The sequence below is a fragment of the Pseudomonas sp. 22490 genome, assembly GCF_052044465.1.
Classification (GTDB): domain Bacteria; phylum Pseudomonadota; class Gammaproteobacteria; order Pseudomonadales; family Pseudomonadaceae; genus Pseudomonas; species Pseudomonas aeruginosa.
This window is the reverse complement of record NZ_JBQENS010000001.1, coordinates 228546-284191: the sequence shown is the minus strand read 5'-3', so window position 1 is coordinate 284191 and position 55646 is coordinate 228546. Positions and strand designations below refer to the sequence as shown.

54 protein-coding genes and 1 pseudogene (2 of these 55 cut by a window edge) are annotated in these 55646 nt (G+C 68.0%); 37 read left to right on the top strand and 18 right to left on the bottom strand.

Going from position 1 to position 55646, the window contains the following annotated elements; translation table 11 throughout:
- The 22 genes from accC to ACTJJX_RS01115 form a co-directional block, all read left to right on the top strand.
- A protein-coding gene (gene accC / locus ACTJJX_RS01220) for an acetyl-CoA carboxylase biotin carboxylase subunit (protein WP_003095391.1) crosses the window boundary here: on the top strand, positions 1–914 show its 3' portion. It extends 436 nt beyond the left edge of the window; 914 of the gene's 1350 nt are visible here — the last part of the coding sequence; its start codon lies beyond the left edge, outside the window; its stop codon occupies positions 912–914.
- Positions 915–1024: 110 nt separating this feature from the next.
- Complete coding sequence (locus ACTJJX_RS01215) at positions 1025–1891, top strand: EI24 domain-containing protein (protein WP_003112326.1); 867 nt, start codon at positions 1025–1027, stop codon at positions 1889–1891.
- 80 nt (positions 1892–1971) lie between these two features.
- Entirely contained in the window at positions 1972–2856 is an 885-nt protein-coding gene (prmA, locus tag ACTJJX_RS01210; protein ID WP_016852181.1) for a 50S ribosomal protein L11 methyltransferase, read from the top strand.
- Between the two features lie 95 nt (positions 2857–2951).
- Complete coding sequence (locus ACTJJX_RS01205) at positions 2952–4229, top strand: DUF3426 domain-containing protein (protein ID WP_003161322.1); 1278 nt, start codon at positions 2952–2954, stop codon at positions 4227–4229.
- Between the two features lie 203 nt (positions 4230–4432).
- Positions 4433–5431 carry a tRNA dihydrouridine synthase DusB gene (gene dusB, locus ACTJJX_RS01200; protein ID WP_003095402.1) on the top strand — a complete coding sequence of 333 codons (999 nt, stop codon included), beginning with the start codon at positions 4433–4435 and terminating at the stop codon, positions 5429–5431.
- The gene (gene fis, locus ACTJJX_RS01195) at positions 5428–5751 is read left to right on the top strand and encodes a DNA-binding transcriptional regulator Fis (protein ID WP_003121116.1); all 324 of its coding nucleotides are present in this window, start codon (positions 5428–5430) and stop codon (positions 5749–5751) included. Before dusB ends, fis begins: the two co-directional genes overlap by 4 nt.
- 79 nt (positions 5752–5830) lie before the next feature.
- Positions 5831–7438, top strand: coding sequence for a bifunctional phosphoribosylaminoimidazolecarboxamide formyltransferase/IMP cyclohydrolase (gene purH / locus ACTJJX_RS01190; protein ID WP_003105151.1), 1608 nt, complete (start codon positions 5831–5833; stop codon positions 7436–7438).
- 103 nt (positions 7439–7541) lie between these two features.
- The gene (purD, locus tag ACTJJX_RS01185) at positions 7542–8831 is read left to right on the top strand and encodes a phosphoribosylamine--glycine ligase (protein WP_003121117.1); all 1290 of its coding nucleotides are present in this window, start codon (positions 7542–7544) and stop codon (positions 8829–8831) included.
- Between the two features lie 103 nt (positions 8832–8934).
- Positions 8935–11763, top strand: a complete 2829-nt coding sequence (retS, locus tag ACTJJX_RS01180) for a hybrid sensor histidine kinase/response regulator RetS (RefSeq protein WP_003095412.1) — start codon at positions 8935–8937, stop codon at positions 11761–11763.
- Positions 11764–12006: 243 nt separating this feature from the next.
- Positions 12007–12600 (top strand): MarC family protein, encoded by a 594-nt coding sequence (locus ACTJJX_RS01175; RefSeq protein WP_016852182.1) that lies wholly within the window; start codon positions 12007–12009, stop codon positions 12598–12600.
- A gap of 424 nt (positions 12601–13024) precedes the next feature.
- Entirely contained in the window at positions 13025–14290 is a 1266-nt protein-coding gene (gene urtA / locus ACTJJX_RS01170; protein ID WP_016852183.1) for an urea ABC transporter substrate-binding protein, read from the top strand.
- A gap of 146 nt (positions 14291–14436) precedes the next feature.
- Positions 14437–16026, top strand: coding sequence for an urea ABC transporter permease subunit UrtB (gene urtB, locus ACTJJX_RS01165; protein ID WP_003105141.1), 1590 nt, complete (start codon positions 14437–14439; stop codon positions 16024–16026).
- Positions 16023–17102, top strand: a complete 1080-nt coding sequence (gene urtC / locus ACTJJX_RS01160; protein WP_003105139.1) for an urea ABC transporter permease subunit UrtC — start codon at positions 16023–16025, stop codon at positions 17100–17102. Before urtB ends, urtC begins: the two co-directional genes overlap by 4 nt.
- Complete coding sequence (gene urtD / locus ACTJJX_RS01155; RefSeq protein WP_003105136.1) at positions 17099–17956, top strand: urea ABC transporter ATP-binding protein UrtD; 858 nt, start codon at positions 17099–17101, stop codon at positions 17954–17956. Before urtC ends, urtD begins: the two co-directional genes overlap by 4 nt.
- 136 nt (positions 17957–18092) lie before the next feature.
- A complete protein-coding gene (gene urtE / locus ACTJJX_RS01150; RefSeq protein WP_003105134.1) occupies positions 18093–18791 on the top strand; it encodes an urea ABC transporter ATP-binding subunit UrtE in 699 nt (232 codons plus the stop codon).
- Between the two features lie 83 nt (positions 18792–18874).
- Entirely contained in the window at positions 18875–19327 is a 453-nt protein-coding gene (locus ACTJJX_RS01145) for a GNAT family N-acetyltransferase (protein ID WP_003121119.1), read from the top strand.
- Positions 19328–19335: 8 nt separating this feature from the next.
- The gene (locus tag ACTJJX_RS01140) at positions 19336–20178 is read left to right on the top strand and encodes an urease accessory protein UreD (RefSeq protein WP_003123539.1); all 843 of its coding nucleotides are present in this window, start codon (positions 19336–19338) and stop codon (positions 20176–20178) included.
- Between the two features lies 1 nt (position 20179).
- Positions 20180–20482, top strand: a complete 303-nt coding sequence (locus tag ACTJJX_RS01135; RefSeq protein ID WP_003099389.1) for an urease subunit gamma — start codon at positions 20180–20182, stop codon at positions 20480–20482.
- Positions 20483–20490: 8 nt separating this feature from the next.
- A complete protein-coding gene (locus ACTJJX_RS01130; protein ID WP_003146239.1) occupies positions 20491–21009 on the top strand; it encodes an L-methionine sulfoximine N-acetyltransferase in 519 nt (172 codons plus the stop codon).
- 16 nt (positions 21010–21025) lie between these two features.
- Complete coding sequence (locus ACTJJX_RS01125; protein WP_003095450.1) at positions 21026–21331, top strand: urease subunit beta; 306 nt, start codon at positions 21026–21028, stop codon at positions 21329–21331.
- A 68-nt stretch (positions 21332–21399) separates the two neighbouring features.
- Positions 21400–23100, top strand: coding sequence for an urease subunit alpha (ureC, locus tag ACTJJX_RS01120; protein ID WP_003095453.1), 1701 nt, complete (start codon positions 21400–21402; stop codon positions 23098–23100).
- Positions 23101–23218: 118 nt separating this feature from the next.
- Positions 23219–24586, top strand: a complete 1368-nt coding sequence (locus tag ACTJJX_RS01115) for a hypothetical protein (RefSeq protein WP_016852184.1) — start codon at positions 23219–23221, stop codon at positions 24584–24586.
- Positions 24587–24595: 9 nt separating this feature from the next.
- Here ACTJJX_RS01115 and ACTJJX_RS01110 read toward each other — a convergent pair whose 3' ends face one another.
- Positions 24596–24862, bottom strand: coding sequence for a DksA/TraR family C4-type zinc finger protein (locus ACTJJX_RS01110; RefSeq protein ID WP_003099395.1), 267 nt, complete (start codon positions 24860–24862; stop codon positions 24596–24598).
- 125 nt (positions 24863–24987) lie between these two features.
- On the opposite strand from ACTJJX_RS01110, the gene ACTJJX_RS01105 reads away from it, so the two are divergent.
- Complete coding sequence (locus tag ACTJJX_RS01105) at positions 24988–25602, top strand: hypothetical protein (RefSeq protein WP_003121124.1); 615 nt, start codon at positions 24988–24990, stop codon at positions 25600–25602.
- 91 nt (positions 25603–25693) lie between these two features.
- Here the strand turns inward: ACTJJX_RS01105 and ACTJJX_RS01100 are convergent, their stop codons facing one another.
- Positions 25694–26557, bottom strand: a complete 864-nt coding sequence (locus ACTJJX_RS01100; RefSeq protein ID WP_003121125.1) for an isocitrate lyase/PEP mutase family protein — start codon at positions 26555–26557, stop codon at positions 25694–25696.
- A gap of 207 nt (positions 26558–26764) precedes the next feature.
- Here ACTJJX_RS01100 and ACTJJX_RS01095 point away from each other — a divergent pair, with 207 nt between their 5' ends.
- On the top strand, positions 26765–28030 hold the full coding sequence (locus ACTJJX_RS01095; RefSeq protein ID WP_003095476.1) for an Hsp70 family protein: 1266 nt from the start codon (positions 26765–26767) through the stop codon (positions 28028–28030).
- A gap of 174 nt (positions 28031–28204) precedes the next feature.
- On the opposite strand, the gene ACTJJX_RS01090 is transcribed toward ACTJJX_RS01095, so the two are convergent.
- Entirely contained in the window at positions 28205–28474 is a 270-nt protein-coding gene (locus ACTJJX_RS01090; RefSeq protein ID WP_058133593.1) for a PsiF family protein, read from the bottom strand.
- A pseudogene (locus ACTJJX_RS01085) lies at positions 28469–28585 on the bottom strand (PsiF family protein); the annotation flags it as partial. The gene ACTJJX_RS01090 and the pseudogene ACTJJX_RS01085, both read right to left, overlap by 6 nt.
- A gap of 190 nt (positions 28586–28775) precedes the next feature.
- On the opposite strand from ACTJJX_RS01085, the gene ACTJJX_RS01080 reads away from it, so the two are divergent.
- Both ACTJJX_RS01080 and osmE read left to right on the top strand, forming a co-directional pair.
- Positions 28776–29315, top strand: a complete 540-nt coding sequence (locus ACTJJX_RS01080) for an MOSC domain-containing protein (RefSeq protein ID WP_003095483.1) — start codon at positions 28776–28778, stop codon at positions 29313–29315.
- A gap of 88 nt (positions 29316–29403) precedes the next feature.
- Entirely contained in the window at positions 29404–29748 is a 345-nt protein-coding gene (gene osmE / locus ACTJJX_RS01075) for an osmotically-inducible lipoprotein OsmE (protein WP_003095488.1), read from the top strand.
- A gap of 43 nt (positions 29749–29791) precedes the next feature.
- On the opposite strand, the gene ACTJJX_RS01070 is transcribed toward osmE, so the two are convergent.
- On the bottom strand, positions 29792–30199 hold the full coding sequence (locus ACTJJX_RS01070) for a Rho termination factor N-terminal domain-containing protein (protein WP_003095492.1): 408 nt from the start codon (positions 30197–30199) through the stop codon (positions 29792–29794).
- Positions 30200–30345: 146 nt separating this feature from the next.
- Between ACTJJX_RS01070 and brlR the strand changes: the two genes are divergently transcribed.
- Positions 30346–31158 carry a c-di-GMP-binding multidrug transporter transcriptional regulator BrlR gene (gene brlR / locus ACTJJX_RS01065; protein ID WP_003095496.1) on the top strand — a complete coding sequence of 271 codons (813 nt, stop codon included), beginning with the start codon at positions 30346–30348 and terminating at the stop codon, positions 31156–31158.
- A gap of 1 nt (position 31159) precedes the next feature.
- On the opposite strand, the gene ACTJJX_RS01060 is transcribed toward brlR, so the two are convergent.
- Positions 31160–33229, bottom strand: a complete 2070-nt coding sequence (locus tag ACTJJX_RS01060) for an AsmA family protein (protein WP_016852185.1) — start codon at positions 33227–33229, stop codon at positions 31160–31162.
- 295 nt (positions 33230–33524) lie between these two features.
- On the opposite strand from ACTJJX_RS01060, the gene ACTJJX_RS01055 reads away from it, so the two are divergent.
- Both ACTJJX_RS01055 and ACTJJX_RS01050 read left to right on the top strand, forming a co-directional pair.
- Complete coding sequence (locus ACTJJX_RS01055; protein WP_003095503.1) at positions 33525–34058, top strand: ferritin-like domain-containing protein; 534 nt, start codon at positions 33525–33527, stop codon at positions 34056–34058.
- Between the two features lie 275 nt (positions 34059–34333).
- A complete protein-coding gene (locus ACTJJX_RS01050; RefSeq protein WP_003161884.1) occupies positions 34334–34606 on the top strand; it encodes a hypothetical protein in 273 nt (90 codons plus the stop codon).
- 113 nt (positions 34607–34719) lie between these two features.
- Here ACTJJX_RS01050 and ACTJJX_RS01045 read toward each other — a convergent pair whose 3' ends face one another.
- From ACTJJX_RS01045 to ACTJJX_RS01035, 3 genes are read right to left on the bottom strand one after another with little or no spacing between them, the layout of a single operon-like run.
- Positions 34720–35487 (bottom strand): molybdopterin-binding protein, encoded by a 768-nt coding sequence (locus ACTJJX_RS01045; protein WP_016852186.1) that lies wholly within the window; start codon positions 35485–35487, stop codon positions 34720–34722.
- Positions 35484–36098, bottom strand: coding sequence for a cytochrome b/b6 domain-containing protein (locus ACTJJX_RS01040; RefSeq protein WP_003161310.1), 615 nt, complete (start codon positions 36096–36098; stop codon positions 35484–35486). The genes ACTJJX_RS01045 and ACTJJX_RS01040 overlap by 4 nt, the downstream gene beginning before the upstream one ends.
- Positions 36099–36151: 53 nt before the next feature.
- Positions 36152–36775: a hypothetical protein gene (locus ACTJJX_RS01035; RefSeq protein WP_003116116.1), complete on the bottom strand. Its 624-nt coding sequence runs from the start codon at positions 36773–36775 to the stop codon at positions 36152–36154.
- Between the two features lie 137 nt (positions 36776–36912).
- Here ACTJJX_RS01035 and ACTJJX_RS01030 point away from each other — a divergent pair, with 137 nt between their 5' ends.
- Together ACTJJX_RS01030 and ACTJJX_RS01025 are read left to right on the top strand one after the other, a co-directional pair.
- Complete coding sequence (locus tag ACTJJX_RS01030) at positions 36913–37602, top strand: heavy metal response regulator transcription factor (RefSeq protein WP_003095515.1); 690 nt, start codon at positions 36913–36915, stop codon at positions 37600–37602.
- Positions 37581–38972, top strand: coding sequence for a sensor histidine kinase (locus ACTJJX_RS01025; protein WP_003099516.1), 1392 nt, complete (start codon positions 37581–37583; stop codon positions 38970–38972). Before ACTJJX_RS01030 ends, ACTJJX_RS01025 begins: the two co-directional genes overlap by 22 nt.
- Here ACTJJX_RS01025 and ACTJJX_RS01020 read toward each other — a convergent pair.
- The 3 genes from ACTJJX_RS01020 to ACTJJX_RS01010 all read right to left on the bottom strand — a co-directional run bounded on the left by ACTJJX_RS01020 (position 38963) and on the right by ACTJJX_RS01010 (position 42708).
- A complete protein-coding gene (locus ACTJJX_RS01020; protein ID WP_003095519.1) occupies positions 38963–40279 on the bottom strand; it encodes an MFS transporter in 1317 nt (438 codons plus the stop codon). The genes ACTJJX_RS01025 and ACTJJX_RS01020 overlap by 10 nt on opposite strands.
- A 219-nt stretch (positions 40280–40498) precedes the next feature.
- On the bottom strand, positions 40499–41611 hold the full coding sequence (desB, locus tag ACTJJX_RS01015) for a fatty acid desaturase DesB (RefSeq protein WP_016852187.1): 1113 nt from the start codon (positions 41609–41611) through the stop codon (positions 40499–40501).
- Entirely contained in the window at positions 41608–42708 is a 1101-nt protein-coding gene (locus ACTJJX_RS01010; RefSeq protein ID WP_016852188.1) for a ferredoxin reductase, read from the bottom strand. Before ACTJJX_RS01010 ends, desB begins: the two co-directional genes overlap by 4 nt.
- A 158-nt stretch (positions 42709–42866) precedes the next feature.
- Between ACTJJX_RS01010 and desT the strand changes: the two genes are divergently transcribed.
- The 5 genes from desT to ACTJJX_RS00985 all read left to right on the top strand — a co-directional run bounded on the left by desT (position 42867) and on the right by ACTJJX_RS00985 (position 46124).
- Positions 42867–43496 carry a TetR family transcriptional regulator DesT gene (gene desT / locus ACTJJX_RS01005; protein WP_003107570.1) on the top strand — a complete coding sequence of 210 codons (630 nt, stop codon included), beginning with the start codon at positions 42867–42869 and terminating at the stop codon, positions 43494–43496.
- A gap of 229 nt (positions 43497–43725) precedes the next feature.
- Positions 43726–44229, top strand: coding sequence for an urease accessory protein UreE (ureE, locus tag ACTJJX_RS01000; protein ID WP_003095526.1), 504 nt, complete (start codon positions 43726–43728; stop codon positions 44227–44229).
- Complete coding sequence (locus tag ACTJJX_RS00995; protein ID WP_003095528.1) at positions 44226–44897, top strand: urease accessory protein UreF; 672 nt, start codon at positions 44226–44228, stop codon at positions 44895–44897. The genes ureE and ACTJJX_RS00995 overlap by 4 nt, the downstream gene beginning before the upstream one ends.
- Before the next feature lie 10 nt (positions 44898–44907).
- Positions 44908–45522, top strand: a complete 615-nt coding sequence (ureG, locus tag ACTJJX_RS00990) for an urease accessory protein UreG (RefSeq protein ID WP_003095530.1) — start codon at positions 44908–44910, stop codon at positions 45520–45522.
- Positions 45523–45551: 29 nt separating this feature from the next.
- A complete protein-coding gene (locus tag ACTJJX_RS00985) occupies positions 45552–46124 on the top strand; it encodes a HupE/UreJ family protein (RefSeq protein WP_003135459.1) in 573 nt (190 codons plus the stop codon).
- Between the two features lie 15 nt (positions 46125–46139).
- Here the strand turns inward: ACTJJX_RS00985 and ACTJJX_RS00980 are convergent, their stop codons facing one another.
- Both ACTJJX_RS00980 and ACTJJX_RS00975 read right to left on the bottom strand, forming a co-directional pair.
- On the bottom strand, positions 46140–47162 hold the full coding sequence (locus ACTJJX_RS00980) for a FecR family protein (RefSeq protein ID WP_016852189.1): 1023 nt from the start codon (positions 47160–47162) through the stop codon (positions 46140–46142).
- Positions 47155–47691 carry a sigma-70 family RNA polymerase sigma factor gene (locus tag ACTJJX_RS00975; RefSeq protein WP_003112302.1) on the bottom strand — a complete coding sequence of 179 codons (537 nt, stop codon included), beginning with the start codon at positions 47689–47691 and terminating at the stop codon, positions 47155–47157. The genes ACTJJX_RS00980 and ACTJJX_RS00975 overlap by 8 nt, the downstream gene beginning before the upstream one ends.
- A gap of 197 nt (positions 47692–47888) precedes the next feature.
- Between ACTJJX_RS00975 and ACTJJX_RS00970 the strand changes: the two genes are divergently transcribed.
- The gene (locus ACTJJX_RS00970; RefSeq protein WP_031802931.1) at positions 47889–50825 is read left to right on the top strand and encodes a TonB-dependent receptor; all 2937 of its coding nucleotides are present in this window, start codon (positions 47889–47891) and stop codon (positions 50823–50825) included.
- Positions 50826–50969: 144 nt separating this feature from the next.
- Here the strand turns inward: ACTJJX_RS00970 and ACTJJX_RS00965 are convergent, their stop codons facing one another.
- From ACTJJX_RS00965 to mdlC, 4 genes are all read right to left on the bottom strand, one after another.
- On the bottom strand, positions 50970–52223 hold the full coding sequence (locus ACTJJX_RS00965) for an OprD family porin (protein WP_003162666.1): 1254 nt from the start codon (positions 52221–52223) through the stop codon (positions 50970–50972).
- Positions 52224–52330: 107 nt separating this feature from the next.
- On the bottom strand, positions 52331–53800 hold the full coding sequence (locus ACTJJX_RS00960) for an aldehyde dehydrogenase family protein (protein ID WP_003107137.1): 1470 nt from the start codon (positions 53798–53800) through the stop codon (positions 52331–52333).
- Between the two features lie 22 nt (positions 53801–53822).
- Positions 53823–55163 carry an MFS transporter gene (locus ACTJJX_RS00955; RefSeq protein ID WP_003112299.1) on the bottom strand — a complete coding sequence of 447 codons (1341 nt, stop codon included), beginning with the start codon at positions 55161–55163 and terminating at the stop codon, positions 53823–53825.
- 86 nt (positions 55164–55249) lie between these two features.
- Positions 55250–55646 carry the 3' end of a benzoylformate decarboxylase gene (gene mdlC / locus ACTJJX_RS00950; RefSeq protein ID WP_003099962.1) on the bottom strand. It continues 1190 nt past the right edge of the window, so only the last 397 of its 1587 coding nucleotides appear in the window; its start codon lies off the right edge, out of view — the gene reads right to left on this strand; the stop codon is at positions 55250–55252.

The following is a 55646-nucleotide window of genomic DNA, read 5'->3' as shown; positions in this document are numbered from 1 at the left end:
TGGCGATCGCCCGCGAGGTCGGCTACCCGGTGATCATCAAGGCCGCCGGCGGCGGCGGTGGTCGCGGCATGCGCGTGGTCTACGACGAATCCGAGCTGATCAAGTCGGCCAAGCTGACCCGCACCGAGGCCGGCGCGGCGTTCGGCAACCCGATGGTCTACCTGGAGAAGTTCCTGACCAACCCGCGCCACGTGGAAGTCCAGGTGCTTTCCGACGGCCAGGGCAACGCCATCCACCTCGGCGACCGCGACTGCTCCCTGCAGCGCCGCCACCAGAAGGTGATCGAAGAGGCGCCGGCCCCCGGCATCGACGAGAAGGCTCGCCAGGAAGTCTTCGCCCGCTGCGTCCAGGCCTGCATCGAGATCGGCTACCGCGGCGCCGGCACCTTCGAGTTCCTCTACGAGAACGGCCGCTTCTACTTCATCGAGATGAACACTCGCGTGCAGGTGGAGCACCCGGTATCTGAGATGGTCACCGGTGTCGACATCGTCAAGGAGATGCTGCGCATCGCCTCCGGCGAGAAGCTCTCGATCCGCCAGGAGGACGTGGTCATCCGCGGCCATGCGCTGGAATGCCGGATCAACGCCGAAGACCCGAAGACCTTCATGCCCAGCCCGGGCAAGGTCAAGCACTTCCACGCCCCCGGCGGCAACGGCGTGCGCGTCGACTCGCACCTCTACAGCGGCTACAGCGTGCCGCCGAACTACGACTCGCTGGTCGGCAAGGTCATCACCTACGGTGCCGACCGCGACGAGGCGCTGGCGCGGATGCGCAATGCCCTGGACGAGTTGATCGTCGACGGTATCAAGACCAATACCGAACTGCACAAGGACCTGGTGCGCGACGCCGCCTTCTGCAAGGGCGGGGTGAACATCCATTACCTGGAGAAGAAACTGGGTATGGACAAGCACTGATCCGTCAGTCGCTGCGCACAAGGGCTGCCTCCGGGCGGCCCTTGTCGTTTCCGCCTGCCGGCCGCCCCAACGGTGCTATCCTCGTCGCCCCTCCACCACCGGACTCCTGCATGGAACGCATCCGCCGCTGGTACCGCCAATCGCTGGCCGCCGCGACCGAGGCCGCGACCTGCTTCGCCCTGGGTTTCAGGGAAAGCCTGCAACCCGCCGCACTCTTCCGCTCCGCGAGCCTGTGCATTCTCGTCAGCGTGCTGTGCACCTGGCTGTTCGTGCATTTCTTCGAACCGATCATCCGCCTCTGCGGCTGGGCCGCGCTGTACACGGCATTCAGCGTGGCCAACTTCGCCCTGATCCCCAGCGGCTCGCTGATCGAGGCCGGCAGCGGTGGCCCGTACTTCGATCCGCTGGCGGCCTTCAACGGCCTGGCGGGACTGGCGCAACTGGCGTTCTATTTCGTCGGCTATGCCGCGCTGTTCTTCGTCGCCCTGTACGCCGCCAGCATCGTCTTCGGCATCCGCCTGGGCCTGCGCATCGGCCTGCTCGGACAACTGAAGGAACAGGTCCGCCAACGCTACCCGCGACTGGCACCTGCCTCCGGCGAAAGGATCTCGCTGTGGCGTGCCGCCGGCTTCCGCCTGGCACCCTGGCTGGGCGTTTCCGGATCGATCCTGGTCGGCCTGCTGGTTCCGCTCTACAACGGTGTACTCCTGCTGCTGGCGCTGGCCTACCTGAACATCCGCTTCCTGCTGCCCGCCACGCTGGCCGGGCTGGCCGATGCCGGCGAGCAGCTCGCCGTGCTTCGTGCTCGCCGCGGCAGCCTGTTGCTGTTCGGCCTGCTGATACTGCTCCTGGCGCTGGTGCCGCTGCTCAACCTGCTGCTGCCGGCGGTGCTCGGCGGCGGTACCTGCCACCTGGCCAATCGCGGCCTGGCGCAACTGCGCGGCGAGGCCACGGCAGAGAGTGGCAGCGCCGGCTAGCCTCAAGTAAGCTTGCGCGGTGGAAAACGGGTCGCCCCTGGGCGGCCCGTTTCGTTTACAGCCGCAACAGAGGTCGCCCCATGCCCTGGTTACAAGTTCGCCTGGCCATCACCCCGGAACAGGCCGAAACCTACGAAGACGCCCTGCTCGAAGTCGGCGCCGTCTCCGTGACCTTCATGGACGCCGAAGACCAGCCGATCTTCGAGCCGGACCTCGGCACCACCCCGCTGTGGTCGCGCACCCACCTGCTGGCGCTGTTCGAAGCGGACACCGATGAGACCGCCCTGCTCGCCCACCTCGCCTTGCTTACCGGCGGCGACCTGCCCGAGCACCATGTCGAGGAAATCGCCGACCAGGATTGGGAACGCAGCTGGATGGACAACTTCCAGCCGATGCGTTTCGGCCGCCGCCTGTGGATCGTGCCGAGCTGGCACGCCGCCCCCGAGCCGGACGCGGTCAACCTGCTGCTCGATCCGGGCCTGGCCTTCGGCACCGGCACCCACCCGACCACCGCGCTGTGCCTGGAATGGCTCGACGGCCAGGAACTGGCCGGCCGGCAGGTGCTCGACTTCGGCTGCGGCTCGGGAATCCTCGCCATCGCCGCGCTGCTGCTCGGCGCCGAACGGGCGGACGGCACCGACATCGATCCACAGGCCCTGGAAGCCTCGCGCGACAATGCCTCGCGCAACGGTATCGAGCCCGCGCGGTTCCCGGTCTACCTGCCGGCGGACCTGCCGCAGCGACAGGCCGACGTGCTGGTCGCCAATATCCTCGCCGGCCCGCTGGTTTCCCTCGCCCCGCAACTGACCGACCTGGTACGTCCCGGCGGCCTGCTGGCGTTGTCCGGCATCCTCGCCGAGCAGGCCGCGGAGGTCCGCGAGGCCTACTCCGCACACTTCGATCTCGACCCGACCGCCGAGCGCGAAGGCTGGATCCGCATCAGCGGCCGCCGCCGCGCCGATTGATGGCGCGCCGCCAGCCACCACTGATCCCGCCCCACTGCCTTCGTGCAAGAAGCTTGGGGTAGACTAGCCGCCGGATTTTCCCTACGGATCGCCGCATGAGCGAAAGCGTCATCACCCAATGTCCCCATTGCAGCACCAGTTTCCGCGTCAACGACGCGCAACTGGGCGCCGCCAATGGCGCGGTCCGCTGCGGCACCTGCCTGAAAGTCTTCAACGCCCTGCAACACCAGGTCGGTGGCGCGCCGCGCGCGAACGCTCCTTCGGCAGCCGAAGCGAAGCCGGCCGCCGCTCCGCCACCCGCGCCAAGCGTCGCGGCCGCCACCTCGGCCGCGCCCCCGGCAGCGCGCCCGCGCGACGAAACCCTGTGGATCCATGACGACCTCGACCTGGACAGCCTCAACCTCGACGAGGAACTGGCCAAGCTCGACGAATTCGAGCTGAACCAGGAGTTCTCCAGCATCGAGAAGGCCCCGCGACCGGCGGAGAGCCTGCTGGCGCGCCGCGACGACGAACGCGATCCACACGACGAACGCTGGGCCGAGGCGCTGATCGCCGATGCCGAACCGGCCCAGCCGGCGCGCGGCAACCCGCGCCAGGAACCGAGCCTCGGCGAACCGCTGGCGGAAGAGCGGGTATCCTTCGTGCCGCTGCGCCGCGCCGAGGATCCGCCGGAACTTCGCCTCAGCCTCGATGACGACGATGACGACGAGCCCAGCCTCGGCAAGCGCCGCCACGGCCTGAGCGCCCTGGATGAAGACGACGAGGAAAGCGCCGAGGAACAGTCCGTCGCGCCCCTGGGCAGCGCCCGCAAACCGGACGAGGCGCCGGTCGAGAGTCTCGACCAGTTGCGCGACGAGCCACTGCAACTGGCCTGGGAGAAGCCCCGGCGCCAATGGCCGCGGCGTCTCGGCTGGCTGCTGCTGATCCTGCTGGCGCTGGGCGGTCTCGCCGCTCAGTACATCGCCTACCATTTCGACGAACTGGCGCGCCAGGACGCCTATCGCCCCTGGTTCGCCCAGCTCTGCCCGGAAATCGGCTGCACCCTTCCCTCCAAGGTCGACGTGGAGCAGATCAGGAGCAGCAACCTGGTGGTCCGCAGCCATCCCGAATTCAGCGGCGCGCTGGTGGTCGACGCGATCATCTACAATCGCGCCAGCTTCTCGCAGCCGTTCCCGCTGCTGGAACTGCGCTTCGCCGACCTCAACGGCCACCTCATCGCCAATCGCCGCTTCAAGCCCGGCGAGTACCTCGGCGGCGAGCTGGCCGGACGAACGGAAATGCCACCGCAGGTACCGATCCACGTGTCGCTGGACATCCTCGACCCGGGTCCGAAAGCGGTGAACTACAGCCTGAGCTTCCATTCCCCGGAGTGACCGGAAAGACCTCGCCGGTCGCCGCCGGGCCGCTACGCCCACCCGCTCGCGCGGAGCGCCAGGCGCAAGTGCCGCTCGTCTTCCAACTGTAAGAACTAAGGAATCGGCTGTTCAGAATTTATCCAAAACAGCCTTTATCCGGTCATCCAGAGCGGGTATCATGCCCTCCCTTTTTTCGCAGCACCGCAAGACAGGGAAGCCCCATGTCGGTGGTACGCATCGGCCCATATACACTGCCCAACAGACTGATCCTCGCGCCGATGGCCGGGGTGACCGATCGTCCGTTCCGTCAGCTTTGCCGTCGCCTTGGCGCCGGGATGGTGGTATCGGAGATGGTGACCAGCGACGTCCGCCTGTGGAACAGCCGCAAGTCGCGCCTGCGCCTGATCCACGATGGCGAGGACGAGCCGCGCTCGGTGCAGATCGCCGGCGGCGATCCGGCCATGCTGGCCGAGGCCGCGCAGCGCAATGTGGAACTCGGTGCGCAGATCATCGACATCAACATGGGCTGCCCGGCGAAGAAGGTATGCAACAAGGCAGCGGGGTCCGCCCTGCTGCGGGACGAGGCGCTGGTCGCCGAGATCCTCGATGCCGTGGTCAGGGCGGTCGACGTACCGGTCACCCTGAAGATCCGGACCGGCTGGGACCGGGACAACCGTAACGGCGTCACCGTCGCGAAGCTCGCCGAACAGGCGGGGATCCAGGCTCTTGCGGTGCATGGCCGGACCCGCGCCGACCTGTACACCGGGGAGGCGGAGTACGAGACCATCGCGGCGATCAAGCAGGCCGTGTCGATACCGGTGTTCGCCAATGGCGACATCGATTCGCCGGAAAAGGCCAGGAAAGTCATCGAGCAGACCGGGGTGGATGCCCTGCTGATCGGTCGGGCCGCCCAGGGAAGACCGTGGATTTTCCGCGAGATCGACCATTACCTGCGGACCGGCGAGCACCTGCCGGCGGCGCCGCTTCCCGAAGTGCAGAGCATCCTGCTCGAACACCTCGCGGAGCTGCACCTTTTTTATGGGGAAGAAATGGGTGTGCGGATCGCCCGCAAGCATGTGGGGTGGTATCTCGCGACTCTGCCGGGCGCAAGGGAATTCCGCGCCCAGTTCAATCGTTTGCAGGACACGGATGCGCAGTGCGCCAGCGTCAGGCAGTTCTTCGCCGAGCGCCAGAACAACGGAACAGGGGTGGCCGCATGACAACGATGACGACCGAGACTTTAGTGAGTGGAACAACGCCCGTGAGCGACAACGCCAACCTGAAACAGCACCTCACCACGCCGACGCAAGAAGGGCAGACCCTGCGCGACAGCGTGGAGAAGGCATTGCACAACTACTTCGCCCACCTCGAAGGGCAGCCGGTCACGGACGTTTACAACATGGTGCTCTGCGAAGTCGAAGCGCCGCTGCTGGAAACCGTCATGAACCACGTCAAGGGGAACCAGACCAAGGCCTCCGAGCTACTCGGCCTGAACCGCGGGACCCTGCGCAAGAAACTCAAGCAATACGATCTTCTTTAAGAGCGGCGGCGGGCTCCGGCCAAGGGCGCGCGTCCCGGCCGGCACCCGCGGCCGGAAGCCAGCCCTCAGGACCCTTGCAATGACCGACCAAACCACCCGCCTGCCCATCCGCCGCGCGCTGATCAGCGTTTCCGACAAGACCGGCGTCGTCGACTTCGCCCGTGAGCTGGTCGCCCTCGGCGTGGAAATCCTTTCCACCGGCGGCACCTACAAGCTGCTCCGGGACAACGGCATCTCTGCCGTGGAAGTGGCCGACTACACCGGCTTCCCGGAAATGATGGACGGTCGGGTGAAGACCCTGCACCCGAAGGTGCATGGCGGTATCCTCGGTCGCCGCGACCTGGACGGCGCGGTCATGGAGCAGCACGGCATCAAGCCGATCGACCTGGTGGCGGTCAACCTGTATCCCTTCGAGGCCACGGTGGCCAGGCCCGACTGCGACCTGCCTACCGCCATCGAGAACATCGATATCGGCGGGCCGACCATGGTCCGTTCGGCGGCGAAGAACCACAAGGATGTCGCCATCGTGGTCAATGCCGGCGACTACGCCGCCGTGATCGAATCCCTCAAGGCCGGCGGCCTGACCTACGCCCAGCGTTTCGACCTGGCCCTCAAGGCGTTCGAGCACACCTCCGCCTACGACGGCATGATCGCCAACTACCTGGGTACCATCGACCAGACCCGCGATACCCTAGGCACCGCCGACCGCGGCGCCTTCCCGCGCACCTTCAACAGTCAGTTCGTCAAGGCCCAGGAAATGCGCTACGGCGAGAACCCGCACCAGAGCGCGGCGTTCTACGTCGAGGCGAAGAAGGGCGAGGCCAGCGTCTCCACCGCCATCCAGTTGCAGGGCAAGGAACTGTCGTTCAACAACGTCGCCGACACCGACGCCGCCCTGGAATGCGTGAAGAGCTTCCTCAAGCCGGCCTGCGTGATCGTCAAGCATGCCAACCCCTGCGGCGTCGCCGTGGTGCCGGAAGACGAAGGCGGCATCCGCAAGGCCTACGACCTGGCCTACGCCACCGATAGCGAATCGGCGTTCGGCGGCATCATCGCCTTCAACCGCGAGCTGGACGGCGAAACCGCCAAGGCCATCGTCGAGCGCCAGTTCGTCGAGGTGATCATCGCGCCGAAGATTTCCGCCGCCGCCCGCGAGGTGGTCGCCGCCAAGGCCAACGTACGCCTGCTCGAATGCGGCGAATGGCCAGCCGAGCGCGCCCCGGGCTGGGACTTCAAGCGGGTCAACGGCGGCCTGCTGGTACAGAGCCGCGACATCGGCATGATCAAGGCCGAGGACCTGAAGATCGTCACTCGCCGCGCGCCCACCGAGCAGGAGATCCACGACCTGATCTTCGCCTGGAAGGTGGCCAAGTTCGTCAAGTCCAACGCCATCGTCTACGCCAGGAACCGCCAGACCGTCGGCGTCGGCGCCGGCCAGATGAGCCGGGTCAACTCCGCACGGATCGCCGCGATCAAGGCCGAGCACGCTGGCCTGGAAGTGAAAGGCGCGGTGATGGCTTCCGACGCCTTCTTCCCGTTCCGCGACGGCATCGACAACGCGGCCAAGGCCGGCATCACCGCGGTGATCCAGCCGGGCGGCTCGATGCGCGACAACGAAGTGATCGCGGCGGCCGACGAGGCGGATATCGCGATGGTGTTCACTGGCATGCGCCATTTCCGCCATTGAGTATCACGGCGGCTGAGCGCGATGCGGTCAGCCGCCCTACCCACGAATTTCACGCAGGGCGGATAACGCGGCGCGTTACCCGCCGTTGCGCCAGGAGAACCCCATGAACGTACTCATCATCGGCAGCGGCGGTCGTGAACATGCCCTGGCCTGGAAAGTCGCCCAGGACCCGCGCGTGGCGAAGGTCTTCGTCGCCCCGGGCAACGCCGGCACCGCCACCGAAGCCAAGTGCGAGAACGTCGCCATCGACGTGCTGGCCCTGGAGCAACTGGCCGACTTCGCCGCGAAGAACGTCCAGTTGACCATCGTCGGTCCCGAGGCGCCGCTGGTGGCAGGCGTGGTCGACCTGTTCCGCGAGCGCGGCCTGGATATCTTCGGCCCGACCGCCGGCGCCGCCCAGCTGGAAGGCTCGAAGGCCTTCACCAAGGACTTCCTCGCCCGCCACCGGATCCCCACCGCCGCCTATCGCAACTTCACCGAGGTCGAGCCGGCCCTGGCCTACCTGCGCGAGCAGGGCGCGCCCATCGTCATCAAGGCCGATGGCCTGGCCGCGGGCAAGGGCGTGATCGTCGCCATGAACCTGGACGAAGCCGAAGCCGCCGTGCGCGACATGCTCGCCGGCAATGCCTTCGGCGACGCCGGCTCGCGCGTGGTGATCGAGGAGTTCCTCGATGGCGAGGAGGCCAGCTTCATCGTCATGGTCGACGGCCAGAACGTGCTGCCGATGGCCACCAGCCAGGACCACAAGCGCGTCGGCGATGGCGACAGCGGGCCGAACACCGGCGGCATGGGCGCCTACTCGCCGGCCCCGGTGGTCACCGCCGAGGTCCACCAGCGGGTGCTGGACGAAGTGATCTACCCGACCGTGCGCGGCATGGCCGAGGAAGGCAACGTCTATACCGGCTTCCTCTATGCCGGCCTGATGATCGACAAGAGCGGCGCGCCCAAGGTCATCGAATTCAACTGCCGCTTCGGCGATCCGGAAACCCAGCCGATCATGGTCCGCCTGGAGTCCTCCCTGGTCCTGCTGGTCGAGGCCGCCCTGGCCAAGGCGCTGGACAAGGTCGAGGCGACCTGGGACCCGCGTCCGACCGTGGGCGTGGTACTGGCCGCCGGCGGCTATCCGGGCGACTACGCCAAGGGCGAGGTCATCGAAGGCCTGGCCGAGGCCGCCGCGCTGGACGGCAAGGTGTTCCACGCCGGCACCGCGCTGAAGGATGGCCAGGTGGTCACCTCCGGCGGCCGCGTGCTCTGTGCCACCGCCATCGGCGAGAGCGTGTCCGCCGCCCAGCAACAGGCCTATCGCCTGGCCGAGAAGATCCGCTGGAACGGCTGCTTCTACCGCAAGGACATCGGCTACCGTGCCATCGCCCGCGAGCGCGGCGAGTCCTGACCGGGCCCGAAGCCGCGGGCGCCGCATGGCGCTTCCGCGGCCTATGCCGTTGCCACGGCCACTTGGCTATAATCCGGCCATTCACCTTCGAAGGGACTTCGCCGTGGTACGGCTTCGGATCGCCATAGGACTACTCGTCAGCTTCCTGCTGCTTCTGCTCGGTCCGATGTCGCCGGCGGTCGCGGACGACGCCGGCGTTTCCAGCGTTCCCCTGCAAACCACCGCCACCACCCCCAGCGTCAACCAGAACTGGCGCCTGCTGCGCGACGAGAGCGCGCAACTGCGGATCGCCGACGTCCTCCAGCGCAAGGAGCAGTTCCGCCCGCTGGCCAAGCGCTCCTTCATCTTCCCCGCCAGCCCCCAGGCGGTCTGGCTGCAGGTCCAGCTTCCCGCGCAGAAGGTGCCGAGCTGGCTATGGATCTTCGCCCCGCGGGTGCAGTACCTGGACTACTACCTGGTGCAGGACGGCCAACTGGTGCGGGACCAGCACACCGGCGAGTCGCGACCGTTCCAGGAGCGCCCGCTGCCCTCGCGCTCCTACCTGTTCTCGCTGCCGGTCGACGGCAAGCCGATGACCCTGTACGTGCGGATGACCTCCAACCATCCGCTGATGGCCTGGTTCGACCAGATCGACGAAGCCGGCCTGGTCGGCCTGGAGAAGCCCGCCTACGCCTTCGGCATGCTGCTCGGCGGCATGCTCCTGCTGCTGATGTACAACCTGATCCGCTTCGCCTACTCGCGCAGCGCCAGCAGCCTGTGGCTGGCGGCGGTGCACGCGGCGCTGGCGGTCTGCGCCGCGGCGAACCTGGGGCTGGTGGCGTTCTGGCTGCCGGGACTCAAGTTCAACCAGTCGCTGACCGCCGACCTCGGCGCCCTCGGCGCCGCGGTGAGCCTGCTGTGGTTCGCCTGCAGCTTCTTCCGCGGCACTGCGGAAAGCCGCCTGAACCGCCTCCTGCAAGGCGAGGCGCTGTTGATCCTGGCGGTCGGCGCGATCATCGCCTTCACCCAGCAACTCTGGTTCAGCTGGCTGATCTACCTGCTGGTGATCCTCAGTTCGCTCAGCGTCCCGCTGATCGCGGCCTGGCACTGGTATCGCGGCTACCAGCCGGCGCGCCTGATCGTTGCCGGGATGATCGTGTTCAACGCCGGCTTCATGGTGTTCCTGCCGGTACTGTTCGGCACCAAGCAACTCGATCCGGGCTGGCTGGTGCTCGGCGTGTTCAGCTTCGCCACCCTCGCCGGGCTGGTCCTGAGCGTCTCGCTCACCGAACGCCAGCGGCTGATCCAGCAGCTCAACCTGCAACAGCGCACCAGCGAGGCGGCGCACACCGCGGAATTGCAGACCAAGGCCGAGTTCCTGGCCAAGATCAGCCACGAGATCCGCACGCCCATGAACGGCGTGCTGGGCATGACCGAACTGCTCCTCGGCACCCCGTTGTCGGCGAAGCAGCGCGACTACGTGCAGACCATCCACAGCGCCGGCAACGAGCTGCTCACGCTGATCAACGAGATCCTCGACATCTCCAAGCTGGAGTCCGGGCAGATCGAGCTGGACGAAGTGCAGTTCGACCTCAACGCGTTGATCGAGGACTGCCTGGATATCTTCCGGGTCAAGGCCGAGCAGCAGCGCATCGAGCTGATCAGCTTCACCCAGCCGCAGGTGCCGCGGGTCATCGGCGGCGATCCGACGCGCCTGCGCCAGGTGGTCCTGAGCCTGCTGGACAACGCGTTCAAGCAGACCGAGGAAGGCGAGATCCTGCTGGTGGTGGCCCTCGACGACCAGGGCGAGACACCGCGCCTGCGCATCGCCGTGCAGGACAGCGGCCACCCGTTCGACGCCAAGGAGCGCGAGGCGCTGCTCACCGCCGAGCTGCACAGCGGCGACTTCCTTTCCGCCAGCAAGCTCGGCAGCCACCTCGGCCTGATCATCGCCCGCCAACTGGTGCGGCTGATGGGCGGGGAGTTCGGCATCCAGTCCGGCAGCAGCCAGGGCACCACCCTGTCGCTGACCCTGCCGCTCGACCCGCAGCAGTTGGAGAACCCCACCGCCGACCTCGACGGCCCGCTGCAGGGCGCCCGGCTGCTGGTGGTGGACGACAACGAAACCTGCCGCAAGGTGCTGGTGCAGCAGTGCAGCGGCTGGGGCCTGAACGTCAGCGCGGTGTCGTCCGGCAAGGAGGCGCTGGCCCAGTTGCGCACCAAGGCGCACCTGCGCGAGTACTTCGACGTGGTCCTGCTCGACCAGGACATGCCCGGCATGACCGGCATGCAACTGGCGGCGAAGATCAAGGAAGACCCCAACCTCAACCACGACATCCTGCTGATCATGCTCACCGGGATCAGCAACGCGCCGAGCAAGATCATCGCCCGCAACGCCGGGATCAAGCGCATCCTGGCCAAGCCGGTGGCCGGCTACACGCTGAAGGCGACCCTCGCCGACGAACTCGCCCAGCGCGGCGTCAGCGGCGTCACCAACTACCTGCAACCGGCCAAGGAAGCGCAGGCGCCGAGCCTGCCGAGCGACTTCCGGATCCTCGTCGCCGAGGACAACAGCATCTCCACCAAGGTCATCCGCGGCATGTTGAACAAGCTCAACCTCCAGCCGGACACCGCCAGCAACGGCCAGGAGGCGCTCAGCGCGATGAAGGCGACCCAGTACGACCTGGTGCTGATGGACTGCGAGATGCCGGTTCTGGACGGCTTCTCCGCCACCGAGCAGCTCCGCGCCTGGGAAGCCCACGAACAGCGCCCGCATACCCCGGTGGTGGCGCTCACCGCGCACATCCTCAGCGAACACAAGGAACGCGCGCGGCTGGTCGGCATGGACGGGCACATGGCCAAGCCGGTGGAGCTGTCGCAATTGCGTGAGCTGATCGCCTACTGGGTCGGCGAACGCGATCGCCGCCGCCAGGGCGACGCCCTGCCCTCCTGAGGGCAGCGACGTGCTCCGGCGCTGCACCCGGCCTCCGCCACGGCGGATAACCGCAAGCGGCTATTCGCCCTACGCCCCGGTGGTCCCGGCTCCCTTAGGGCGCATGACGCCAACGGCGTTATCCGCCGACATCCGGCCTCGTTGTCACATGCCACGCGAACCGGCATATTGCCAACCCGCCGGACATCGCACCGGCCCGTCGCACGCTATGCTCATGCCCACACCCGGACCGGAAGCGCCTCCATGCATTTGCTGTTCAGCGTCTACCTGAAGATGCTGGTGCTCTATAGCCCCTTCTTCGTGCTGTCCTGCTTCATCAGCCTCAGCCGCGGCTTCGGCCCGCGCGACCGCAAGCGCATGGCCTGGCGGGTGGCCCTGGCGGCGCTGATCGCCAGCGTCGCGCTGTACCTGTTCGGCCGCTACATATTCATCCTCTTCGGTATCACCGCCGACGCCTTCCGCATCGGCGCCGGCAGCGTGCTGTTCATCTCCGCGGTGGGCATGGCCCAGGGGCGCGCGGCGGTGCAGAGCGACAACGTGCAGCAGGACGTGACCATCGTCCCGCTGACCATTCCTCTCACCGTCGGCCCCGGCACCATCGGCGCGCTGCTGGTGATGGGCGTCGGCCAGGGCTGGGAGGCCAAGCTGATCTCCCTGGTGGCGATCTTCCTCGCCTGCCTGACCCTCGGCACCACGCTCTATCTTTCCGACCGCATCGAACGCCTGCTTGGCGACCAGGGGCTACAGATCGTCAGTCGCCTGATGGGCCTGTTCGTCTGCGCACTGGCGGCGCAGATCATCGTCACCGGCCTGAAGGGTTCGCTGTTCCCAGGCTGAGCGCACCAGCCTGAGGCGGACGCCCTGGATGCCGCGCCCTGACGCACCGCGGTGGTGCCAGGACGGAGCGACGGCGTTCCCATGGACGCGCCGCCGGCGGCAAGGAGAGAGGTCAGCGCGACGCATCCCCTTCCGGTGCCCACGGCGCCTTCTCCCTCGATATCCGGCGAAAACCCGTTGAAAACGCCGCCTTCCCCGGCACAACCAGGCCTGCTCGGCATGCTTCCCCGGCGACTCGCGGCGCCTTTTCGCCGACCGATACCGGCCAGCGCCAAGAAGAGGCACAGCCTTTGCTCTGGAGCCTCGACGAAGAGATCCAGGCCGCAGTGCGCACCCCGCCGTCCACCGGACGGATGCCCGACGACAAGCACGACGCCTCCTGAAAACTGCCGCCCCGACCGCTGGTGAATGGAGAACAACACCAATGAAACGTCGCAGTCTGCTCAAGGCCTTCACGCTGTCCGCGTCCATCGCTTCCATGGGCCTGTCCTGGTCCATCCAGGCCGCCGAAACCATCAAGGTCGGCATCCTCCACTCGCTGTCCGGGACCATGGCGATCTCCGAGACCACGCTGAAGGACATGGCCCTGATGACCATCGACGAGATCAACGCCAAGGGCGGGGTCAACGGCAGGAAGCTGGAGGCGGTGGTGGTCGATCCCGCGTCGAACTGGCCGCTGTTCGCGGAAAAGGCCCGCCAGTTGCTGACCCAGGACAAGGTCGCGGTGGTCTTCGGTTGCTGGACCTCGGTGTCGCGCAAATCGGTGTTGCCGGTGTTCGAGGAACTCAACGGATTGCTGTTCTACCCGGTCCAGTACGAGGGCGAGGAACTCTCGCCGAACGTCTTCTATACCGGCGCGGCGCCGAACCAGCAGGCGATCCCGGCGGTGGAGTACCTGATGAGCGAGGACGGCGGCGGCGCCAGGCGCTTCTTCCTGCTCGGCACCGACTATGTCTACCCGCGCACCACCAACAAGATCCTGCGCGCCTTCCTGCACAGCAAGGGCGTGGACGACAAGGACATCCAGGAGGTCTACACGCCGTTCGGCCACAGCGACTACCAGACCATCGTCGCCGACATCAAGAAGTTCGCCGCAGGCGGCAAGACCGCGGTGGTCTCCACCGTCAATGGCGACTCCAACGTGCCCTTCTACAAGGAACTGGCCAACCAGGGCCTGGAAGCCACCGAGGTGCCGGTGGTGGCCTTCTCCGTAGGCGAGGAAGAACTGCGCGGCATCGACACCAAGCCGCTGGTCGGCAACCTCGCGGCATGGAACTACTTCGAGTCGGTGAGCAATCCGGTCAACGAGAAGTTCGTCGCCGACTGGAAAGCCTACGCCAAGGCAAAGAACCTGCCGAACTACGGCACCGCGGTGACCAACGACCCCATGGAAGCCACCTACGTCGGCATCCACATGTGGGCGCAGGCCGTGGAAAAGGCCGGCAGCACCGAGGTCGACAAGGTTCGCGAGGCGATGGCCGGGCAAAGCTTCAAGGCGCCATCCGGCTACACGCTGGTCATGGACAAGAGCAACCACCACCTGCACAAGCCGGTGATGATCGGCGAGATCCAGGACGACGGCCAGTTCGAAGTGGTCTGGAAGACCCCCGAGCCGCTTCGCGCGCAACCCTGGAGCCCGTTCATCCCGGGCAACGAGAAGAAGCCGGAGCATGCGCTGAAGAGCAACTGAGTTCTGCCGTGAAGAACCCTGCCCCCCTGACCAGGCGTTCCCCTGAACGGAACGGGAACGCCCCGGTCGCGCGCCTAACGGCCCCCTCGTCCTCCAGGGAGAGGGCGGGGGACCGGCCATACCGCACGTCGCCCAGGAACCCCAGCATGCCCCTTGCCCTCCTCACCCGCCCGCTCCATGCCTGTGTCCTGGTCCTGGCCGCCCTTCTCGCGGTGACGGCCTACGCCGGACCGGCGCAGGACTTCGCCGCTGCCGACAACGGCGGTCGCGCCCACCTGCTCGAACACTGGGCGGCGACGCCCGACGCCGATCGCCTGGCCTTTCTCGAAGCGCTGCGCCACAACCGCATTGCGCTGGACAGCCGCCAGCAGCCATTCATCCTCGGCGCCGACCAGCGTTTCCAGGCCGCCGAAGGCGACGCCCTGCCGGACGGCGAGCCGAAGCCGCTGCGCCTGAACAATCGCCTGCGCGGCCTGCTCAACACCGCCCTGGCCAGCCACCAGTTGGTGGCCAACGAAGTGCCGCTGCGGCAGGCCGCCGCGCAGCAGTTGCAGAAAACCGCCAAGGCCGCGCAACGGCCGCTGCTCGAAGCGCGCCTGCGGATCGAGAGCGACGCTGGCGTGAAGGAAGCCCTCGGCCTGGCCCTGGCCAACCTGCAACTCGGCGATCCCGACCCGGCGCTACGCCTTTCCGCCGTGCGCCTGCTCGGCGAGTCCGGCGATCCGCTGGCGCGAACCCGCCTGGAGAACCTGCTCGACCCGGCGGTGGAACCGGAGGAAGGCGTGCGCATCGCCGCCGCCACCAGCCTGGCCCAGGTCAAGCGCCGGCTGCTGGTCGGCGACCTGCTCGGCCAGGCCTTCAGTGGCCTGTCGCTGGGCTCGATCCTGCTGCTCGCGGCGCTCGGCCTGGCGATCACCTACGGCCTGCTCGGGGTGATCAACATGGCCCACGGCGAAATGCTCATGCTCGGCGCCTACTCCACCTACGTGGTGCAACTGCTGTTCCAGCGCCTGGCGCCGGAATGGCTGGCGCTCTACCCGTTGCTGGCGCTACCGGTGGCGTTCTGCGTCAGCGCCGCCATCGGCATGGCCCTGGAGCGCACGGTGATCCGCCATCTCTACGGCCGGCCGCTGGAAACCCTGCTCGCCACCTGGGGCATCAGCCTGGTGCTGATCCAACTGGTGCGGATGCTGTTCGGCGCGCAGAACGTCGAGGTAGCCAACCCGGCCTGGCTGTCCGGCGGCATCCAGGTGCTGCCGAACCTGGTGCTGCCGTGGAACCGCATCGTCATCATCGGCTTCGCCCTGTTCGTGCTGCTCCTCACCTGGCTGCTGCTGAACCGTACGCGGCTCGGCCTGAACGTCCGCGCGGTGACCCAGAACCGCAACATGGCGGCCTGCTGCGGGGTGCCCACAGGGCGCGTGGACATGCTCGCCTTCGGTCTCGGCTCGGGCATCGCCGGGCTCGGCGGGGTAGCCCTGTCGCAGGTCGGCAACGTCGGCCCGGACCTCGGCCAGGGCTACATCATCGACTCCTTCCTGGTGGTGGTGCTCGGCGGCGTCGGCCAGCTCGCCGGCAGCGTCCTCGCCGCCTTCGGCCTCGGCGTGGCGAACAAGATCCTCGAACCGCAGATCGGCGCGGTGCTGGGCAAGATCCTGATCCTCGCGCTGATCGTCCTGTTCATCCAGAAACGCCCGCAGGGACTGTTCGCCCTGAAAGGGAGGGTCATCGATTGAACCAGCCACTCACCGTCACCCTCGCCCGCCGGGCCGGCGGCCGCGTCACCGCTATCGCGCTCGGCGCAGCCTTCGCCACGCTGCTGGCCATGCCGCTGCTGCACCTGCTGCCGGCGGACAGCGCGCTGCACCTCTCGGCCTACAGCCTGACCCTGACCGGCAAGATCCTCTGCTACGCCATCGTCGCCCTCGCCCTCGACCTGGTCTGGGGCTACGCCGGCCTGCTGTCCCTCGGCCACGGGCTGTTCTTCGCCCTCGGCGGCTACGCCATGGGCATGTACCTGATGCGCCAGGCCTCCGGCGACAGCCTGCCGGCGTTCATGACCTTCCTTTCCTGGAACGAACTGCCCTGGTACTGGGCCGGCACCCAGCACTTCCTCTGGGCGCTGTGCCTGGTGGTGCTGGTGCCCGGCGCGCTGGCCTTCGCCTTCGGCTACTTCGCCTTCCGCTCGCGGATCCGCGGCGTGTACTTCTCGATCATGACCCAGGCCCTGACCTTCGCCGGCATGCTGCTGTTCTTCCGCAACGAGACCGGTTTCGGCGGCAATAACGGCTTCACCGACTTCCGCAGCATCCTCGGCTTCCCGATCACCGCGCCGGGCACCCGCGCCGCCCTGTTCCTCGCCACCGTCGCGCTGCTCGCGGCCAGCCTGCTGCTCGGCTGGCGCCTGGCGCGAAGCAAGTTCGGCCGGGTCCTCACCGCGCTGCGCGACGCCGAGAACCGCCTGATGTTCTGCGGCTACGACCCGCGCGGCTACAAGCTCTTCGTCTGGACCCTGAGCGCGGTGCTCTGCGGCCTCGCCGGCGCGCTGTTCGTGCCGCAGGTGGGGATCATCAACCCCAGCGAGATGTCGCCGACCAACTCCATCGAGGCCGCCGTCTGGGTCGCCCTCGGCGGACGCGGCACCCTGCTCGGCCCGCTGCTCGGCGCCGGCGTGGTGAACGGCGCGAAGAGCTGGTTCACCGTGGCCTTCCCGGAATACTGGCTGTTCTTCCTCGGCGCGCTGTTCATCGTCGTCACCCTGTACCTGCCGCGCGGCCTGCTCGGCCTGCTGCGCAAGGAGAAGGAGCAATGAGGACCACCCCGCACCTGATGCTCGAACCGGCCTTCCACCCCGGCCTCGATACCGCCGGCAGCGGCCGCGACGCCATCGGCCTGGGCGCCGCCACCAGCGGCCGGCTGGACGCGCGCCACGGCACCATCCTCAGCCTGGAAGACATCAACGTCAGCTTCGACGGCTTCAAGGCCCTGCGCGACCTGACCCTCTACATCGGCGTCGGCGAATTGCGCTGCATCATCGGCCCCAACGGCGCCGGCAAGACCACCCTGATGGACGTGATCACCGGCAAGACCCGCCCGCAGAGCGGTACCGCGTATTTCGGCGACACCCTCGACCTGACCCGCATGAGCGAGGTGCAGATCGCCCAGGCCGGGATCGGCCGCAAGTTCCAGAAGCCCACGGTGTTCGAGGCCCTGAGCGTGTTCGAGAACCTCGAACTGGCGCAGAGGGCCGACAAGTCGGTGTGGGCCAGCCTGCGCGCGCGGCTCGACGGCACGCAGAGGGAACGCATCGAGGAGGTGCTCGCCACCATCCGCCTGCTGGAGTCGCGGCAGCGTCCGGCGGGTTTGCTGTCCCACGGCCAGAAGCAGTTCCTCGAGATCGGCATGCTGCTGGTGCAGGAACCGCAGTTGCTGCTGCTCGACGAGCCGGTGGCGGGCATGACCGATGCCGAGACCGAATTCACCGCCGAGCTGTTCAAGTCCCTGGCGCGCAAGCACTCGCTGATGGTGGTGGAGCACGACATGGGTTTCGTCGGCAGCATCGCCGACCATGTCACCGTGCTGCACCAGGGCCACGTGCTGGCCGAAGGCTCGCTGGCGGAGGTACAGGCCGACGAACAGGTGATCGAGGTCTACCTCGGTCGCTGACGCCAGCCATCCGCTCGGCGGGTAGCGCCTGCCAAGTGGCGCCCGTCGCGTAGGGCGAATGACCGCTCGCGGTTATCCGCCGAGCCAGGTTGGGAATCGCAGTGAAGAACCATCACGGGACAAATGGAAGAGAACCATGCTGCAAGTCGACAAGCTCCACCAGTACTACGGCGGTAGCCATATCCTCCGTGGCCTGAGCTTCGAGGCGAAGGTGGGCGAGGTGACCTGCCTGCTCGGTCGCAACGGGGTGGGCAAGACCACCCTGCTGCGCTGCCTGATGGGCCTGGTCCCGGCCCGCGAGGGCCAGGTCGCCTGGGAAGGCCGTTCGCTCACCGGACTCAGGCCGCACCAGCGGGTCCGCGCCGGGATCGCCTACGTGCCGCAGGGACGGGAAATCTTCCCCCGGCTGACGGTGGAAGAGAACCTGCTGATGGGACTGTCCCGTTTCAGCGCCAGGGACGCCCGGGCGGTGCCGGACTTCATCTACGAGCTGTTCCCGGTCCTGCGCGAAATGAAACAGCGCCGCGGCGGCGACCTCTCCGGCGGCCAGCAGCAGCAACTGGCGATCGGCCGCGCCCTGGCCAGCCAGCCGCGACTGCTGATCCTCGACGAACCCACGGAAGGCATCCAGCCTTCGGTGATCAAGGAGATCGGCACGGTCGTCCGCAGCCTGGCGGCGCGCGGCGACATGGCGATCCTGCTGGTCGAGCAGTTCTACGACTTCGCCGCCGAACTGGCCGACCAATACCTGGTGATGGCGCGCGGCGAGATCGTCCAGCAGGGCCGCGGCCGCGACATGGAGAGCGAGGGCGTGCGCGGGCTGGTGGCGATTTGAACGGACTGGGACACACTGCCGCTGGCGCAACCGGGGCCTGCGCTGGCAATCTCTATGCCCTCGTCTTTCCGCAGGAGGTCGAAATGACCGTCACTCTGCGCCCGGCCGTCCAGGCCGACGCGGGCTTCGCCGCGCTCTGCGTCGCCGCCGCCTATGCCCCGTGGATCGCGGTGATCGGCCGCAAGCCCTGGCCGATGACCCAGGACTACCACGAGGTGATCGCCAGCGACCGGGTCCTCATCGCCGAGCACGACGGCCAGCCGGTCGGCCTGCTGGTGACGCGGGAAACCGCCGACGGCTTCCTCGTCGACAACCTCGCCGTGCTTCCCGAATGCAAGGGCCAGGGCATCGGCCGACAACTGCTGGAGCGTGCCGAGCGCGACGCAACGAGCCTCGGCTACCGCTCGCTGTACCTCTACACCAATGAGCGGATGACGGAAAACATTGAGCTCTACGCCAGGGTCGGCTACCTCGAATACGAACGCCGCCAGGAAGAGGGATTCCGCCGCGTGTTCATGCGCAAGGCCCTGGCCTGACCCGACCGATGACCGCCGCCCTCCCCGACCTGAGCTTCCACCCCGCCTGGCACGCCCAACTGGAGCTGGCCTACGCCCGCGCCGGCGACGCCACCCGCCCGGTGACGCGGCGCCACTCCGGACCGCTGCGGGTGCAGAAGCACCTCTACGCCGAAGGCCCGGAAGTCTGCCAGCACATCCTCGTGCATCCGCCCGGCGGCATCGCCGGCGGCGACAGCCTGGCCTTCGACGTGCGCCTCGGCGAACGCGCCTGGGCCCAGCTCACCAGCCCCGGCGCGGCCAAGTGGTACCGCGCCGCCTGCCCGTCGCGGCAGACCCTGGAGATCCACCTGGAGCCCGGCGCCACCCTGGAATGGCTGCCGCAGGAAAGCATCGTCTTCGCCGGCGCCCAGGCCGAACTGGAAACCCGTATCCAGCTGCGCGGCGACGCCCGCCTGTTTTACTGGGACATGGTCGCGCTCGGCCGCCCGGCCAGCGGCGAGCGCTTCGCCAGCGGCCACTTCGTCGCGGCCCTGGACATCCGTCGCGACGACCGCCTGCTCTGGCACGAGCGCCAGCGCATCGACGGCGGCGACCGCCTGCTCGACTCGCCGATCGGCCTCGCCGGGCATCCGGTGCTGGCGACCCTGGTCGCCAGCGGCGAGATCGACACCGACCTGCTGCAACGCTGCCGCGCGCTCCCCTGCGCCGGCCGCGGCAACCTCAGCCAGTTGCCCGGCGGCCTGCTGGTGGCGCGCTGCCTGGCCGACGAGGCGCTGCACGCGCGAGCCTGGCTGATCGAACTCTGGCGCCTGCTGCGGCCGGCGCTGCTCGGCCGCGAGGCCGTTCCCCCACGCATCTGGAGTACCTGAGATGGACTTGTCCCCCCGCGAGAAAGACAAGCTGCTGATCTTCACCGCCGGCCTGCTCGCCGAGCGCCGGCTGGCACGCGGTCTCAAGCTGAACTACCCGGAGGCGGTGGCGCTGATCTCCGCCGCCCTGCTGGAGGGCGCGCGCGACGGCCGCAGCGTCGCCGAGCTGATGCACTACGGCACCACCCTGCTGAACCGCGAGCAGGTGATGGAGGGCGTGCCGGAGATGATCCCGGACATCCAGGTGGAGGCCACCTTCCCCGACGGCACCAAGCTGGTGACCGTCCACCAGCCCATCGCCTGAGGCCGGCCATGAGCGCTTCGATCCGCGACGCCGGCGTCGCCGACCTGCCCGGCATCCTCGCCATCTACAACGACGCCGTGGGCAATACCACGGCGATCTGGAACGAAACCCCGGTGGACCTGGCCAACCGCCAGGCCTGGTTCGACACCCGCGCCCGCCAGGGCTACCCGATCCTGGTGGCGAGCGACGCCGCCGGCGAAGTGCTCGGCTACGCCTCCTACGGCGACTGGCGACCCTTCGAGGGCTTCCGCGGCACCGTCGAGCACTCCGTCTACGTGCGCGACGACCAGCGCGGCAAAGGCCTCGGCGTGCAACTGCTGCTGGCGCTGATCGAACGTGCGCGGGCCCAGGGCCTGCACGTCATGGTGGCCGCCATCGAAAGCGGCAATGCCGCCTCGATCGGCCTGCACCGGCGCCTCGGCTTCGAGATCAGCGGGCAGATGCCGCAGGTGGGCCAGAAGTTCGGCCGCTGGCTCGACCTGACCTTCATGCAACTGAACCTCGACCCGACGCGCAGCGCGCCCTGAGCCCCAAGGAGCCCCCATGATCCCCGGTGAATACGACATCCAGCCCGGCGATATCGAACTCAACGCCGGCCGCCGCACCCTCGCCCTGAGCGTGGCGAACACCGGCGACCGGCCGATCCAGGTCGGCTCGCACTACCACTTCTTCGAGGTCAACGACGCCCTCGCCTTCGACCGTCCGGCCACCCGTGGCATGCGCCTGAACATCGCCGCCGGCACCGCGGTGCGCTTCGAACCGGGGCAGAGCCGCGAGGTGGAGCTGGTGGAAATCGGCGGCGGACGGCGGGTATACGGCTTTGCCGGGCGGGTGATGGGGGACCTCTAGGGCCCATTCCCAACTGGCCAGGTCCGAGGAAAGACAGCGAACACCGACGATCGCCAAAGGAGCGTTCGATGAAAATCAGCAGACAAGCCTACGCCGACATGTTCGGCCCCACCGTCGGCGACCGCGTGCGCCTGGCCGACACCGACCTGTGGCTCGAGGTGGAACGGGACTTCACCGTCTATGGCGAGGAAGTGAAGTTCGGCGGCGGCAAGGTCATCCGCGACGGCATGGGCCAGAGCCAGCTGGGCGCGGCGCAGGTGGTCGACACGGTGATCACCAATGCGCTGATCCTCGACCACTGGGGCGTGGTCAAGGCCGACGTCGGTCTCAAGGACGGGCGCATCCAGGCCATCGGCAAGGCCGGCAACCCGGACATCCAGCCCGGGGTAAACATCGCCATCGGCGCCGGCACCGAGGTGATCGCCGGCGAGGGCATGATCCTCACCGCCGGCGGCATCGACACGCACATCCACTTCATCTGCCCGCAGCAGATCGAAGAGGCGCTGATGAGCGGCGTCACCACCATGATCGGCGGCGGCACCGGCCCCGCCGCCGGGACCAACGCCACCACCTGCACCTCCGGTCCCTGGCACATGGCGCGGATGCTCCAGGCCGCCGACGCCTTCCCGATGAACATCGGCTTCACCGGCAAGGGCAACGCCAGCCTGCCGCTGCCGCTGGAGGAGCAGGTACTCGCCGGCGCCATCGGCCTGAAGCTGCACGAGGACTGGGGCAGCACCCCGGCGGCGATCGACAACTGCCTGGAGGTCGCCGAGCGCCACGACATCCAGGTGGCGATCCACACCGACACCCTCAACGAATCCGGCTTCGTCGAGACCACCCTCGGCGCCTTCAAGGGCCGCACCATCCACACCTACCACACCGAGGGCGCCGGCGGCGGCCACGCACCGGACATCATCAAGGCCTGCGGCTTCGCCAACGTGCTGCCCAGCTCGACCAACCCGACACGGCCGTTCACCCGCAATACCATCGACGAGCACCTGGACATGCTGATGGTCTGCCACCACCTCGACCCGGCCATCGCCGAGGACGTGGCCTTCGCCGAGTCGCGCATCCGCCGCGAGACCATCGCCGCCGAGGACATCCTCCACGACCTCGGCGCGTTCAGCATGATCAGCTCCGACAGCCAGGCCATGGGCCGGGTCGGCGAAGTGATCACGCGCACCTGGCAGACCGCCGACAAGATGAAGCGCCAGCGCGGCCGCCTCGACGGCGACGGTGCGCGCAACGACAACTTCCGCGCCAGGCGCTACATCGCCAAGTACACCATCAACCCGGCGATCACCCACGGCATCAGCCATGAAGTGGGCTCCGTCGAAGCCGGCAAGTGGGCCGACCTGGTGCTCTGGCGCCCGGCCTTCTTCGGCGTCAAGCCGAGCCTGATCCTCAAGGGCGGGGCCATCGCCGCCAGCCTGATGGGCGACATCAACGGCTCGATCCCCACGCCGCAGCCGGTGCACTACCGACCGATGTTCGCCAGCTACGCCGGCAGCCGTCACGCGACCAGCCTGACCTTCGTCAGCCAGGCCGCCTTCGCCGCCGGCGTACCGCAGCAGCTCGGCCTGCGCAAGGCCATCGGCGTGGTCAGCGGCTGTCGCGGTGTGCAGAAGACCGACCTGATCCACAACGGCTACCTGCCGACCATCGAGGTCGACGCACAGAACTACCAGGTACGCGCCGACGGCCAGTTGCTCTGGTGCGAACCGGCGGACGTGCTGCCGATGGCGCAGCGCTATTTCCTGTTCTGATTCCCACGCGACGGGTCCCGGCGCCACGCCGGGACGTCGACCGCTCCGTTCGGACAGCTTGGCTTGTCGGCGCTAGCGGCGACAATGGCGCCTACCCGTAGCCGCCGGCAGTCCGTCCATGTCCTCCCGCCAATCGTCCCGCAACGCTTCCACCCCGTATCTGGCCAAGGCCTTCCAGGCAACGGCCATCGTCGTGGTGAGCTACTTCCTCTACTGGACCTACCAGCTCTACCAGTACGGCGAGATTCCCATCAGCAAGAAGGACGTGATGCTGCGCCAAGCCATCCTCGCGCGCTTTCCGGCGGACTACGAGGTGGAGATCAAGGGCGCCGACCTGCTCGGCTTCGGCGAGAAATTCCTGGTCGCCTACGGCAATCGGCGCTTCGTCGGCAAGGCCTTCGCCATGGACGACCAGGTCATCGAGCGCCTGGAGCGGAACCAGGGACGGACCAACCTGCCGCTGGTGAAGGTGTTCTACATCGCCGAACCCGGCCTCCTCTCCTCGCTGCTCAACCTCTCCCCGTTCCTGGATATCCAGAAGAACATGGTCGAGCTGAGCCTCCGGGAATACCGGAAGATCCAGTTGGTCCCCTTCGATCCGGACGCGAAGCGGAAACCGCGCGAGCAGTTCGAAACCGATTATGCCTTCCCCCAGCTGTTCAGCCTCAGCCAACTGGAAGTCGCCGACTACGACGGCGACGGCCGCGACGAACTGCGCCTGGGCTACCTGTCCTACGCCGGCGGTTCGGGAGGGACGCGCTGGTCGGTGATCTACGACCTGAAGGACGGCGCGCTGACCGCCCATTCCGGCTATCCGGAAATGCTCGACATCGACGTCGCCCGGTTCATCCAGGCGGTCAACCTGTACGCCGGCCTCGACGGCACCCTGCCGCGCGACCAGCGTCAGCTGGAAGACGTGGTCGGCCGAGGCAGCGAGCGCTTCGCGCTGACCGCCGCGGAGCGCCAGGCACTGGTCGCCGACCCGCAGCAGCGGGACGACTACGCCAGGGTCCTGATGAGCCTTTCGCCGCGCTCGCCCTACGCCCCCGATCGCTTCATCGACCTCGGCGACGGCAGCCGACTGAGCCTGGCCCCGCGCCATACCGACGATTACTCGACCTTCCTCGACATCGGCGGGAAGAAAATCTTCGTCGAAGCCTTCTACGTCGACGACGACGCCTGCCACTGGTGCGAGCATCGCTGGCGAGTGATGGCTTTCCATTACGACGACGGTCGCTGGATCTCGGACCGCACCATCAACGGCGACAGCTTCAACGGGCAATGGCTGCGCAACGCGGAGCCGCTGGGCCTCAACGACGTTTTCGGTACCTACCGCGACCAGGGCCCGGCGGGCCTGGCCTGGTCCTTCATCGACCCGCGCTGGACCGCCTCCAGCCAGCATGACATGGACGATCCGCTGGGCGTGGGAATGCGCACCCTGTCGCCGGTGGAGCAATGGGTGAAGGAACGCTATCGGGAAAACTGAGGCAGGCCTTCAGCGCAACTGGCTGTCCTTGCTGCCGCGGCGGTTGTAGCCGCTGAACTTCGCCTGTTCCCTGTCGTGCTCGGCCTGGCAGTTGACGCACAGGCGCACGCCGGGAATCGCTCGGCGCCGCGCTTCGGGGATAGTCGCGTCGCACTCTTCGCAATGGGTCAGGCTCTCGCCACGAGGCAACTGGCTGCGCGCACGAGCGATGGCATCCTCGATCGTGCTGTCGATCTGTTCCTGCACCGCACCGTCGTTCGCCCACCCGCTGGCCATGACTGACTCCTCTGGCTGAAACCCTGGAACCTCCAGATATGGGCGTTCGCCCGCGGCTTTGCAAGGGCGGCGCGACCATCGGCCTGGCGTGGCACAATCGCCAGCCAAGCCTGGAGGTACACCGCATGATGGGACCGTTCCGCCGCCTCGCCCACCTGATCGACCAGGGCCGCCAGCTCGACGCCGCGCTCGCCGGCGATCCGTTCGCCCTGCCGGCGCCGGAGGACCGCTATAGCGTCCGGCAACTGCACGGCCTGTATCCGCGCCGTCATCCCGGTCTCTACGCACCGCTGCTCGGCAGCCTGGCGCTGCTGCTCGGTGCCGCGCCGCTGGGTCTTGCCGCGCTGCGCCTGGCATTGCCGGAGGCTCCTTTGCGGCCGCTGGGCTGGCTCTCCGCCCTGCCGCTGCTGGCGGCCTGGCTGTGGCTGATCGCCCTGCTCTCCCGTGGCGCCAGCCTCGGCCCGCGCCTGGCCCGCGACGCCAGCCTGCTGCTGGTCGCCACCGGGCTCCTGCTGCGCCTGGCCAGCGGCGAGACGTCGGGCCTGGTGGCGCTCGGCGGCGGCGCCTGTGCCTGGCTGCTGTTCAACAGCCGGGCGATGCAACGCTACATGGAACTGGTCTACGCCCAGCGCCTGTACCGCGCCCAGTCGGCCAACCGCCCCGGTTCGGCGCAGCGGCGCCTGGCCAACCAGGCCGCCTACCGCGAACGCAAGCGACGCGAGCGCTCCGGGCGATCCTGAGCCAGCCTGTCGCACTGCGACCTTCTGCGCATTGGCGGGCGTCGCCGACCTGCAGGCGCGGCAGCGCAACATGGGCCTGGCCTGAAATCGCCTACTCTTTGACTTCCATGTAGTCGCGGGCCCAGGCCTGGTATTCCTCGGGGAAGGTGTACTTCTTCGACAGCTCCGAGGCGGTCAGGTCCGAGGCCACCGCACCGCGCTCCTCGCGCAGGCAGTCGTAGGTCGCCTTGATCGCGGCGAAATAGGCGGCGTGGCCGTTGACCACGACACGCACGCCGAGCCGCGCCAGGCGGGCGTCGTCGCGCAGTTGCGGATTACCGTAGGTGACCAGCATCAGCGGGATGTGCAGGTGCTCGGCGATCGCCTCGAGGTGGGCGAAGTCGCGCACGCCGACCAGGCAGATACCATCGGCGCCGGCTTCCTGGTAGGCCAGGGTGCGCTGGATCACCGCATCGACGTCGATCAGTTCGGCGTTGGTCCGGGCAATGATGGTCAACGCCGGGTCGACCCTCGCCTCCAGGGCCGCGCGGATCTTGCCGACGCCTTCCTCGACGCAGATCAGGTCGGTGGACTTGCGCCCGAACTGCGCCGGCAGCAGGGTGTCCTCGATGGTCAGCGCGGCGATTCCGGCGCGCTCCAGTTCGACCACCGTACGCATCACGTTCAGCGCGTTGCCGTAGCCGTGGTCGGCGTCGGCGATCACCGGCAGGCGCGCCACCCGGCCGATGCGGGTGGCCTGCTCGACGAATTCGCTGAGGGTGATCAGGGCGAAGTCCGGCGCCGCCAGGACCTGCAGGGAAGCCACCGAACCGCCGAGGATACCGCACTCGAAGCCGAGGTCGGCGGCGATACGCGCCGACATGGGATCGAACACGGAAGCGGTGTGGTAGCAACGGGAGGAGTCCAACAGCGCGCGAAACATCGCACGCAACTCATGGTGTGAGGCTCTATGCATGGCGAAATCCAGGACAACACGGCAAGACGGAGTGGGAAAGCAGCGCCAACATAGCACCATGCGCAGGCCCCTTGGCAAATCCGTATACAAAGGTCGGGGCGGCCCGCACGGACGTCCCAGGACGCTTCCTGCCGATCGCCGGCGGTGAAATCTACGACGCTCTCGCATACACTGCGCGGCCGTTTTTTTCCCGGACCGTTTCGCGCCATGAACCCGAGCACCGCCGCCCGCGCCCTGGGCATCGATTTTGGCACCTCCAACTCCACCGTCGGCTGGTGGCGGCCGGAGGTCGAACCGCTGATCGAGCTGGAGGACGGCAAGATCACCCTGCCCTCGGTGGTGTTCTTCAACGTCGAGGAGCGCCGCCCGGTCTACGGCCGCCAGGCGCTCGGCGAGTACCTGGAGGGCTACGAGGGCCGGCTGATGCGCTCGCTGAAGAGCCTGCTGGGCTCCAAGCTGCTGAAGAGCGAGACCACCGTGCTCGGCAGCGCCCTGCCGTTCAAGGACCTGCTCGGCCTGTTCATCGGCCAGCTCAAGGCGCGCGGCGAGGCCGCCGCCGGGCAAGCCTTCGACGCGGTGGTGCTGGGTCGCCCGGTGTTCTTCGTCGACGACGACCCGGAGGCCGACCGCGAGGCCCAGGACACCCTGGTGCAGGTGGCCAACAAGCTCGGCTTCAAGGAGGTTTCCTTCCAGTACGAACCGATCGCCGCGGCCTTCGACTACGAGCGCGGCATCCAGCGCGAGGAACTGGTCCTGATCGTCGACATCGGCGGCGGCACCTCGGACTTCTCCCTGGTGCGCCTGGCGCCGGAGCGGCGCAACCTGGCCGAGCGCCAGGACGACATCCTGGCCACCGGCGGCGTGCACATCGGCGGTACCGACTTCGACAAGCAGCTCAGCCTGGAAGGCGTGATGCCGCTGTTCGGCTACGGCAGCCGGATGAAGAGCGACGCCTTCATGCCCACCAGCTACCACCTGAACCTGGCCACCTGGCACACCATCAACGCGGTGTACGCGCAGAAGTCGCAATTGGCGCTGAAGAACATGCGCTACGACATCGTCGACAGCACCGGCATCGACCGCCTCTTCAGGCTCATCGAGGAACGCGCCGGGCACTGGCTGGCGATGCAGGTGGAAGACAGCAAGATCCGCCTGACCGAAACCGAGCGCCTGCACCTCTCGCTGGAGCGCATCGAGGCCGGGCTCGGCGTGGAGCTGACCCGTGGGCTGTTCGAGAACGCCGTCGACGGACTGCTGGAGCGCGTGCGCAACAGCGTCGCGCAACTGCTGGCCTCGGCCGGGGTCGACCCGGACCGGGTCGACACGGTGTTCTTCACCGGCGGTTCGAGCGGCATTCCGGCGCTGCGCCGGAGCGTCTCGGCGATGCTGCCCAACGCCCGTCATGTCGAGGGCAACCTGTTCGGCAGCATCGGCAGTGGCCTGGCCATCGAGGCGAAGAAGCGCTACGGCTGAGCCGCCCTGGCCGCGCCCCTGCCCTATAGGGGGATAAGGTCACACCGGGCCCGCCATGGCGGATAACCGCGAGCGGTTATTCGCCCTACGCCAAGACCACGCCACACCCGTCCGCAGGGCGGATAGCGCCACAGGCGTTATCCGCCGCCACACCGAGCCCGACGAGGGTGGGGCTCACTTCTTCAGGCAGGTGCTCATGAACGCCTTGCGTTCGTCGCCCTTGAGCGCCTTGGCGGTGGCATCGGCGTTGCAGGTCTTCATCTTCTCCTGCTGGGTCGCCGCCTTGGCGCTGCCGCCGGCCTTCAGGCAACTGCTCATGAACGCCTTGCGTTCGTCGCCCTTGAGCGACTTGGCACTGGCGTCGGCGTTGCAGCTCTTCATCTTCTCCTGCTGGGCGGTGGCCTTGCCGCCGGCAGGCGCGCCGGCCTTCAGGCAGCCGCTCATGAACGCCTTGCGTTCGTCGCCCTTGAGCGCCTTGGTGGTGGCCTCGGCGTTGCAGGCGGTCATCTTCTCCTGCTGCGCGGTGGCAGCGAAACCATGGGCCGAGACGGCCATGGCCAATACGAACATCGGGATACGCAGGATATTCATCGAACTCTCCTTGAAGGGCTGCACGTTCGCATGCAGGTGCGCTGAAGTCTAGCGACTGCGGCGGGCTTTGCAGGGGCTGGGAACGCGTCCTGTGCGCTTGCGACAAGCGTCATGTTTCGCGGCTAGACTGACGCCTCGCACGAGGAGGAGTTCCATGCAACAGGTCATCGCGGTGAGCCTCTGCGCCACCCACGCGTTCAGCAAGCAGGTGCGTCCCGCCATCCGCCTCCTGAAAGGTCTCGGCGTCGAGGGCGACGCCCACCACGGCGTCACCGTGAAGCACCGCTCGCGGGTGCGGCAGGACCCGACCCAGCCGAACCTGCGCCAGGTCCACCTGATCCACGAGGAACTGCACGACGAGCTACGCGCCAGCGGCTTCGCCATCGGCCCGGGGACCATGGGCGAGAACATCACCACCCGTGGCGTCGACCTGCTCGGCCTGCCCACCGGCACCCGCCTGCGCCTGGGGGAAAGCGCCCTGGTCGAGCTGACCGGCCTGCGCAATCCCTGCTCGCAGCTGGACAACTACCAGCCCGGACTGACCGCCGCCGTGCTCGGCCGCGACGAACAGGGCAACCTGATTCGCAAGGCCGGGGTGATGGCGATCGTCCTGGAAGACGGCGAGGTTCGCCCCGGCGACGCCATCGATATCCAGCTGCCCCCCTTGCCGCACCGGGCCCTGGAGAAGGTCTGAGGCAATCCGCCGCGATTCCGGGCGAACTCTGCGCGAGGGCCTGCGTTCCAATGTTGGCAAGCACCGCTCAACCACAAGGAGTCACAGCATGTACAAGCAGTCACTGGCGGCACTGTTCGTGATGGCAACCCTGGCCGGCTGCGCGTCGACCAAGGTGCAGAACCCGGTCAACTACATCACCTTCCGCAACGAACCGCTGGTCAAGGATGTCGAGAAAGGCATGAGCCAGCAGGAAGTCCTGCGCATCGGCGGCACGCCTTCCGGCACCCAGAAGCGCCTGATGAAACCGGGGAGCTGCAACAGCTACATCCTCAACAAGGACGGCCAGCAGCAGCCGTTCTACGTCAGTTTCGACGGCAGCGGCAAGGTCGACGGCTCGGGCTTCCTGAGCTGCTCCGAGCTGGACCGCCACGAGCGCGACGCCCGCCCCTGACGGCTCGACGCCCCGCTTCCTTACGGAGGCGGGGCGTCTGCGTTCAGGCCCGGGACAGGGCCTCGATCAGTTCGGCCTTGCGCATCGTCGAACGACCGCGGATGTCGCGCTTGCGCGCCAGCTGCATCAATTCCTCGCGGGTCATCTCGCTCACCGAGGTACTGCCTTGACGTTTGCCACGGCTCGCCGAGCCGCGGTTGGCCGGTCTCCCTGAGCGGGCCTGGGCGGCGCGATGGGCCGAGTCCTTGCGGTCGGCGCGCTTGGCCGTCTCGCTCTTGGCGCGGCCGGAACCGCCCTTGCGCTCGCCGCCGCCGGACTGCTTGTTCACCGTCGCCCAGGCGCGCGCCTCGGCTTCCGATTCGCTCACACCCTTGGCCTTGTAGCTCTCCTCGATGTGCTCGGCCTTGCGCTGCTGCTTGTCGCTGTACTTGCTCTTGTCGCCACGGGGCATGGGGATATCTCCCTTTGCGATGGGTTCACTGTTGGGACCGGGAGGCGACGGCGGACGTTCAGAGAAAGTGCGCACCGGCACAAACCCCTTGACCTTGCCCCAGGGGCAATCCGTAGTCTGCCGGTATCCCGCAGCAGGAACCGGAAATGCTCACCATCGGCCAACTGGCGCGAATCTTCGAGATCTCCACCAAGACGCTTCGCCACTACGATGCCATCGGCCTGTTCGTCCCCGCGCGCACCGGTAGCGACAACGGCTACCGCTACTACCAGCCGGAACAGATCGAGCAGCTCTCGCGCATACTCGCGCTGCGCCGGCTGGACGTTCCGCTGGAAGCCATCGACCGCCTGAAACGCGATGGCGCGCTGGACGACCCGCAACGCCTGCGGCATTTCCTGCAACGACACCAGCACACCCTGCGCGAAGAGATCAGCGCCCGCCAGCGCCTGCTGGCGGAACTCGACCGAACCCTGGCGACGCTCGCCCACTGGAGGATCCGCAACATGCATGCACGAATCGTCGAACGTCCCGCCTTCAGCGTGGTGGGCATGGAATACTTCGGCAGCGCCCCCGGCGACACCATCGGCCAGCTCTGGGAACGCTTCATCCCGCGCGAGCACGAGATCGCCGGCAAGCACGATCCCGAGGTCTCCTATGGCATCTGCGCGCAGCAGCCCAACGGCGAATTCCACTACGTCGCCGGCTTCGAGGTGCAGGAGGGCTGGCCGGTGCCGGAGGGCATGGTGCGCTTCCAGGTGCCAGCGCAGAAGTACGCGGTGTTCACCCACAAGGGCACGGCGCCGCAGATCGCCGAGAGCTTCCAGGCGATCTACAGCCACCTGCTCGCCGAACGCGGCCTGGAGCCCAAGGCGGGGGTCGACTTCGAATACTACGACCAGCGTTTCCGCGGACCGCTGGATCCGAACTCGCAAGTCGACCTGTATATCCCCATCTACTGAATCAGCGCTTGCCGGCCGGCACCTTGGCTGGCAAGCGCATGCGCTGCAGCAGCGCGGTGCACTGGTTGTCGTCGCTTTTGCTCGGCGCCACCAGCGCCAGCAGGCTGGCCGCCGGGCCCACCGTCACGCCGAGGGCTATCATTCCCGCGCCGCGCGCCACCAGCGGCCCGGCATGGACCCCGGCGTCGGGCTTGGCGAAGGTGCCGCGCACGTACAGCGGCGAGCGCAGCGAGAAGATCCGCAAGCCCTTGCTGTGCGGGGTGACATCGAGATCGAGCTTCTCATTGGCGAAGTTCACCGTGCCGTCGACGTTGACCAGCGCGTTCTCGGTGTCGAAGACGAACAGCCGGCTGGTCATCAGGCCCTTCTGCAGGCCGAAGTCGGCGGCCGCGCAGTTGATCTTCACCTCGTCGTCGCCGAACAGCTTGGTCACCAGGTAGTTTCCGACATTGAGGCCGGCGATTTCGGTCAGGCCCTTGCTGATCGCGCCGTCGTTGATCAGCATCTTCAATTCGCCATCGGCGCCGCCGAGGATCTTCGCCACCGAATTGCCACTGCCGCTGAGACTGGCGTCGCCGTTCAGCTCGCCGAAGCTGGTCTGCATCGGCGCGAAGCCGGGGAACAACTGCTTCAGCTTGAAGCCCCGCGCGCTCATCTTCACTCGGCTCTGCATCGGCTGCTTGCCGCCGTCCAGGCGGATGTCCGACTCCAGCTTGCCGCCGGCCACGCCGAAGCGCAGGGGCTCCAGGCGCAGCAGGCCGTCGTTGAGCACCAGATGGGTATAGAGGTCGCTGATCGGCAACTGGTCGCTGTGGACGATACGCTTGCCGGTGAATTCCACGTCGGCGTCCATGTCGCGCCAGCGCTCGGTACGGAATTCCTCCACCGGCAGCACCTTGTCGCCCGGCTGGCGGCTGGTCTGCCCGCGCTTCTGTTTTTCGGCATTGCTGTCGGCGCCGATCAGCGGGCCGAGGTCGGCGAAGCGCAGCTGCTCGGAGGTCAGCTTGCCGGACAGCTTCGGCCTAGGCTGGCGAGCGACGAAGGTCAGGCTGCCGTGCAGGTCGCTGGCGCCGACCTTGCCGTTGAAGTTCTCGTAGCGGAACAGTGCGCCGCCCTCCTCCTTGAGCCGCGCCAGCAGGTGTCCGTCGGTGGAGTAGGCCGGAGTGTCCGGCAGGGTGATGCCGGTCAGCGGATAGAGATTGGCCATGCTGGTCCCGGACAGCTTCAGGCGCAGGTCGAGGGCGCCGAGGTTGAGCGGGTCGGTCAGGGTGCCGACCACCGCGGCACGGGTGCTGCCGGCACTGACCTCGGCCTGTAGCGGGAAGGGCTTGCTCGCATCCTGCAACGCCAGCATCCCGCCGACCTTGCCCGAGCCGGCCAGAGCCTGGCCCTTGTAGGTGCCCTTGACCTTCCAGCCGAACACATAGTCCTGGGCGTTCGCCGCATCGCCCGTGGCCAGCGCCTTGCCGGCCAACTGACCGAACGGCACCGGCTTGCCGAGCGGGTCGACCAGCACTTCCAGGCGGGTCTTCAAACGCTGGTCGTCGAGGCTGACGCTACCCTTGTCGAAACCGATCTCGCGGATGTCCAGTTGCCAGGCGGACGGCTCGTCGCTGTCGCTGGCAGGCAGGTCGAAATCCCAGTTGGCGCGGCCGTCGGCCAGGCGCAGGAGGTCGGCGCGCGGCTGGGTCAGCTTGATCTGTGGAATGCGGATGGTCTGCCAGAGCAACGGCAACAGCGCGAGGCGGAATTCGATGCGTTCCAGGCTGGCGAACTCGCTCGCCTTGGTCTTGCCCGCCGTCCACTCCGGGTTGCCGAGGGTGATGTCCTCGGCGCTGAAGCGCGGCCAGGGGATCCAGGCGCGCCAGCCTTCCTCGCCCTCCTCGCGGCGCCAGGCCACGGCGAGGTTGCCGTTGATGGCGAACGGGCGGTTCAGCGCCGCCGAGACCTTTTCGTTGAGGGTGGGCTTGATCAGGTTCCAGTCGAAGGTGGCGATGAACACCACCAACGCCGCCAGCAGCAGGACCAGGCTGGCGAGGCTCCAGGTCAGGATCTTTCGGCCGCGCGTCATGCACAACTCCTTTTCGCCGCGTCGGTTGTCGGGCAGGCGCGGCAGCGCGCCTCGCTCAGCCCGTCAGTGTGCAGGCTGGCCCATGGACTCGCCAGCGCGAATACGCCGGCCCGTTCCGTTAGGACCGGCGAAACGCCGGCATTGCTCCCCGTCCCACGCATTTCAGGCAAAAGGCCAGTTCGGCGGCGGGTCGATAAAACTTTTTCGACCGCGCGGGACTCACACCTTAGGTAAGCAGAAAAAGCCGGCCGCAGAGCCGGCCCTTTTCACCGGATCAGCCTCAAGGAGAAAACCGATGACCACCGTTCAACTGACGGACGTCCAGACCCTTCGCGACCGTGCCCGCAAGAACATCCAGGAAGGCGCGGTCACCGAAGGCTATTCGGCCGATCGCCAGACCGTCCTGCGCCTGCTCAACGAAGCGCTCGCCACCGAGTTGGTCTGCTTCCTGCGCTACAAGCGCCACTACTTCATGGCCACCGGCCTTAAGGCGAGCATCGCCGCCGCCGAGTTCCTCGAGCACGCCAACCAGGAAATGCAGCATGCCGACCAGTTGGCCGAGCGCATCATGCAACTGGGCGGCGAGCCGGACTTCAATCCGCGCGGCCTGGAGGAGCGCTCCCATGCCGAATACGTCGAAGGCAAGACCCTGAAGGACATGGTCACCGAGAACCTGATCGCCGAGCGCATCGCCATCGACAGCTATCGCGAGATCATCACCTACCTCGGTAACGACGACCCCACCACCCGACGCATTTTCGAGGAAATCCTGGCCCAGGAAGAAGAACACGCGGACGACATGGCCGACATCCTCGACGACCTCGCCTGACTCCAGAGCAAGACCCGTCCGAGAGCCGGCGCCCGCAGCGCCGGCTTTTCTTTTCGCCTTATTTATCCAATTTATCGATTAAATAGAGAAAAGCTAACTATCCTTTACGAAATCTTCGACATCACAAAAATAATCAACTAACTTACTGATAAATAATAAGAAAACACATAATCACCCATGTCGATAGACACTATCATCGCACTTCGTTTTTAAATCGACTTATCCGAACTGAAAATGACTCCAACGCAATCGACAACCCACTCGGAGTCACCGTCATGAAAGCTTCCCTGATCCTCGGCCTCGCCCTCGCCACCCTGACCGCCAACGCCGCCTTCGCCGCCGATGGCTCCAGCCGCACCATCGACCGGCTGCACCAGGACATGTCCAGCGTCGAACTGCGCATCGCCGACAACGGCAGCGAGCAGACCGTCGACCGCCTGCACAAGGACATGACCAAGGCCGAAGCCCGCCTGGCCGACAACGGCAGCGAACAGACCGTGGACCGCCTGCATCGCAGCATGAGCCGTTTCGACCTGCGCACCGCCTGACCGCTCGTTACGCCGCAAGGCGCGAGAAAAGCCCGGCTCGATGCCGGGCTTTCCTATTTTCCCATCCCTGTCGCGCTGGGCGCATGGCCCGAGGCAAGCCGCACTCTCCCGCCTCAGACTCCGCTGAACCAGTTGTAGCCCTGGTCCTCCCAGTAACCTCCGGGATTGCTGTTGCTGACGAAGATCTCCACCACGTGCTTGGCGTTCTTGAAGCCGAGCTTGGTGGGAATCCGCAGGCGCAGCGGATAGCCGTTCTCCTCCGGCAGCGCCTGCCCGGACATCTCCAGCGCCAGCAGGGTCTGCGGATGCAGCGCGCTGGGCATGTCGAGGCTGGAGTAGTAGCGGTCGGCGCACTTGAAGCCAACGTACTTCGCCGAGGTGTCGGCGCCGACCAGCTCCAGGAAGGTGCGCAGCGGCACTCCGCTCCACTGGCCGATCGCGCTCCAGCCCTCGATGCAGATCAGTTGCGTGACCTGGCTGGCCTGCGGCAGCCGGCGCAGTTGCTCCAGGCTCCAGGGGCGCTTGTCGCGGACCCGCCCGGAAACCTGCAGGCGGTATTCCGGCAGGTCGATCTCCGGCACGTTGTAGGCCGGGTAGAACGCGTTGAAGGGGAACGGCGAGGCCACCTGCGACGGATCGAAGGTCGGCGCCAGCCGCGTACGGCTGAACAGCCAGGCCTGGACCCGGTCGTTCCAGCGCGACATGGCCCAGAGTACCTTGTCGACCGAATCGCCATCCTGTAGCCGGCACCCCGAGAGCATCGCCAGGGCGCCCAGGGACAGGCCGCCGCGCAACAGCAGGCGGCGTTGCAAATCGACTATCTGCCGCTCGCTGGACGGGTCGATCGCGATCTTCGCGCGCTTCTTCTCCGGCCCCTTCATCCTTCGCTCCTCCGTCCGCGCCGCCACTCGCGTCCGATGATCATCGGCAGCAGGGTGCGCGGCACCAACAGCACCAGCAGCAGGTGCACGACGACGAACCCGACGACCCCGGCCATGGCCAGGAAATGCACCCAGCGCGCCCCCTGGAAGCCACCGAACAGCGCGGTCAGCCCGTGCAGTTGCACCGGTTTCCAGATCGCCAGCCCGGACAGCACCAGCAGCGCGCCGAGCGCCAGGACCAGCCAGTACAGCAGGCGCTGCACCGCGTTGTAGCGGCCCGGCTCATGGACCAGGCGCAGGCCGAGGGCGAGGCGCAGGTCGCGCCAGACGCCGGCCGCGCTCAAAGGCAGGAAGTCGCGACGAAAATGCCCGCTGGACAGTCCGTGGGCGAGGTAGCACAGGCCGTTGCCGAGCAGCAGCCACATGGCGGCGAGATGCCAGGCGATGGAACCGCCGAGCCAGCCGCCGAGGGTCGCCCAGGCGGGAAAACGGAAATCCAGCAGCGGCGAAGCGTTGTAGATGCCCCAGCCGCTGCCGATCAGGCAGGCCATGGCATAGGCATTGAGCCAGTGGCAGAGTCTCACCGGCCAGGCGTGCAACGCACGGTTCATGGCTTTTCTCCCAGGAAACCCGGCCGGGACGGACGCGCCGTCCCGGCGAAACCTCACATCGGCGGGGTCACGCCGTCCTTGCCGACCGAGATGGCCAGGGCGGTGAGGCTGCCGTCGGCGCCCTTCTGCGGGAACAGCACGACCTTGGCGCCAGGCTTGAGCAGGCTGCGCTCGCCCGGCTCCAGGCTGACGATGGGCACGTCGTCCGGCACCACCACGGTCTTCTCGCCATCGCCGTATTTCACGGTCATGCGCCGGCCCTGGCTGACCACCAGGTTGCCGACCGTACCGTTGGTCATGGTCGAGGCGCTGCCATCGGCGTTCTCCCAGGGCCGGTGGCCTTCGCCGCTGCCGCGCAGGCTGGGGGCGAAGACATGCACCTCGAGGGCCTTCAGGGTGCCGTCGGGCTGCGGCACAGCGGCGGTGCCGATGAAGCTGTCGGGCTGGATGTCCTCCGGCTTCGCCAGCGACACGGCGCGAATCGCGGTCTTGTCGGTGAGCCTGACCGTCAGTTGCTGGCCGTTGCGGGCCTTCAGTTGCAGGTGGTCGTCGGCGGCCTGCTGGATGGTGCCGCGCAGCGGCTGCAGCATGCCCGCAGGCGGTTGCGCGGCGAAGCTGGCGGCACTGGCCAGGAGCAGGCCGAAGAACAGCGCGGGGGAAGCCTTGAGTCGAAGCATCGGTCGATCCTCGGTGGGGTTGAGCCTCGATGGTCGCCCCGCCGGCGGTACCCGGAGATGACTTTCGCATGACAAAAATGTCACCGAATCCGCGCCGCGCGCTGGCTAGAATGGCGGCGAACGAGGGGGAACGAGACATGCGCATCCTGGTGATCGAAGACGATACGAAGACCGGCGAGTACCTGAAGAAGGGCCTCGGCGAGTCGGGCTATGCGGTCGACTGGTCGCAGCACGGCGCCGACGGTCTCTACCTGGCGCTGGAGAACCGCTACGACCTGGTGGTCCTCGACGTGATGCTGCCCGGCCTGGACGGTTGGCAGATCATGGAAGTGCTGCGCAAGAAGCACGATGTGCCGGTGCTCTTCCTCACCGCCCGCGACCAGCTGCAAGACCGTATCCGCGGCCTCGAACTGGGTGCTGACGACTACCTGGTGAAACCCTTCTCCTTCACCGAGTTGCTGCTGCGTATCCGTACCCTGCTGCGCCGCGGCGTGGTCCGCGAGGCAGAGCAGGTGCAACTGGCCGATCTGCAGCTGGACGTGCTGCGGCGCAAGGTCAGCCGCCAGGGGCAGGTGATCGCCCTGACCAACAAGGAGTTCGCCCTCCTGCACCTGCTGATGCGCCGCGAGGGCGAGGTGCTGTCGCGCACCCTGATCGCCTCGGAGGTCTGGGACATGAACTTCGACAGCGACACCAACGTCGTCGACGTGGCGATCAAGCGCCTGCGCGCCAAGGTCGACAATCCCTTCCCGAACAAGCTGATCCATACCGTGCGCGGCATCGGTTACGTCTGCGAGGAGCGCCCGTGCCCGCCCGCCGCTCCCTGACCCTCTACGCGGCGCTGCTGTTCGCCGCGGTGGCGGCGCTGGTGGTCAGCGCGGTCGGCTTCTACCTGTACCGCTCGGTGGAAGAGGCGATGCTGCGGCGCAGCGACGTGATGGTCGCCGGCCGGGTCGAGCACTTCCGCAACCTGCTGCGCGACAACCTCACCCTGGCCGAGCTGAAGGCGCGCCCGCGTCTGTTCGAGAACATGCTCGGCAACGAGCAGGACATCCTGCTCCTCGGTCAGCCCGGCGAGGCGCCGATCGTCGCGGTCAACCCGCGCCACGAACGCCTGCCGTCGCTACGGGTGGTCGCCGCCGGCCAGGCGTTGAATCCGTCCGTCGTGCACGCCGCGCTGACCCACGACGGCATCCCGATGCGCGTGCTCGCCGCCGAGGTCCTGGTCGGCGGCCGCGAGCCGTTGCAGATCACCGCCGCGCACCTGCTGCTGGGCGAGACGCGGATGCTCGCCCAGTACCGCGACCGGGTCATCGCCGCCGTGCTGCTGGCGTTCCTCGGCACCGCCCTGCTCGGCTGGCTGGTCCTGCGCCACGGCCTGCGCCCGCTGCGCACGCTGGCGGCGAAGGCGGCGGAGATCCATCCGACCAGCCTGGATACCCGCCTCGACGTCGCCGCCGCGCCTGCCGAGTTGCAGCAGGTGGCACAGTCGTTCAACGCCATGCTCGAACGCCTAGACGACGGCTACCAGCGCCTGCAGCAGTTCTCCGCCGACCTCGCCCATGAGATCCGCACGCCCATCGGTTCGCTGATGGGCCACGGCCAGGTGGCCCTGCGCCAGCCGCGCAGCAACGAGGAGTACCAGGCGCTGATCGCCTCCAACCAGGAAGAGCTGGAGCGCATCGCGCGGATGGTCGAGAGCATCCTGTTCCTCGCTCGCGCCGACGACGTACGGGCAGCGGTGGAGCGCAGCCGCCTGGACCTGGGCGAAGAACTGCGGCGCCAGGCGGAGTATTTCGAAGGGCTGGCCGAGGAACGTGGGCTGAGCCTCGACGTCCAGGTCAGCGGCCAGCTACGCGCCGATCCGCAACTGTTCCGCCGGGCGCTGAGCAACCTGCTGGCCAACGCCATCCGCTACGCCAGCGCCGACAGCCTGATCGAAGTGCGCGGCCTGCGCCGATCGGGGGAATTCCTGCTGAGCGTGGAGAACGCCTGCGACAGGCTGCCGGCCGAACCGCTGTCGCGCCTGTTCGACCGTTTCTACCGTGGCGACGCCGCGCGCAGCGACGCCCAGTCCAGCGGTCTCGGCCTGGCCATCGTCCAGGCGATCATGCGCCTGCACGGCGGCCGCGCCGAAGCGAGTGCACCGGCTCCGGGACGCATCCGCTTCGACCTGGCGTTCCCGGCTCAGGACTGAGCAGGTTTCTCGCCGGCGTCCGGCTCGCCGTCGGAGCGGCCGATATTCGCCGGCGCCTCCACCACCAGCTCCTCCGGCACTTCCTCGACGCGCGGGTCGAGGGTGGCGGCCATCGGGCTGACCGTGTCCGGCATCGCCACGTGTTGCAGCGGCGCCTCGTCGACCCGGTGTTCGCCGGTGACGCGCTTGGGCTGCACCCAGAACACCAGCAGCACCGCGTAGCCGGACACCAGCATGTAGAACAGTCCCGGACCGAAGTGGCGCATCAGCGCGCCGGCCACCAGCGGACCGATACAGGCGCCGACCCCGTAGGTGGTCAGGAGCATCGCCGACAACGCGACCCGGCGCGGCTGCTCGACGTGGTCGTTGGCCAGCGCCACCGCCAGCGGATAAAGGGTGAACAGCAGCATGCCGGTAACGAACCCGTTGGCCAGCAGCAACCAGTACGGCAGCGTCACCAGCCCCCACATCGGGATCGAGGCCAGGCACAGCAGCACCGCATTGCCGCGGATCAGCCAACTGCGGTCGAGGCGGTCGGACAGCCAGCCCAGCGGCCACTGCGCACAGAAGCCGGCGACGATGCACATGCCGACGAAGAAACTCGATTGCGAGGCATCCAGGCCGTTGCGGTTGGCGTAGACCGGCGCCAGGCCGTAGAAGGCGCCGACCATCAGGCCGGCGATGAAGATGGTGCCCAGCGCCTGCGGCACGCGCTGCCAGAAGAAACGCACTTCCAGCGGCGCGGCGACCAGCTTGGCCGGGTGCACGCGCCGGGTCATGGCCAGCGGGATCAGGCACGAGGCGAAGCAGATGGCGACCAGCAGCAGCGGCTTGTAGTCGAGGGTCGGGCTCAGCGCCAGCAGGCCCTGGCCGAGCACCAGGCCAAGGTCGACGGCGACCATGTAGCCGGCGAACACCTTGCCGCGCTGGTGGCTCTCGGCCTGCTCGTTGAGCCAGCTCTCGATCACCATGTACTGGTTCATCATCACCGCGCCGGTGATGAAGCGCAGCAGCAGCCAGACTTCCAGCTGATCGACCAGGGCATGCAGCAGCACGGTCACGGTGGCAATCCCGGCGCAAGCCACGTAGGAGCGGATATGGCCGAAGCTGGCGATCAGCTTGTGTCCGAATTTTCCACCGCAGACCAGGCCGAAATAGTAGGACGCCATCAGCCCGCCGACCCACAGGTCGCCTGCGCCTTCCTGGGTCAGGCGCAGGCCGATGTAGGTGGTGAACAGGCCGGAGCCGGCCAGCATGAGCAGGGTGGCGGTGTAGAGCGCGGGAAAGGTGACGAGCGGGCTGAACATGACGGTTCCTGGACGGACGGGCCCCACGGCCGGCATCCGCCGAGCATTGTTAGATTCGGGAAGGATCGACGCTGCTGGCCGATCGCGGGCGCAGGCCGTCCTGCGTTCGGCGAGACTCCGACGCCACGCGGCGGCCGGAAGCCACGTCGCGGTGCACAGGGCGGCATTATCCCCGCTCCGGAGCGGCCCCGCCACGGGCGCCGCGAGCGTTCCGTCGGCTCAGCCGCGCCCCGCCGGGAGGGGCTCGCGCGGCGGCAGCCGATATACCCAGATGCGCCGCAAGACAGTGAGGAATTGCCGTCCCAGGCGTCCGCTGTTGTAGGTCTGCCCGTAGCGCCGGGCGATTTCGCGGACCTCGCGGGACAACGCGGCGTAGCGACGCGCCGGCAGGTCCGGGTAGAGGTGGTGCTCGATCTGGTGGCTGAGGTTGCCGGTCAGGATGTGGAACAGCGGCCCGCCCTCCAGGTTGCTGGAGCCGCGCAACTGGCGCAGGTACCAGTGGCCACGGGTCTCGCCCTCCAGCACCGAGGGCGGGAAGACCACCGCCTTCTCGGTGAAGTGGCCGCAGAAGATCACCGTGAAGGTCCACAGGTTGCGCAGCACGTTGGCCAGCAGGTTGCCGACGAACACCGCGCCAAAGCCGCCGGCGAACAGGCCGAGAAGCGGGAACAGCAGGTAGTCCTTGGTCCACTGGCGACCCAGCTTGGCACGCAGGCGGCGTAGCAGCGGCATGAGTTCGGCCTTGTCCAGGCGCCCCTTGGCGTACTTGTCCAGGCGCAGATGCTGGATCGCCACCGCGTACTGGAACAGCAGCGCCTGCAGCGTCACCCACAGCGGTTGCCAGCGGTAGAACGGCTTCCAGCGCTGCTCCGGGAACAGGCGCACGACCCCGTAGCCGACGTCGTCGTCCTTGCCCAGCACGTTGGTGTAGGTGTGGTGGATATGGTTGTGGGTGTGCCGCCAGAAGTCGGACGGCCCGGCGATGTCCCACTCGTAGGCGCGGCCGGCGAATTCCGGATCGTTCATCCAGTCGTACTGGCCGTGCATGACGTTGTGGCCCAGTTCCATGTTCTCGAGGATCTTGCCCAGGCCGAGAAGCAGGCTGCCGAGCAGCCAGGTCGGCGGCAGCCAGCCGAACATCAGCAGCGCCCTGCCGCTCCAGCAGCAGACGCGCACCGCCGCGCGGACCCGGCGGATGTAGCGCGCGTCGTCCGCGCCGAGATCGGCCAGGGTACGCTGGCGCAGGGCGTCGAGTTCGGCGCCGAAGGCCGCCAGTTGTTCCGGGGTCAGTTCGCGGTCGTCGCGCATCGCAGGGCTCGCAGGTCGGTTCACAGGTCCAGCGCCAGGTCGCCGTGGGCGGCGCTGACGCAGAGGCGGATAGGCTGGCCGGGCTCGCTGCACAGCGCGCCGCTGCGCAGGTCGCGCACGCAGCCGCTGAGCAGGACGCAGGTGCAACTGGCACAGATGCCCTGGCGGCAACCGTGGGCCGGGCGCAGGCCGTGGGCCTCGGCCTGTTCCAGCAGGCTGGCGGCGCTGTCGCCGGAGACTTCCCGCTGCGACCGGGCGAAGCGCAGGCGCACTTCGCGCGGCGCCTCCCCGCTGCGCCAGCGCGGGACGCTGAAGGATTCCGTCTGCAAGCCGGCGAAGCGTGCCCCCAGTTGCTCGCCCACCGCCTCGACGAAAGCCGCCGGCCCGCAGGCCAGGGCCTGGCTGCGTGCCAGGTCGGCTGCCCAGCCGTCCAGGTGGCGCGGCTGGAAATGCCCCTCCAGGCAGCCATCGGCCCGCGCCCCGCGGGTCAGGCTCCAGCGCAACTCCAGGTTCGGGTGGCGCGCCGCCAGCGCCTCCAGCTCGCCGAGCCAGGCGCGCTGGCCGGGATGACGGACGTAGTGCAGCCACAGCACGGGACCGCGATAGCCGTTCTCCAGCGCCTCGCGGAGCAGGCCGAGCAAGGGCGTCAGGCCGCTGCCGGCGGCCAGCAGGCAGACCGCCTCGGCCTGCATCGGCCAGCGCAGATCGCCTTGCGCGGGTTGCAACTCGACACGCTGGCCGACCGCCAGGTGTTCGCACAACCAGGGCGAGAGCAGCCCGTCCGGGTGACGCTTGACGGCGATTTCCAGGCGCTCGCCGACCACCCGGGTCAGGCTGTAGCTGCGCCCGACCCGCACCCCGTCGCGCTTCGCCAGCAGCTGGATGTGCTGGCCCGGCCGCGCCGGCGGCCAGCCGGGGGCGGTACGCAGGGCCAGGGCGAGCATATCGTCGGCCACCCAGTAGCGTGCCTCGACCCGCGCATAGTGGCGGTTCAACGACGCCAGCGGATGGGCGTGGCGCAGCAGGCCGTCGACATCGGCCTCACGCAGCCAGCCACGGGCGGCGAGACGGCGCAGGGGTGCGAGCAAAGGGGTCAGGAGCGCGAGGGGAAGCAAGGCCATGGAAAATATTTCAGTGAACGATCGTTCACAAAACTTTGCCCGTTCCGCGCAATCGAGTCAACAAGCGTTCACTGATGTATCCTTCGACCGCTGCCGTCCCCGGTTCGACCGGGTCGCAGGGCTTTTGCTACAGTCGCCGGTCCGCCAAAGGAAGCCGTATGTCCTCACCCCGCGCCGAACAGAAACAGCAGACCCGCCACGCGCTGATGAGCGCCGCGCGCCACCTGATGGAAAGCGGGCGCGGCTTCGGCAGCCTCAGCCTGCGCGAAGTGACGCGCGCCGCCGGCATCGTCCCGGCCGGCTTCTACCGGCACTTCAGCGACATGGACCAGCTCGGCCTGGCGCTGGTCGCCGAAGTCGACGAGACCTTCCGCGCCACCCTGCGCGCGGTGCGCCGCAACGAGTTCGAACTGGGCGGGCTGATCGACGCCTCGGTGCGCATCTTCCTCGACGCGGTCGGCGCCAACCGCTCGCAGTTCCTCTTCCTCGCCCGCGAGCAATACGGCGGCTCGTTGCCGATCCGCCAGGCCATCGCCAGCCTGCGCCAGCGCATCACCGACGATCTGGCCGCCGACCTGGCGCTGCTGAACAAGATGCCGCACCTCGACGGCGCGGCCCTCGACGTGTTCGCCGACCTGGTGGTGAAGACTGTCTTCGCCACCCTTCCGGAGCTGATCGACCCACCCGCCGCCGATCTGCCGCCGCACCTGATGCCGGCCGCGAAGATCACCCACCAGCTGCGTTTCATCATGATCGGCGGCAAGCACTGGCACGGCCTGCCCGGCTGACCCCGCACCTCCCCAGCGGACCTCCGGCTCGGCGTTCGTCCGCGGACTAGACGCGCGCGCACCTTTCCGGTGCGGCAAAAAAGTCGTTGCGCACCAACCTGGCGCGCTGCAATATTTTGTTACATCCCTATGGCCCCGTTTTCCCGGTACAGGCGTCCCGCATCGACCTGGCAAGGCCCTTGCTGGTGCTTGTTGTGATCCCTTTCCTGTCGCATTGCGGAAACTGCCCATGCTGGTCATCCACCAACGCCTGCCCGCCCGCTCGCCCCGCTGGGACGAAGAACTCCACCTGACCTACGAGGCGCGCAGCAAGAGCCGCCTGCGCTGCTTCGCGGCGAGCGGCGAGGAGGTCGGCCTGTTCCTCGAGCGCGGCCAGCCTCCGCTGGCCGACGGCGACTGCCTGGAGGCCCGCGACGGTCGCCTGGTGCGGGTCGTCGCCCGCTCCGAACGTCTGCTCCACGTCACCTGCGCCAGCCCGCTGGAACTGACCCGAGCCGCCTACCACCTGGGCAACCGTCACGTCGCCCTGCAGGTCGGCGACGGCTGGCTGCGCCTGCTCGACGACTACGTGCTGAAAGCCATGCTCGAACAGCTCGGCGCCACGGTGGAGGCCATCGAGGCGCCGTTCCAGCCGGAGCACGGTGCCTACGGCGGAGGCCACCACCACTCGCACCATGGCGAGGCGGAGTTCAACTACGCGCCGCGCCTGCACCAGTTCGGCGTGCGCCGGTGAACAGCATCTGGGCGCGCCTGCGCCTGGCCAGCTCGCAGTTGCCGATCGGCGGATACAGCTATTCCCAGGGCCTGGAGGCGGCCCTCGACAATGGCTGGGTGCGCGACGCCGAGAGCGCGCGGACCTGGCTGGTCGACCAGTTGCAACTGAACCTGGCGCGCTTCGAGGCGCCGCTGCTGGCCGGCCTGCTGCGCGCCGCGTTGATCGGCGACTGGGCCGCCTGCGATGCGGCCAGCGAGCGCCATAGGGCCAGCCGCGAGACCCGCGAGCTGGCCCAGGAGAGCCGGCAGATGGGCTTTTCCCTGCACCAATTGCTGGAAGCCCTGCCCGAACTCGACGCTCCCGGCCGCGCCTGGCTGGCGCGCCAGGACCCGCCCAATCTCGCCGCCGCCTGGGCGATGGCCGCGCGCGCCTGGCGCCTGGACGCCGAGGAGGCGCTCAGTGCCTGGTTCTGGAGCTGGCTGGAAAACCAGTTGGCGGTGCTGATGAAAACCCTGCCGCTCGGCCAACTGGCCGCGCAGAAACTTGCTTCCAGCCTGCTGCCGGAACTCGACCGCGCCTGCGCCGAGGCGCTGCGGCGGCCCGCCGTCGAGGGCAGCGCCGCGTTCGGTCTGGCGCTGGCCAGCATGACCCACGAAACCCAGTACAGCCGTCTGTTCCGTTCCTAGGAGAAACCCCATGACATCCCAACCCCTGCGTGTCGGCATCGGCGGTCCGGTGGGCTCCGGCAAGACCGCCCTGACCCTGGCCCTGTGCCGCGAACTGCGCGAGCGCTACAACCTCGCGGTGGTCACCAACGACATCTATACCCAGGAAGACGCAGAGTTCCTGGTGCGCAACGAGGCCCTCGCCCCCGAGCGGATCATCGGCGTGGAAACCGGCGGCTGCCCGCACACGGCGATCCGCGAGGACGCCTCGATCAACCTGGAGGCGGTGGACCAGCTCAACCGGCGCTTCCCCGGCCTCGAACTTATCCTGGTGGAATCCGGGGGCGACAACCTGTCGGCCACCTTCAGCCCCGAGCTGTCCGACCTGACCCTCTACGTGATCGACGTTTCCGCCGGCGACAAGATCCCGCGCAAGGGCGGCCCCGGCATCTGCAAGTCGGACCTGCTGGTGATCAACAAGATCGACCTGGCGCCGCTGGTCGGCGCCTCCCTCGACGTGATGGACCGGGACGCCCGGCGCATGCGCGGCGACAAGCCGTTCGTGTTCAGCAACCAGAAGACCGGCCAGGGGCTGGACGAAATCATCGCCTTCATCGAGCGCCAGGGCCTGCTGACCGCCGCCTGACGCCACCTCGCAACGACAAGGAACCGCCAATGAAACTGCCCAAGCTGCTCGCCGCCCTCGCCCTGCTCGCCGCGCCGGCGCTGGCCTTCGCCCACCCCGGCCACGGCGAACACGGCCTGGTCGCCGGCCTCGCCCATCCGCTCACCGGCCTCGACCACCTGCTGGCGATGTTCGCCGTCGGCCTCTGGGCCGCCCAGCAACAGGGAGCCGCGCGCCTCGCCCTGCCCTGCACCTTCGTCGGCACCATGCTGGTCGGCGGGCTGCTCGGCTTCGAGGGCCTGCAACTGCCGTTCATGGAGACCGGCATCGCCGCCTCGGTGCTCGCCCTCGGCCTCTGCGTGGCCCTCGCCGTGCGCCCGCCGCTGGCGCTGGCGATGGCCGCCACCGCGCTGTTCGCCCTGGCCCACGGGGTCGCCCACGGCCTGGAGCTGCCGGACCTCTCCAGCCCCTGGCTGTACGCGCTCGGTTTCGTCGCCGCCACCGCCGCGCTGCACGCCGCCGGCTACGCGCTGGTGCGCTTCCTGCCGCAGGCGGCCGCGCCCCTGGTACGTCTCGCCGGGCTGGCCTCGGCGGGCGCCGGGGTCTGGTTGCTGGCCGGCTGAGCCGCCGCGCCTCCCTCAGCGCCTGATCAGCACCCGCCGACCTTGGTGCACGAGGCGCAGGCCATGGGTCTGCGCCAGCATCGCCAGGGCCAGCGGCAGGTCGTCGATGGGAAAGGTGCCGGAGACCCGAAGCGCGTCCAGCGACGGCTCGCACTCGATGCTCTCGCCCCCGTAGCGCATCAGTTCTCCCGCCCACTGCCGCAGCGGCATGTCGTCGGCCACCAGCAGGCCCTGGCGCCAGGCCAGCGCGGCCTCGCTGGCGGACTCGACGGGGCCGATCCGCTGGCGATCGAAGCGCACCCGCTGGCCAGCCTCGATCACCCGGCCATCCGCCGCGCTCGCGGCGCCCTCCGGACGCACCTGTACCGCGCCTTCGTACACCGCCAGCACTGTCTCTGCGCCCTCGCGTCGGACGCTGAAGGCGGTACCCAGCGCGCGCATCAGGCCCTGTTCGGTGCGCACCAGGAACGGCCGCGGCGGCTCGCGCCGATCCGCCGCGGTGCGGAGGTAGATCTCTCCGCGATACAGGCGCAGCAGGCGCTGGCCGGCGTCGTAGCGCACGTCCAGCGCGCTGTCGGTGTTCATCTCGACCTGGCTGCCGTCCTCCAGCACCAGATCGCGCCGCTCGCCGACGGCAGTGAGGTAGTCGGCGCCGAAGCCGTCGCGCCAGACCTGGGCGCGCCATCCCCACCAGACCAGCGGTGCGCCGCCGAGCAGCAGGGCGAGGCCGCGCAGGACCGCGCGCCGGCCGCTGCCGGACGGACGCTCGAGCGCACGCCGGGCCAGCGCCGGCGGCAGCGAACCGATATTCGCCAGCAGACGCTCGGCGCGCCGCCAGGCGCGCTGGTGCTCGGGGCTGCGCGAGCGCCAGGACTCCAGCTCGGCCTGCTGCGCCGGAGCCAGCGGCCCCTCCTGCATCAGCAGCAGCCAGGAGGCGGTCTCCCTGAGCACCTGCGGGGCGATCGCCTCGGCGGCCGGCGGCCCGGAAAGCTCCGTATCGCCCGCCTGCGGCGCCCGGCGGGAGGCGCGGTCATTCATCGGGCATCAGGCTCAGGCAGGTCACGTAGGCCTGGTGGATGAACTTCTTCACCGTCGGCAGCGCGACGCCCAGCGCCTGGGCGATGTCCTTCTGCTTCATGCCGTCCAGCGTCGCCATCAGGAATGCCTGTTTCACCCGCGGGCGCAGGGTATCGAGCAGCGCGTCGATCTCGTGCAGGGTCTCGACGATCACGCTCTGTTGTTCCGGCGACGGCTGCAACGGCTCGGGCAGCGTGGCCAGGGCCTCCAGCCAGGCAAGTTCCAGCGATTGGCGACGGCGCCAACTGACCAACACGCAGTTGGCGATACGGGTGAGATAGGCGCGCGGCTGACGGATCGCTTCACGCTGGCCGCCGTCGCGGCTGGCGAGAATGCGCAGGAAGGTGTCATGGGCCAGGTCGTCGGCCACGCCGCGTCCCCAGGAGCGGAGTCGGTAGGCCAGCCAGTTGCGCAGCCAGGCATGGTTTTCACGGTAGAGCGTGGCGACGCCGTCGCGGTCCGCGGACAGGCAGGAACTCGGCGCATTCATCGGAGGCGCATTCATCGGAATAGTCAGCTGGATTCAATCGCAAATGAAAACTATTATCACTAATTTTGCGTTGACCACAATGCCGGCGACCCTTTCCGTCCGGCCCGCCGAACCCGAAATATCCCTTTTCCGATCTCGTGCGACAGAGGGAATGAGAGCCCGCAATGCCGGGCGCCAACCCTGCGAGCGAAGAAGTCATGTCCCTACAACGCCCTATCCCCAGCCTGGCGCGCCCCTTGTCGCGCCTCTCCCCGCTCACCCTTGCCCTGCGCTGGGCCCTGCTCGGCCTGTCGGCGGCCGGCGCCGGCCTGCTCGGCGGCGGCCTGGCCCACGCGCAGAGCGTCGGCCAGCACAGCGCGGCTACCCGCCTGGACGACGCCACGCCGCGCAGCTACGACATCCCGGCGGGTTCGCTGGGCGCCTCCCTGGGCGCCTTCGCCAGCCAGTCGGGCCTGCTGCTGTCCTTCGACCCCGAGCTGACCCGCGGCCGCACGGCGCCGGCGCTCAAGGGTCGCTACAGCGTACTGGAAGGCTTGCAGCGAGTGCTGTCGAACACCGGCCTGCAGGTCGCGGCGGGAACCTCCGGCGCCTACCTGCTGGTCGAGCCGCGCATGTCCGGAGAAGCCCCGGCCGACCTGTCGCCGGTGGTGGTCTCGGCCGCCGAGCTGGCCGATCCGCAGAAGGAAACCTATACCGCGCCGCGCTCGTCGGTGTACCTCTCCAGCGAAGACATCGACCGCTTCGGCCGGGTTTCCGTGGGTGACCTGCTCCAGGGCATCCCGGGCGTACAGGTCGGCGACAGCCGCAACGGTGGCGCGCTGGACGTCAACATCCGCGGCATCCAGGGGCAGAGCCGGGTGGCGGTGCGGGTCGACGGCGCGGAGCAGGCGCTGGACGTCTACCGCGGCTACGCCGGCACCCAGCAGCGCAGCTACATCGATCCCGACCTGGTCAGCAGCGTGACCGTCGACAAGGGTCCCTCGACCCGCTCGGGCGCGATCGGCGGCAGCGTGGAAATGCGCACCATCGGCGTCAAGGACATCCTGGTGGACGGTAAGGACCTCGGCATGCGCTTCACCGGCAACGTCTGGAACAACGGCGCCGCCCCGCAGCACCGCAGCGCCAGTTCGAAGACCGAGAATCTCAGCAGCGTGCCGCACGATGACCGCGGCAGCCTGTTCGGCTCCCAGGCCAAGTCCGGCAGCGCCGCCTTCGCCTACCGCAACGAGCATCTGGACCTGGTCGCCGCCTATGCGCAGCGCAATCAGGGCAACTACTTTTCCGGCAAGAAAGGCCAGAACCGCTATCGCGTCTACAACCGCTACGGTCGCGAGGAAAGCAGCGTAGCCAAGGTCTACAACGCAGGAGAGGAAGTGCTCAACTCGTCGTCGGAGACCGAGTCCTACCTGCTCAAGGCGACCTGGCGCATCGCCGACGAGCACACCCTGGACCTCGGCTATCGTCGCTACGACGGGCGCACCGGGGAGATCATGCCGTCGGACATCTTCCGTTTCGGCACCGCCGGCATCTACCAGTACCCATTGAGCGAAGTGAAGATCGACACCTACACCGCACGCTACCGTTACCTGCCCGAGAACAATCCGCTGGTGGACCTCAGCACCGGACTGTGGATGACCGAGGCGAAGAGCGACATGCTGACCTCGGTGCTGGCGCCGCGCTCCCAGGCCTATCGCTCCGATCGCAACTGGACGCGCCAGGACAACCGGCGCATCGGCGGCGACCTGAACAACGTGGCGCGCTTCGAAACCGACTTCGGCGATTTCAAGCTCGACCTCGGCGGCTCGTTCCAGGTCGAAGACATCCAGCCGCAGAAAAGCGTGGTCACCACCCTCCACGACATCAACGCCAACCGCACCCTGAGGGACGCCACCCGCCAGGAATACGGCCTCAACGGCAAGCTCGAGTTCAAGCCGGTCGAGCGCCTGACGCTATGGGGCGGCGGCCGCTACAGCCACTTCAACAGCAAGGACAACGGCATCTCCGCCTCGCCGCGGCGCGAGGATCGCGACATGCGCTTCATCACGGTGAGCAGGCCCGGCTACTACGGCTCGATGATGTGGTTCCCCGACCAGAACGGCCAGTACACCGACGCCACCGATCCGCGCCTCAACAACGGCATCGTCACCAACAACACCAACAATCCGTTCGAAGGCATTCCCTTCGACGAGTTCGGCCCGGCCAACGTGACGGTCCATCCCTCGCGGGTCACCAACGTGGTCACCGGCTACAACTACAGCAAGAAGGGCAGCAGCCGCGGCGGCGGTTTCTCGCCGGCATTCGGGATCAATTTCGAGCTGGCCCCGGATACCTTCGTCTACGCCTCCTATACCGAAGGCCTGCGTCTGCCGTCGCTGTTCGAGACCAGCCAGGGCACCCTCCAGGTCGAGCCGGGCAAGGACCTCAAGCCCGAGCGTTCGCGCAGCTGGGAGATCGGTGCCAGCGCGCTGCGCGACAGCCTGTTGGCCGACGGCGACTCGGCGGCGATCAAGCTGGCCTACTTCAACAACACCATCAAGAACTACATCACCCGCTATTACGATCCGGGCCAGATGGGCCTGATGACCTTCAGCAACACCGACAGCTACCGCACCAGCGGTCTCGAACTGCAATCGCACTACGACGCAGGGCGGGTGTTCGCCGACCTGTCGGCGACCTACTACCTGAAGACCGAGACCTGCGACGCCGCCTTCGCCGCCAGGCTGCGCGCCGGCGCCAACCGCTACCAGCGCACCGAGAACACGCCGAACTGCACGCCGGGCAGCTTCATGGGCTCCTATACCAACACGCAGAACCCGCCGCGGCTGGCGACCAACCTGACCGCCGGCCTGCGCTTCTTCGACCAGGCCCTGACCCTGGGCGGACGCATGACCTATACCTCCGGCCCCACCGCCACGGCGGACAAGCCCTGGCAGGTCGGCGCCACCACACCGCAGATCGAGTACCGCTCGGTGCAGCTGTTCGACCTGTTCCTCAAGTACAAGCTGTTCGAGCACACCGAACTGAATGCCTCGCTGCAGAACCTCACCGACCGCTATTACCTCGACCCGCTGGCACAGAGCTTCATGCCCGCGCCCGGGCGTACCCTGCGGGTGGGGATGCAGGCGAAGTTCTGAGCCGCCCTCTCCTCCTCCAGGCGTTGGCGGCGGAGCGCCGCTCCGGTAGGGCGGATAACCGCCCAGCGGTTATCCGCCGAAGCACCGGGGCACCCGCTCCCCATCCCTCTGGAGCTGTCCGGAGGAGCGGCGAGACAGCGTCCGTCACCACGACAACGGGTAACTCACCACCACCCGCGTCTGGTCAAAGTCGCTGTTGAAGCTGCGTCGGTTGCTGGCGTGGTTGAGGCGCACGTTGAGCCGCGCCAGCGGACCGCTCTGCACGGTGTAGCCGAGTTCGACATCGCGCTCCCATTCCTTGCCGCCGCTACCGGCCTTGGTGGTGGCGTTCGAGCCATGGCCGTAGCGGACCATGCCGATCAGGCCGGGCCAGCCGAGGCCGACGAAATCGTAGTCGTAGCGCACCTGCCAGGAGCGTTCGTCGGCGTTGGTGAAGTTGCCGTTGAACATGTCGTTGCCCATGCTCCGCCCACTGCTGCCGTAGACCGATTGCCAGCCGCTGTCGCCGCCGACCTTCTGCAGGCCAAGGTAGAAGGTATGCAGGCCGATGCCGGCGGAAAACAGGCCGTAGAGGGTATGGCTGTCGATCTCTCCGGCGCGCGCGGCGCCGTCGTCGCGGTCGACGAACAGGCCGAGGTTGGCGCCCAGGGTCCAGTCGCCGACACGCTGCTTGTGCAGCAGGTTGGCGTAGCTCTGCCGGTAGACGTCCTCCAGTTGCCCGTGCCACAGGCCCAGTTGGGTGCGCTCGCGGTTGAAGCGGTACTCGGCGCCGGCATAGTTGAAACCGTCCGATTTCTGCGTCGGCGCGCTCCAGGCCGATAGGTCCTGCATGTCCGCCGAATTGCGCAGGCTCACCGCGTCGAAGCGTCCGGCCTGCAGAGCCAGGCCCGGCAGCTCGCGGGAAACCACGGCGAAACCGCGGAACGTCTGCGGCAGCAGGCGTCCGTCGTCGTAGCGCAACAGCGGAATGTCCGGGAGCATCTCGCCGATCTTCAGTTCGCTGGCCGAAACGCGCAGCTTGGCGGCCACGCCGACGCGCCCATAGTTGTCCGCCGCGCGACCGTCATCGTGCAACGGAAGAAGCTCGGAATTGCTGGTGCCACGTCCGCTGTTCAGCTTCACGCCGAACAGGCCGATGGCGTCGAGGCCGACGCCGACCGTGCCCGGGGTATAGCCGGAACTGAACTTGAGGATGAAGCCCTGCGCCCACTCGTCCACCAGGCTCTTGCCGGCATCGTGGTCGCGGAAATCGCGGTTGAAGTAATAGTTGCGCAAGACCAGGTCGGTCTTCGCATCCTCCAGGAAGCCGCCCTCGGCAGCTTGCGCGGCAAGACAGGCGAGCATCGGCAGGACCGCCCCTGCATTGCGCGGGACTGCGGTTTTACGACGGATTTTCATTGTTATTGTGCTCCGTTTTTCAGGGACGACCGAGCCCCGGCAGCCTCTGCGGGCCACCTGGCGACGACGGTCGGTTCAGCAGCGGGGCGCGGGCCCCGCCGCCAGGGTCAGAACGGGTACTGGCGCGGCGCGTGCTGCACGCTGATCCAGTGGTCGGTGGTGAATTCCTCGATGGCCCAGTCGCCGTTGAAGCGGCCAAGTCCGGAGTTCTTCTCGCCGCCGAAGGGCGCGTTGGCCTCGTCGTTCACCGGAATGTCGTTGACGTGGGTCATCCCCGCGCGAAGCTGGCGGGCAAAGCGCACCGCGCGTTCTAGGTCGCGGCTGAACACCGCGCTGGACAGCCCGTATTCGCTGGCGTTGGCCAACTCCAGCGCATGCGCCTCGTCGCGCGCGCGGAGCAGGCCGACCAGCGGGCCGAAGATTTCATCGCGGGCGATCTCCATCGTCGCGGTGACCTCGCCGAATACGTGCGGAGCCAGCAACTGCCCATCGACGCCGCCCTCATACAGCGGCTTGGCGCCTTCCTGGCGGGCCAGGCGGATCTTTTCCAGCAGGCCTTCGAGCTGGCGCGCGTTGACGATCGGCCCGACCGCGGTATCGGCGCGCTGCGGATCGCCGACCCGGAGACCCTTGACCCGCTCGACGAAGCGCGCGGCGAAAGCGTCGTAGAGGCTGTCCTCGACGATGATGCGGTTGATCGCCATGCAGATCTGTCCCTGGTGGAGGAACTTGCCGAACACCGCGGCATTCACCGCCTGCTCCAGATCGGCGTCGCCGAGCACCACGAACGGACTGTTGCCGCCCAGCTCCAGCGCCACGTGCTTGAGGTGCGCGCCGCCGCTGGCGATGCGGCCGATGTTGCGGCCCACCGGGGTCGATCCGGTGAAGGTCACCAGGCCCGGCACCGGGTGCTCGACGAAGGCGTCGCCGATCTCGCTGCCAGGGCCGACCACCACGCTGAACAGCCCGGCCGGCAGCCCGGCCTCTTCGAAGATCCGCGCCAGCAGCAGTCCGCCGCAGACCGGCGTGTCGCTAGCCGGCTTGACCACCACCGCGTTGCCCAGCGCCAGGGCCGGGGCGATGGAACGCTGGGTCAGGTGCAGCGGGAAGTTCCACGGGCTGATCACCCCGACCACGCCGATGGCGCTGCGGTAGACCCGGCTTTCCTTGCCCGGCACGTCGGACTCGACGATGCGCCCGTGCACCCGTGCCGGGAACGACGCCGACTCCAGGGTGATCGCGCGCGCCGCGCCCCATTCGATCTCGGCCTTCAGGCGGGTGCTGCCGGACTCGCGGATGATCCAGTCGACGATCTCCTCGTGGCGGCGGTCGAACACCTCCACCGCCTTGTACAGTACCGCCGCGCGTGCCGAGGGCCCGAGCGCGGCCCATGCCGGCTGGACCTCGGCGGCCTTGGCGTAAGCGGCATCGAGGTCGTCGCGGTCGGCCTGCTCGATCTCCAGCAACAGGCTGCCGTCGAACGGGTTGCTCACCTTCAGCCGGCGGCCGGCCCGGCCGTGGCGCCACTCGCCGGCCAGGGGCTGGAGACCGAGGTCGGTATAACGGGAATCGCTCATCGCTCTTCTCCTCTTTCGAAAATCACAGGGGTTTCTTCGCCGTCGCGTCGACGGACGCTTCCGCCGGCACGCGCGGCCGCAGGTGGATGCAGGCGATCGCCAGCGCGCCGATCACGCCGGGCGCGGCGAAGGCCAGGAAGTTCTGCTGGAACGGCAGCTCCAGGGCCAGCAGGCTGCCGCCGAGCATCGGCCCGGCGATGGCGCCGAGGCGGCCGACGCCGGCGGCCCAGCCGACCCCGGTGGAGCGCACCCAGGCCGGATAGAACTGCGCGGCGTAGGCATGGATCACCGCCAGGGTGCCGATGGTGGTGGCGCCGGCCACCACCAGCAGGCCGTTGAGCAGCCAGGGGCCTGGCCCCAGGCCGAGGGCCGCCAGGGAGGCCGCGGCCAGGGCGAAGAACAGCACCAGGGTGCGGCCGGCGCCAAGGCGGTCGGCCAGCCAGCCGCCGAACAACGCACCGAGGGTCGCCCCGACATTCAGGGTGACGAGGAACGCCAGGCTCGAACCGAGGGCGTAGCCGCCGCCGGCCATCAGTTTCGGCAACCAGGTGTTGAGCCCGTAGCTCATCAGCATGCACATGGCGAAGGCCACCCACAGCAGCAGGGTGCCCACTGCCTGGCGCCCCTCGAACAACTGGGCGACCCGTCCGCTCGGCGCTTCGGCCGCGACAGCGTTCGCCCGCTCGGCGCCGGGCCGGTAGTCGGGATCGACCTTGCGCAGCAGCGCGTCCAGTTCGGCGCGGCGGCCCTTGAGTTCGAGGAACGCCGCCGACTCCGGCAACCAGCGCAACATCAGCGGCACCGCCAGTACCGGTAGCACCGCCACGTAGAACACCGATTGCCAGCCCCAGGCGGGGATCATGGCGATCGCCAGTAGCGCCGAGAGCACCGCGCCCACCGAGTAGAAGGCCGACATCACCGTGACCAGGGTGCTGCGCCGCCCGGCCGGGGCGAATTCGCTGATCAGGTTGATCGCGCTGGGCACCAGCGCGCCCAGTGCCAGGCCGGTGAAGAAGCGTCCGGCGCCCAGCTCCAGCGGGTCGCGGGCGTGCCCGGTGAGGAAGGCGGCGAGGCTCGCCAGCAGGGTGGTGGCGATCACCAGGCGGCGCCGGCCGAAACGGTCCGCCAGCGGCGCCAGCAGGGTGCCGCCGAAGAGCATGCCGAACAGCGCGCAACTGCCGAGGGTGCCGGCCTGCACCGGGCTCAGCTGCCACTCCTGCATCAGGCGTGGCACCACCGAGCCGTAGATGACCATGTCGTAGCCGTCGAACAGCATGATGAAACACCCCCAGCCGAGGATCAGCCAGTGAGTACGGTTAAAGCGGGCAGCGTCGATCACCGCCGCAGCGGATTGCCTGTTCATACCAACCTCTCTCTTGTTCTTGTTATGGGCGCACGCGGGCGTCGGTCGGCACCGCCCACTCTGGCATGGGGCGGCGCCGTGGAACATCAGGGTTCGATGGTTTGCGTCGGCACCTCGATCAAAACCGGGCGATCAGCGGCCAGGGCATGCTTCAAGGCACCTTCCAGCTCTTCGCGGGTGGCCGCGTGGAGCGCCTCGACGCCATAGCCGCGGGCGATCGCGCAGAAGTCCAGGCCGGGCACGTCGAGCCCCGGCGCATCGGGCACCTCGAGCACCCCGGCGAACCAGCGCAGGGCGCCGTAGGTACCGTTCTTGAGGATGATGAACACCGCCGGCACGCGGTATTGCGCGGCACTCCAGAGCGCGGTGATGCCGTAGTTGGCCGAGCCGTCGCCGATGATCCCGATCACCTGCCGCCGCGGCTGCGCCAGTTGCGCACCGACCGCCGCCGGCAGGCCGAAGCCGAGGCCGCCGGCGGCCGGG

Coding starts and splice junctions, on each gene's coding strand:
- ACTJJX_RS01205 (WP_003161322.1), top strand. CDS start 2,952: ATGAGCGAAAGCGTCATCACCCAATGTCCCCATTGCAGCACCAGTTTC.
- ACTJJX_RS01105 (WP_003121124.1), top strand. CDS start 24,988: ATGATGGGACCGTTCCGCCGCCTCGCCCACCTGATCGACCAGGGCCGC.
- ACTJJX_RS01215 (WP_003112326.1), top strand. CDS start 1,025: ATGGAACGCATCCGCCGCTGGTACCGCCAATCGCTGGCCGCCGCGACC.
- ACTJJX_RS01060 (WP_016852185.1), bottom strand. CDS start 33,229: ATGACGCGCGGCCGAAAGATCCTGACCTGGAGCCTCGCCAGCCTGGTC.
- ACTJJX_RS01145 (WP_003121119.1), top strand. CDS start 18,875: ATGACCGTCACTCTGCGCCCGGCCGTCCAGGCCGACGCGGGCTTCGCC.
- ACTJJX_RS01175 (WP_016852182.1), top strand. CDS start 12,007: ATGCATTTGCTGTTCAGCGTCTACCTGAAGATGCTGGTGCTCTATAGC.
- ACTJJX_RS00970 (WP_031802931.1), top strand. CDS start 47,889: ATGTCCCTACAACGCCCTATCCCCAGCCTGGCGCGCCCCTTGTCGCGC.
- ACTJJX_RS01050 (WP_003161884.1), top strand. CDS start 34,334: ATGAAAGCTTCCCTGATCCTCGGCCTCGCCCTCGCCACCCTGACCGCC.
- ureG (WP_003095530.1), top strand. CDS start 44,908: ATGACATCCCAACCCCTGCGTGTCGGCATCGGCGGTCCGGTGGGCTCC.
- prmA (WP_016852181.1), top strand. CDS start 1,972: ATGCCCTGGTTACAAGTTCGCCTGGCCATCACCCCGGAACAGGCCGAA.
- ACTJJX_RS01100 (WP_003121125.1), bottom strand. CDS start 26,557: ATGCATAGAGCCTCACACCATGAGTTGCGTGCGATGTTTCGCGCGCTG.
- ACTJJX_RS01035 (WP_003116116.1), bottom strand. CDS start 36,775: ATGCTTCGACTCAAGGCTTCCCCCGCGCTGTTCTTCGGCCTGCTCCTG.
- ACTJJX_RS01020 (WP_003095519.1), bottom strand. CDS start 40,279: ATGTTCAGCCCGCTCGTCACCTTTCCCGCGCTCTACACCGCCACCCTG.
- ACTJJX_RS01125 (WP_003095450.1), top strand. CDS start 21,026: ATGATCCCCGGTGAATACGACATCCAGCCCGGCGATATCGAACTCAAC.
- dusB (WP_003095402.1), top strand. CDS start 4,433: ATGTCGGTGGTACGCATCGGCCCATATACACTGCCCAACAGACTGATC.
- ACTJJX_RS00965 (WP_003162666.1), bottom strand. CDS start 52,223: ATGAAAATCCGTCGTAAAACCGCAGTCCCGCGCAATGCAGGGGCGGTC.
- ACTJJX_RS01090 (WP_058133593.1), bottom strand. CDS start 28,474: ATGAGCGGCTGCCTGAAGGCCGGCGCGCCTGCCGGCGGCAAGGCCACC.
- urtD (WP_003105136.1), top strand. CDS start 17,099: ATGAGGACCACCCCGCACCTGATGCTCGAACCGGCCTTCCACCCCGGC.
- ACTJJX_RS01095 (WP_003095476.1), top strand. CDS start 26,765: ATGAACCCGAGCACCGCCGCCCGCGCCCTGGGCATCGATTTTGGCACC.
- fis (WP_003121116.1), top strand. CDS start 5,428: ATGACAACGATGACGACCGAGACTTTAGTGAGTGGAACAACGCCCGTG.
- urtB (WP_003105141.1), top strand. CDS start 14,437: ATGCCCCTTGCCCTCCTCACCCGCCCGCTCCATGCCTGTGTCCTGGTC.
- urtA (WP_016852183.1), top strand. CDS start 13,025: ATGAAACGTCGCAGTCTGCTCAAGGCCTTCACGCTGTCCGCGTCCATC.
- purD (WP_003121117.1), top strand. CDS start 7,542: ATGAACGTACTCATCATCGGCAGCGGCGGTCGTGAACATGCCCTGGCC.
- ACTJJX_RS01070 (WP_003095492.1), bottom strand. CDS start 30,199: ATGCCCCGTGGCGACAAGAGCAAGTACAGCGACAAGCAGCAGCGCAAG.
- brlR (WP_003095496.1), top strand. CDS start 30,346: ATGCTCACCATCGGCCAACTGGCGCGAATCTTCGAGATCTCCACCAAG.
- purH (WP_003105151.1), top strand. CDS start 5,831: ATGACCGACCAAACCACCCGCCTGCCCATCCGCCGCGCGCTGATCAGC.
- ACTJJX_RS01045 (WP_016852186.1), bottom strand. CDS start 35,487: ATGAAGGGGCCGGAGAAGAAGCGCGCGAAGATCGCGATCGACCCGTCC.
- ACTJJX_RS01115 (WP_016852184.1), top strand. CDS start 23,219: ATGTCCTCCCGCCAATCGTCCCGCAACGCTTCCACCCCGTATCTGGCC.
- ACTJJX_RS01140 (WP_003123539.1), top strand. CDS start 19,336: ATGACCGCCGCCCTCCCCGACCTGAGCTTCCACCCCGCCTGGCACGCC.
- ACTJJX_RS00960 (WP_003107137.1), bottom strand. CDS start 53,800: ATGAGCGATTCCCGTTATACCGACCTCGGTCTCCAGCCCCTGGCCGGC.
- ACTJJX_RS01080 (WP_003095483.1), top strand. CDS start 28,776: ATGCAACAGGTCATCGCGGTGAGCCTCTGCGCCACCCACGCGTTCAGC.
- ACTJJX_RS00985 (WP_003135459.1), top strand. CDS start 45,552: ATGAAACTGCCCAAGCTGCTCGCCGCCCTCGCCCTGCTCGCCGCGCCG.
- ACTJJX_RS01110 (WP_003099395.1), bottom strand. CDS start 24,862: ATGGCCAGCGGGTGGGCGAACGACGGTGCGGTGCAGGAACAGATCGAC.
- urtE (WP_003105134.1), top strand. CDS start 18,093: ATGCTGCAAGTCGACAAGCTCCACCAGTACTACGGCGGTAGCCATATC.
- ureC (WP_003095453.1), top strand. CDS start 21,400: ATGAAAATCAGCAGACAAGCCTACGCCGACATGTTCGGCCCCACCGTC.
- ureE (WP_003095526.1), top strand. CDS start 43,726: ATGCTGGTCATCCACCAACGCCTGCCCGCCCGCTCGCCCCGCTGGGAC.
- ACTJJX_RS00980 (WP_016852189.1), bottom strand. CDS start 47,162: ATGAATGACCGCGCCTCCCGCCGGGCGCCGCAGGCGGGCGATACGGAG.
- desT (WP_003107570.1), top strand. CDS start 42,867: ATGTCCTCACCCCGCGCCGAACAGAAACAGCAGACCCGCCACGCGCTG.
- osmE (WP_003095488.1), top strand. CDS start 29,404: ATGTACAAGCAGTCACTGGCGGCACTGTTCGTGATGGCAACCCTGGCC.
- ACTJJX_RS00955 (WP_003112299.1), bottom strand. CDS start 55,163: ATGAACAGGCAATCCGCTGCGGCGGTGATCGACGCTGCCCGCTTTAAC.
- ACTJJX_RS01130 (WP_003146239.1), top strand. CDS start 20,491: ATGAGCGCTTCGATCCGCGACGCCGGCGTCGCCGACCTGCCCGGCATC.
- ACTJJX_RS01055 (WP_003095503.1), top strand. CDS start 33,525: ATGACCACCGTTCAACTGACGGACGTCCAGACCCTTCGCGACCGTGCC.
- ACTJJX_RS01135 (WP_003099389.1), top strand. CDS start 20,180: ATGGACTTGTCCCCCCGCGAGAAAGACAAGCTGCTGATCTTCACCGCC.
- ACTJJX_RS01040 (WP_003161310.1), bottom strand. CDS start 36,098: ATGAACCGTGCGTTGCACGCCTGGCCGGTGAGACTCTGCCACTGGCTC.
- ACTJJX_RS00975 (WP_003112302.1), bottom strand. CDS start 47,691: ATGAATGCGCCGAGTTCCTGCCTGTCCGCGGACCGCGACGGCGTCGCC.
- ACTJJX_RS01030 (WP_003095515.1), top strand. CDS start 36,913: ATGCGCATCCTGGTGATCGAAGACGATACGAAGACCGGCGAGTACCTG.
- ACTJJX_RS01010 (WP_016852188.1), bottom strand. CDS start 42,708: ATGGCCTTGCTTCCCCTCGCGCTCCTGACCCCTTTGCTCGCACCCCTG.